The organism is Brucella sp. JSBI001 (assembly GCF_026014005.1).
Lineage (GTDB): Bacteria > Pseudomonadota > Alphaproteobacteria > Rhizobiales > Rhizobiaceae > Brucella > Brucella anthropi.
Genome location: NZ_CP110339.1, coordinates 3012044 through 3069714, shown reverse-complemented (window position 1 = coordinate 3069714; position 57671 = coordinate 3012044). Strand labels below are relative to the sequence as shown.

Genomic DNA, 57671 nt, shown 5'->3' with positions numbered 1-57671 from the left:
AAAATGCTCACCCACCATGCAGTCTGGAGATAAGTGCGACCATCGGCCAGCATGCCGCCCCAGCTTGGAATGGTCGGATCAACACCAAGGCCGAGGAAGGTCAGGCTCGATTCCAGCAGGATATTATTGGCGACATTGAGCGTCATCAGCACGATGACCGGACCAAGCAGGTTCGGCAGCAGGTGCTGGAAGATGATGCGCCAATCCTTCACGCCGATGGCCCGGGCTGACAGGATGAACTCGCGCTCGCGCAACGACAACACCGAGCCGCGCACCAGTCGCGCATATTGCACGCATTGCGAGACGATCAGCAAAATGATGGTGTTGAAAAGCCCGCCACCCAGAATGGCCATCACAGTGATGGCAAGCAAAATGAAGGGCATGGCCAGCTGCACATCGACAAAGCGCATCAGCGCCATATCCCAGAAGCCGCGATAATAGCCAGCGACGAGACCCATGATGGTGCCGATAAGAACGGAGCCGATCACCGAGACAAAACCGACAAACAGCGAAATCTTGCCGCCGGTGATGACACGCGCCAGCACATCGCGGCCCAGCGGATCTGTGCCGAAAATATGGGCCTGATTGACAAATGGCGGTGTCAGGCGCGCCAGGAGATCGATCTTGTTGGCGCCGCCCGGAAACAGATAGCCGGAGAAAATCACCGCCAGACAAATGCAGCCGGTCAGCACGACGCCGACGATGAATTCGAGGCTCGCAAAACGCGAAAACAGAACGGATAAGGTCTTGGTTGCCATGGGTCCTACTCCGTGCGGATACGCGGATCGACAAGGCCATAAGCGATGTCCACGAGAAGATTGACGCCGATGATCAGCATGGAAAGGATCGCGATGGTGGCCTGCAGGACAGGATAATCGCGCCCGGCCACCGCGTCGAAGGCAAGTGTGCCCATGCCCGGCCAGTTGAACACGCGTTCCACCACGACGATACCACCGAGAAGACCGCCGAACTGAAGCCCGAGATAGGTGATCAACGGAATGGCGCAATTGCGCAGCGCATGCTTGTAGAGAACCTTGTTCTCGCTCAACCCCTTGGCGCGCGCCACCATAATATATTGCGATTGCAGCGTCTCCAGCATCGCCGTGCGCACAAGACGAACATTGGTTGCAGTCAGGATGACGCCCATGGTGAGCGCGGGCATGATGAAGCTTGCAATGCCGCTCATGCCGCTTGGCGGTAGCCATTGCAGCGAGATGCCGAACAGCAGCACCAGCATGGTCGCCAGCCAGAAGTTCGGAAAGGACAGGCCCACCAGCGAGCAGATGCGGATCAGCTGATCGGCCCATTTTCCACGCGACACCGCAGCCTTGATACCGAGTGGAACGGAAATCACGATAGAAACGAACAGCGAGGCGAAGGCCAGCATCAGCGTGGCGGGCAGAGCGCCAGCAACGAGCGTGGAAACCGACGTTCCACCGAGGAAACTGCGCCCCAGATCCATCGTGAACAGTCCTTTCAGGAACTGCCAGTATTGAACGAAGAACGGCTGGTTGAGACCGAGGCCTTCACGGATGCGCGCAAGATCAGCTTCGGTAATGCTGCCCGCGCCTTGCGTCAGCATCAATGCCGGATCGCCTGTCAGGCGGACCGCGAAAGCGACAAGCAGCGTCATCGCGACAAGCACGAACAACGCCTGCAAAATTCGTTTGATCAGAAATCCGGCCACCAGTGCGCCTCCGAAATGCTGCAGCAAGCCGGATATGACCGGCTTGCCGTATTGTCATTCTTGCTTACTCGACAGTGACGTCCGTGAGACGCAGACGGCTGTCGGGAACCGGCACGAAGTTCTTCACGCGTTTGTTGACGCCGAAGATTGCCTTGAGATTGTAAAGCGGCATTTCGAGTGCACGGTCGGCAGCGTAAACCGCGATTTCCTGCAAGAGCTTTTCGCGCTCGCCGCGATCAATAACCGAGCGCTGCGCTTCCAGCATCTTGTCGAGCTTTTCGTCCTTGTCGTAAGGGTTCCACTTCTCGCCGGAATGGTACATGGAATAGGCGGTGTTATCGTAGTCGAAGGTCCAGCCGCCCCAGGCCTGCTGGAACATCGCGCCGGTCTTGCCCTGCGGGATGATATCGTTCAGCAAAACATTGGTGTCATAAGGCTTGATGGTGGCATTGACGCCGACCATTTGCAGGAAGCTTGCGATAGCCTGCGCCACTTCATTGAAGCTTGCATCCTGACCGCGCACATCGATCTGCACGGTTGCGCCGGGCTTGACGCCCGCTTCTTCGAGCAGTTTCTTCGCGCCTTCCGGATCGTAAGGCAGCGGCTTCATGTTCGGATCGAAACCGAAGGACAGCGAGCCCTGGAAGCTTGCAATCGGTTCTGCCTGACCGGCCAGAATGGACTGGATGATCGCATCGCGGTCAACTGCCATGATCAGCGCCTTGCGAACGCGCTCGTCCTTGGTGATGCCATCAGCCGTGTTGAAGCGCAGGGCATAGACCGTCGGGCCTGCCGTCGTGACGAGTTCCAGCTTCGGATCGCCCTGAATGGTCGGGATCATGCCAATCGGAATGGTCGGCGGAATGACCAGATCGACGCGCCCGGCCTGAAGTTCGGCAACGGCGGTCGAAGGCTCGGTGATGAAGCGATATTCCAGTTCGGAAAGTTTCGGCGCACCGCCCCAATGATCAGCGAAAGCCTCAAGCTTGATGCTCACCTTCGGTTCATAGGACACGAATTTGAATGGCCCGGTACCGACCGGATGCGTGTTGAAATAATCGTCGCCTTTTTCCTGAATGTATTTTGGCGGAACGATCATGCCACCATAACCGGCCAGCTTGGTGATCAGAACCGGATCTGGCGCCTTCAGATGGAAATCGACGGTCTTGTCGTCTATAACTTCCACCTTCTCGATGGCGATATAGTTCGAACGCTGCGGGCCTTTCGCGCCCTCGTCACCGAGCAGGCGATCAAAGGTGAACTTGACGGCTTCGGCGTTGAACGGCTCCCCATTATGGAACTTGACGTTCTCGCGCAGATGGAAGCGGATGCGCTTGCCGTCATCCAGCTCATCCCACGAGGCTGCCAGTGCCGGAACAATCTTGAGGTCTGGTCCGCGATAGACGAGACCGTCGAAAATATTGGTGGCGACAGAAGCCCAGTTGACGAGGAAAGTGTCGATCGGATCCCAGCTGCCCGGGTCCTGCGGCGACGAAACGGTCAGCTTTCCGGCAGCGAAAGCCGGAGCAGATGCAAACACTGCCGCCGAGAGAGCGGAAGCCATAAGAACGGCTTTAAGTGTCTTCCTTATCATTGTTTTTTCCCCTTTGGGTTTCTGTTGAACTTTATGCGTCAGACGGTTTCGGCCACGAAATGTCCGGCTGCGATCTCGCGATGACGATAGATCGGCGGCTTGTCGTCGATCCGGCGCGTCGTGCTTGGAATTTCACCTTCCAGTGCGGACCGGTTGGTGCGCGCAGCGGGATCGGCAATCGGCACCGCCGAGAGAAGCCGCTTCGTGTAGTCATGCGACGGCGTTTCGAAAACCTGCTGCCGCGAGCCGAGTTCCATGATCTGGCCGAGATAGAGAACGGCCACGCGGTGGCTCATCTTTTCGACCACCGCCATGTCATGGCTGATGAAGAGATAAGCGAGATCCTGCTCTTTCTGGAGGTCCATGAACAGGTTGATAACCTGCGCCTGAATGGAAACATCAAGCGCCGACAGAGCTTCATCGGCAATGATGAGCTTCGGCTTGGAGGCAAGCGCACGCGCAATGCAGACGCGCTGGCGCTGACCGCCGGAAAATTCGTGCGGATAGCGCTTGGCATGTTCCGGGCCGAGACCAACCCGCTCCAGCAATTCTGCCACGCGCGCATTGATCGCCTTACTATTGTCGAGAAGGCCATGCGTGCGGATCGGTTCTGCAATGGAAAAGCCAACCGTCTTGCGCGGATCAAGCGATGCAAACGGGTCCTGGAAAATATACTGCACTTCGCGACGCATGGCATATCGCTCGGCAGCACTCATGGCCGAATAGGCCTTGCCGTTGAAGCGAATATCGCCGGAAAGCGGCGTCTGCAATTGCTGGATGGTGCGCCCTATGGTCGATTTTCCCGAACCGGATTCACCGACCAGCGCCAGCGTTTCGCCCGGATAGATATCGAATGCGACCTTCGACACAGCGTTGCAGACATGCGTGACCTTCCCGAACAGGTTCTTCTTGATCGGAAAGCGCACATAAAGATCGTCTACGGAAAGCAACGGCTTGTCGCCATAACGCGCCGTGTCCTGAATGCGCTCCTCGCCCGTCAAAACAGGCATGCCGTCACGCATGGTCATGACCGGCATCCGCTTGGGAAAGGCTTCGCCCGTCATGCTGCCAAGCTTCGGCACTGCCGACAGCAGCGTCTTGGTATAGGCATGTTCCGGTTTCGAGAAAATCTGCCCGACCGGGCCTTCCTCGACCTTCTTACCCTTCCACATGACGACGACATCGTCGGCCATTTCCGCCACCACGCCCATATCGTGTGTGATGAAAATCACCGCCATTTCAAGCTCTTGCTGCAAATCTCTGATAATGTGCAGTATCTGGGCCTGAATAGTCACATCGAGTGCGGTGGTCGGCTCATCGGCGATCAAAAGCTTCGGGCGGCAGGCAAGCGCCATGGCGATCATGACGCGCTGGCGCATCCCGCCAGAAAGCTGGTGCGGATAGCGCTTCAGCAGTCCTTCCGCATCCGGCAGCCGCACCATTTCCAGAAGCCGCCTACCCTCGGCAAGCGCCGCCTGCTGGGTCATGCCCTCATGCAGCATCAGCACTTCGGATAGCTGGTTGCCGATGGTGAAAACGGGATTAAGCGACGTCATCGGCTCCTGGAAGATCATGGCGATCTCCTTGCCGCGAATGCCGCGCATCGTCTTTTGATCGGCTTTCAGCAGATCACGTTCGCCAAACAGAATGCGGCCAGACGGGAATTTCGCGCCGCTCATATCGGCAAGCCGCATGATGGAAAGCGACGTGATGGACTTGCCCGAACCGGATTCTCCAACCACGGCCAGCGTGCGACCCGGATGAACCGAGAAACTCAGATCGTCAACGACACGGCTCGCGCCAAATTCGACACTGAGGCCATCGACAGTCAGCAGAGGCTTTGAAACTGGTGCGTTCAACTCGGTTCCGCTCAAACTTCCAACCCTTTTACAGTGTGATGGCAGACCGCGTGGCCTGATTGAATGCACCGGACATGAAGCGCAAAAGCGCAGCCACTTCCGAAAGCGTTTCTTCCGAAGGGCGTGCATTGGCAGTGGAATCGACCAAAAGGCGCTCGCGAATCTGCGCATAGCGCGCGCAGGCATCAGCGCCCTTGGCGGTGATCTTCACCGTCTTTTCCTTCGCCGCCTTGCCGGTCGTCAACAGACCGGCATTTTCAAGCTTGCGGATGGCATAGGTGGCAATATGCGTGTCTTCAATGTCGAGAACGAGGCAGATATCGGCAAGCTTCTTCTCGCGATCACGATGGCGGATCGAATGGAGAATCAGCACCTCGATGGGCGAAAGCCCCGGCAATCCAGCCGCAGCCATGCAGCGAACCATCCAGCGCGAAAATGCGTGCGATGCGAGAATGAGGCCATATTCAACCTCGGACATACCTGGCGAACCGCCTTCGGCAAGATGCGCAGACGATACAATGGGACCTATTGAGGCGACGGGGCGCAGATGCTTGGGCAACGCGACTTCATCGAAGCTTGCTTCCCGGGTCTCGGAAGACACCGTTACAGTTTCTTCGCTGTCCCTGTTCTTCCCCATTCTTGCTGCTCCCTTATTTATGTGTATTTTATGTCACCATCTTATCGACATTTTGTCAATAAAGTGGGACTATGAAATCCTGAAAAGATTTCGAAATGCACCAGTAGTGCTGTGTGAGGGAGCCGATAATGAGCGGAACAGGACGCGGAGTATGGGACTTCTGGATCGACCGCGGCGGTACGTTTACGGACATCATCGGGCGAGATCCGCAGGGCCAGCTCCATGCACGCAAGGTTCTCTCCGAAAATCCGTCTGCCTATAAGGATGCCGCCGTTCACGGCATTCGCCTGCATCTTGGCCTCAGGACCGGCGAAGCGGTTCCCGCCGGTATCATCGGCGAAGTTCGCATGGGAACGACGGTCGCGACCAATGCGCTTCTCGAGCGCAAGGGCGAGCGGCTGGCCCTTGTCACCACCAGGGGGTTTCGCGATGCGCTGCGCATTGGCTATCAGGAACGCAAGAACATCTTTGCGACTGAAATCATCAAGCCGGAAGCGCTTTACGAAAAGGTGGTCGAGCTGAACGAACGCGTTCAGGCAGACGGCACGGTTGAAACGGCGCTCGATCCCGCCGAGGCGGAAGCCGTACTGGCTGCACTGAAGGAACAGGGCTACAAATCCGTCGCCATCGCGCTCATGCATGCTTATAAGTTCCCTGCACATGAGGCTGAAATTGCTCGCATTGCGCGCAGTCTCGACTTTGAACAGGTCTCCGTCAGCCATGAAGTTTCGCCGCTGATCAAGCTGGTCGGGCGTGGCGACACCACTGTCGTCGATGCCTATCTGTCGCCGGTTCTTCGCCGCTATGTTGCGCAGGTCTCCAACGAGCTGGATGTCGAGCGCACCGGCGCACGCGTCATGTTCATGATGTCGTCAGGCGGCCTCACCGCAGCCGATCTGTTTCAGGGCAAGGATGCAATCCTCTCCGGCCCGGCAGGCGGCGTCGTCGGCCTCGCCCGGACCGGCGAAACGGCTGGTTTCCCGAATGTCATCGGCTTTGACATGGGCGGCACCTCCACGGATGTCGCGCATTTCGACGGCGAATATGAACGCGCTTTTGAAACGGAAGTTGCCGGTGTGCGCGTGCGCGCGCCGATGATGCTGATCCACACGGTTGCCGCAGGTGGCGGTTCGATCCTGCATTACGACGCCGGACGTTTCCGTGTCGGACCGGATTCGGCAGGCGCCAATCCCGGTCCGGCCTGCTATCGCAATGGCGGACCGCTCGCCGTCACCGATGCCAATGTCATGCTGGGCAAGCTTCTACCGGAATTTTTCCCGGCAATCTTTGGCCCCGACCAGAACCAGACACTTGATGTGGAGCGGGTGCGGGAACGCTTCGCCGCGCTGGCAACTGAAATCGGCGATGGTCGTTCGCCGGAAGCGGTTGCCGATGGTTTCATCCGCATTGCGGTTGCCAATATGGTCGAGGCCATCAAGAAAATTTCCGTCCAGCGCGGCTATGATGTGACGCGCTATGCGCTCAACTGCTTTGGTGGCGCGGGCGGACAACATGCCTGTCTCGTGGCCGATGCGCTTGGCATGAAGAATATTCTTCTCCATCCCATGTCCGGCCTGCTATCCGCCTATGGCATGGGCCTGGCCGATATTCGCGCCACGCGCCAAAAGGCGCTTGGCGTCGCGCTCGATTCAGCAGCGCCTTCAGCCTTGAAAGAACTCGGCGAAGAACTGGCGCAGGAATGCGTCGTTGAACTTCTGGCCCAGGGCATAGAGGCTAAAGCCGTGCAGCGTCATCTGCGCGCCCACATCCGCTATGCGGGCACCGACACGGTGCTCTCCATTGAAGCCGCCTTCCCGGCACAGGATAATGCCGACCGTCTTCGCGCCGAGTTCGAGGCCGCCCATAAGCGCCGTTTCGGCTTCATTGCGGAAAACAAGGCTCTCGTTATCGACGCAGTGGAAGTTGAAGCCGTTGGCGGAGGTGCTGGCGAGACCGAAAGCGCCCAGTCGCTCGACAGCGATCTGGAAGCGGCAACCGCCAAACGGACCAGCTTCTTCTCGCAAGGCACGTTGCACGATGCGGGCGTCGTCTTGCGTGAGCAGATGCAGCGCGGCCAGACCGTCACCGGCCCGGCAATCATCATCGAGAAAAACCAGACCATCGTCATCGAAGATGGCTGGCAGGCTCGCCTGACCGCGCATGACCATGTGGTGCTGACGCGCATCAAGGCGCTGCCCGCCCGCACGGCCATCGGCACCGAAGCCGATCCGGTCATGCTGGAGATTTTCAACAATCTCTTCATGTCCATAGCCGAGCAGATGGGCGTGACGCTTCAAAACACCGCCTATTCGGTGAACATCAAGGAACGTCTCGACTTTTCCTGCGCAGTTTTCGACGCGGCAGGCAATCTCGTCGCCAATGCGCCGCATATGCCGGTGCATCTGGGTTCCATGGATGCATCCGTCGCCACCGCCATCCGCGAAAACAGCGACATCAAGCCGGGCGATGTGTTCCTCATCAACGCGCCTTATAATGGCGGCACGCATCTGCCCGATCTTACAGTATGCACGCCGGTTTTCGATGACGACAATCGCGAAATCCGCTTCTGGGTCGCTAGCCGTGGCCATCACGCGGATATTGGCGGCATCGCGCCGGGTTCCATGTCGCCGCTTGCGGTCAATATCGAGCAGGAAGGCGTCTATATCGACAATTTCAAGCTGGTTGATCGCGGCACCTTCCGCGAGGAAGCGCTCGCCGCTCTGCTGACGGGTGCGACCTACCCCGTCCGCAACCTGACGCAGAACGTCAACGACTTGAAGGCGCAGATCGCCGCCAACGAAAAGGGCGTCGCCGAGCTGAAAAAGATGATCGGTCTTTTCGGCGAGGATGTTGTGAAAGCCTATATGGGCCATGTTCAGGACAATGCCGCCGAAAGCGTGCGCCGTGTGCTCGACAAGCTGCCGGACGGCCATTTCACCTATGAGATGGATCAGGGCTGCCAAATTGAGGTGCGCGTCACGATCGACAAAGAAAAGCGCGAAGCGACGGTTGATTTCACCGGCACGTCGGAACAGCGCCCGGATAATTTTAATGCGCCGGAACCGGTGACACGTGCCGCTGTGCTCTATGTCTTCCGTGTGCTGGTCGAAGGCGACATTCCGATGAATGCGGGCTGCCTGCGCCCGATCAAGATCATCGTTCCGCAAGGTTCGATGCTTTCACCGCGCTATCCGGCAGCCGTGGTGGCGGGCAATGTCGAAGTCAGTCAGGCTGTCACCAACTGCCTGTTTGGCGCGACCAAGGCCATGGCCGCAGCGCAAGGCACTATGAATAATCTGACCTTCGGCAATGATGAATATCAGTATTACGAAACCATCTGTTCTGGTGCCCCCGCCGGTCCGGGTTTCAACGGTGCAGATGCCGTGCATACACATATGACCAATTCCCGCCTCACCGATCCGGAGATTCTGGAAACACGCTTCCCGGTGTTGCTGGAAGATTTCCACATTCGGCATGGATCGGGCGGCAAGGGCAAGTGGCACGCTGGCGACGGCACCAAGCGCACGATCCGTGCACTTAAGACGCTCGATTTCGCCATTCTCTCAGGACATCGCCGCGTAGCGCCCTTCGGCCTTGAAGGCGGCGAAGCCGGTCAAACCGGTCGCAATGAAGTACGGCGAAAGGACGGCTCCATCGAAGTGCTCGGCAACTGCGACCAGACCGTTCTGGAAGCAGGTGAAGCCTTCACCGTCATCACACCAACCGGTGGCGGTTACGGCAAACCCTAGTAGTTGGCCTGCCCACCGACACGCAAAGCGCCGCCAGCTGAAATTCTGGCGGCGCTTTGCGTTCAACCGGCATCGATTGCTTAAAGTCATCTCATAGTGACTGAGGGCGGGTGAATGCTTTCTCCACCCTTCCGATCCGGACTGAAGGGTGTTAGAATTATTCACTCAAATTATTCAAATAATTAGTAACCAATCCTAATAATTACTGCGTAATGGTCGTTTTGGACGCATCTTTAGAATTAAATTTCTGCGATCAATAGAACCTCAACCAGTTCACGGATACCGAAAATGAAATTCGCTCAGATCATCGCTACCGCAGGCATCATTCAGGCAGCTCTTTTCACTGGCGCTATGGCCGGAGAAAATCTCGACGCCATAAAGTCGGCGGGCGTTTTAAAGATCGGCACTGAAGGCACCTACGCGCCGTTCACCTATCACGACAAGGACAACAAGCTCGTCGGCTTCGACGTGGAAATCGGTGAAGCCGTGGCTGCCAAGCTCGGCGTAAAGCCGGAATTCGTTGAAGGCAAATGGGACGGGCTCATCGCTGGGCTTGATTCCAAACGCTATGATGCCGTTATCAACCAGGTAGGCATTACCGAAGAGCGTCAGAAGAAGTTCAACTTCTCCAACCCCTATATCGTTTCCAAGGTCGTTCTGATCGTCAACGACAAGGACGATACGATCAAGGATTTTGCTGACCTTAAGGGCAAGAAGTCAGCACAGTCGCTCACCAGCAATTACGGCAAGCTCGCGAAGGAAGCCGGCGCTGAACTCGTAGCCACAGATGGTTTCGACCAGTCGATCCAGCTTGTTCTGACAGGCCGTGCGGATGCGACCCTCAATGACAGCCTGTCTTTTCTCGACTTCAAAAAGCACCAGCCGAAGGCTCCGGTCAAGGTTGTGGCCGAGAAAGAAAATGCCGACGCGTCGGGCATCATCGTCCGCAAGGGCGACGATGATCTCGTAACGGCAATCAACAAGGCTCTCGACGAAATTAAAGCCGACGGCACCTACGACAAAATTTCACAGAAATATTTCGGTCAGGACGTTTCCAAGTAAGCGTTTTCCTGGTTTACAAGACGAAGCCGGAAGCTCCTTCCGGCTTCGTTTTATTGTGATTGTGAAAAACTATTCCCAAGACATGAATGTCAGGCTGTATAAGATAAGGACGCGCAGGTTTATCAGCGCAAGTTCATTTCAGTCTGACTTTATACATTATTGAGGAGCCGAAAACCGTGCCCGATTGGCTTCAACTGATGGTGGAATCCCTGCCGACTCTTTTGTGGGCTGGCTTGATCTTCACTATTCCCCTCACCCTTCTGTCCTTTGCATTCGGCCTGACATTGGGGCTCCTGACTGCGCTCGTGCGGTTGTTCGCTCCGCTTTGGCTTTCATCTATCGCACGCTTTTATGTCTGGATATTCCGCGGTACCCCCCTGCTCGTGCAGTTGTTCGTAATTTTTTACGGCCTGCCAAGCGCCGGCATCTATCTCGATGCATTTCCAGCGGCCGTAATTGGTTTCTCTCTCAGCGTTGGTGCTTATAGTTCGGAGATTATCCGGGCGGTCATATCTGCCGTTCCGAAAGGTCAATGGGAAGCCGCATATTCCATTGGTATGAGCTGGCGTCAGGCACTTGCCCGCACCATTCTGCCACAGGCAACCCGGACTGCAGTGCCTCCGCTCTCCAATTCCTTCATTTCTTTGGTGAAGGACACGTCGCTTGCAGCCGCCATCACCGTGCCGGAGCTTTTCCAGTCCGCGCAACGTATCGTCGCGACCACTTACGAACCTCTCATCCTCTATATCGAAGCAGCCTTGATCTATCTCGTGATGAGTTCCGTACTCTCAGCGCTGCAAGTGCGCCTTGAAAAACGCTTCGGACGTTATGGCGGCACACTGGAGACAAACGCATGATCGAGCTGCAACATATCGTAAAGCGCTTTGACGACGCTGTGATCCTTAATGATATCAACGTTGCGATTGCCGAGGGCACAGTAACAGCACTAGTCGGTCCATCCGGCGGAGGCAAAAGCACGTTGCTGCGTTGCATAAACCTGCTGGAGATTCCGACGTCGGGCACTCTGGTTCTGGGTGGCCAGAGCCTCAGCTTTGAGCCTGACCGTAAGCCGAGCTGGCAGGCAATCCAATCAATCCGCCGCCAGACAGGCATGGTGTTTCAGAACTTCCAGCTCTTTCCTCACCAGACCGCGATCCAGAATGTGATGGAAGGCCTCGTTACGGTTCTGAAATGGCCGAAGGACAAGGCAAAAGAACGTGCGATGGAATTGCTCACAAAGGTAGGGATGGCGCATAAAGCGGATGCTTGGCCTTCAACGCTCTCTGGTGGCCAGCAACAGCGTATCGCGATTGCACGTGCATTGGCACCATCCCCGCGTGTTCTGTTATGCGATGAGCCCACCTCGGCCCTTGACCCCGAACTCGCCTCCGAAGTCGTTGATGTTCTGAGCAAACTTGCAAAGGAAGGCACCACCATGGTGATCGCGACACACGACCTGCGACTCGCTTCCAAAATTGCAAAGAACGTCGTCTTTCTCGAGTCGGGCAACATCGTTGAAACGGGCTCCGCACACGAGGTTTTCACGCGGCCTGCGCGTGAGCGCACAAAACAATTCGTTGCGACAATCAACGCAGCCCATACTTACGACATCTAACCTGCAGACATATCGTCTCCTTAAGGGCTTTCGCCACCAGCGAAAGCCCTCGGCGCGCCGTTGGCTCAAATTTCATACGTGCATTCAAAATTTTCCGGCGGCTCTCGACAGCCTGCCCCTTGGTAAAACAGAAAACCACTGTTACATTATGCACAACGTAGAAATTGAAGCGCCTTGCTTGCGTCCTGACAGGTTCGCGCGGCGCCATAAGGACAAAAACCTTGAAGAACCCCGACGAGCGCACCGCCGAAATGGTGCATCAAGGGGCGTCCGGCGGACAATCGGGCAATTCGCAGGCCCGGAATCCGTCCGATAACGGCAAGCGCAGACCGCGCAAGAAAGCCGTTACAGATATCGGCAATGCCCGTAGTGCATCCGATTCAGGACGCTCAAAGCCACAGGACGAGACCGAAGGCACGAATTCGCAGAGCCAGCGTAAACGCGCACGTCGGCGTCGGCGCGGTAAGTCTGTGCCGGCTGTTGAAGCTTCTGCGCAAAAGCCCGAGGCTGCAGAAGCAGCAAACAACCAACAGCGATCTTCCGGAAAAATCTCGAATCGCCGCCGCCGCGCTCGTAAAAAGAAGCAGTCACGACAACAGGGTGCGCAGACGCCGCTGGTAGCTGAAGCTGCGTTGAAGTCTACGCATAATGTCGCGCGCGCGGAAAGCCAACATGCATCGACGCCGAACAAGCGTAAGGGCGGCAATGGCCAGATGCCCCGCGCTGCTAATGGCGCGCATCACGAAAAGGGCGACGCTCCACTTTATGCGGCTTTGGATCTTGGCACAAATAATTGCCGCCTGCTGGTTGCGTCGCCGACGCGGCCTGGCCAATTCCGCGTTGTGGATGCATTTTCACGCATCGTACGATTGGGAGAAGGCTTGAGTGCCACTGGCCAGCTTAGCGAAAATGCGATGGATCGTGCCGTTGAAGCACTGAAGGTTTGCCGTGACAAACTTGCAGGCAAGAAAATCAGACGTTCGCGACTGATAGCCACCGAAGCCTGCCGTTCGGCTTCGAATGGCGAAGCATTTTTGGCACGGGTTCTGGCGGAAACCGGACTTGAACTGGAGATCGTAGACCGGCAGACGGAAGCCCGGCTCGCTGTCTCAGGCTGCGGTACACTGGTTACCCGCGAAACGGATGCTGTCGTGTTGTTCGATATTGGTGGCGGTTCCTCTGAAATCGCGTTGATTGATGTTTCCCGTCGCCGTTCTCCTCGTCTGGCAGAGCATATCATGGCCTGGACGTCTCTTCCTGTCGGCGTCGTGACGCTGGCAGAACGTTTCGGCGGACGCAATGTCACGCAGGAAAGTTTCGATTCCATGGTTTCGCATGTGACCGATCTGCTTGCGCAATTTGCCGAGCGGCAGTGTCTCGGAAATCTGACTGCCAGTCCACGTTTCCACCTGCTGGGTACATCTGGAACCGTAACCACGCTCGCTGGAATTCATCTCGGCCTCGACCGCTATGATCGGCGCCGAGTCGATGGCATGTGGATGGGTGCCGACGATGTGACGCAAATGACCAACCGTCTTCTGTCGTGGGATTTTGACGCTCGTGTAGCCAACCCGTGTATTGGCGCAGATCGCGCCGATCTGGTATTGGCAGGCTGTGCTATTCTCGATGCGATACGCAAAGTATGGCCCAGCGAAAAACTACTTGTTGCCGATCGTGGTTTGCGTGAAGGCATTTTGACCGAACTGATGTCGCGCGACGGCGCATGGCGACACAATCGCGCGACAGGCGCTAGAAACAGGCACTGAAAATGAGCAAGGCAGGCGGAAACAAGGGTGGAGTAAAAACTGGTGGTCGCGGTGGCGCGGGCTCCAGCAATCTGCAGGTACGTGTGAAGAAAAAGGCAGGCACGATCAAGGAATCGTCACGCCGCTGGCTGCAGCGCCATTTGAACGACCCCTATGTGCACAAATCCAGGCAGGACGGATATCGTTCGCGCGCAGCCTACAAGCTCATTGAAATCAATGATCGTTATGATCTGCTCAAAAAGGGTCAAAAGATCATCGATCTCGGCGCTGCGCCTGGCGGCTGGTCGCAGATCGCGGCCAAGATTGTCGGTTCAACCGACGAGAATCCGAACGTCGTTGGCATCGACTACCTTCACGTCGACCCCCTGCCCGGCGTTGTCTTGCTGGAAATGGATTTTCTCGATGATGAGGCGCCACAAAAACTGATGGATGCGCTCGGTGACAAGCCCGATTTAGTCATTTCCGACATGGCTGCCCCGACGACTGGCCACCGCAGGACTGATCATCTGCGTACCGTGCATCTGTGTGAAGTCGCCGCTGATTTTGCCATTTCGGTTTTGAAGCCGGGCGGGCATTTTCTCACCAAGACATTCCAGGGTGGCACGGAAAATGAACTACTAGCTCTGCTGAAGCAGAAGTTCCGCTCTGTGCATCATGTCAAACCACCTGCATCACGCGCGGAATCGGTCGAGCTTTATCTACTCGCCCGCGATTTCAAAGGTTGAAGCTTATTTTCCGGCTGAGGTGCTCGCGGCTTCGATGGCTGCGGGCTCCTTACCGTGATGTTTCACGACTGTTGGCGCAGACAGTTCCTTGCCTGCATCAGGTGCGAGCCGCGCAAACCAGAGAAAAGCCAGAGCGGAAACGGCAGCAACCACAAAGAAGCCGATGTGGAAGTCCACCAATTCGAGATGGGCTCCGCGTAACGACGTACTGATTTCCAGAATACCACCTGCCAGTGCCACACCGATAGCAATGGAAACCTGCTGCGCCACTGCCGTGATGGGCGTCGCCTGACTGGTCTTTTCATCGGGGATTTCGGCGAAAGCAAGCGCATTGACACCAGTGAAAAACAACGAACGCGCAAAGCCCCCCACCAGCAAAAAGCCGATGATGATCCAGTAAGGTGTTGTCGGTGTGAACAGGCCGTTGACGGCAATGAAGCAGGCCGAAATCAAGGACCCTGCCATCAAGGCGCGCCGGAAACCAACGCGAACAAAGATACGCTTTGCACCGAATTTCATGCTGATCGCACCGATCGCCGAAACGAAAGTCATCATACCCGACTGAAACGGTGTGAGACCAAAGCCAAGCTGAAACATCAATGGCAGCAGGAATGGAATAGCCCCGATCCCGAACCGGAAAATGCTGCCGCCGATGACTGCGGAACGAAATACCTGATTATCGAAAAGTTTCAGGTTCAGCAGCGGATCATCGGTTCTCCTCGCATGCCGAAGATAGAGAACCGTGCAGACAATACCGATTGCAAGGGTTGTAAAACCCACCGCAGGCGGCAAGGCTGGCAGGCTGACGACCGACAATCCGAAGACAACACCCGACATTGCGATCCCGGAAAGAAAGAAGCCCGTCCAATCAAGGCGCTTTACGATGCGCTCGTCTGTGTCCGGCAGAAACCGCGCTGCAAACCAGATACCGACGAAACCGATCGGTACATTAATCAGGAAAATCCAATGCCAAGTCAGAAAAGTCGTGATGAAACCACCGACTGGTGGACCTACCAGCGGCCCGACCATTGCTGGAATCGTAAGCCACGCCATGGCTGACACAAGTTCACTGCGCGGAGTCGAACGGATAAGTACGAGACGGCCAACCGGTGTCATCATCGCACCGCCCATACCCTGCAAAAACCGCGCAACGACGAAAGCAGTCAGTGAATTCGATGCAGCGCAGGCTACAGAACCAACCACGAATACCGCAATTGCAGCCCGGAAGACATTCTTGGCCCCGAAGCGATCGGCCATCCAGCCGCTGACGGGAATAAAAACTGCGAGCGCAACAAGGTAAGCAGTCAGCGCCAGCTTGAGCGCAATAGGGCTTGTACCGATGTCAGCAGCGATAGCAGGAAGCGACGTCGAGATGACGTTCGAATCCATTTGCTCCATGAATAGGGCTATGGCCAGTACGAGAGGAATGATGCGATTCACGGTAATATTCCGAAATGACGGATATTTAAGAGCTGACAATCCTATGTAGCGCCACACTGATTATTGCTAGTCAGAGCAGCGTCACATTGCGGTGAATATGCGATAAAATCAGTAATTTATCGCGGTTTTGGGCCTAACTGGCTCTCTGCCGACAAAAGTCACTGAATTTCTCACGCCAGATTTCAACCGTTCACATTTGCGTAAAACAGGGTTGCGCTTCCCGTAACAGCTTGTTACATTTCGTTACAGTTTCACGAGGCTTCGAACCGGGTGGGGGGCCGCTCCGGTTCAAGGAGGTAGGAAATGAACGATATTACAAGAACCGCCATCATCTACGGAATGATGATCATTTCACTGAACACTGCGCTTGCAGTCGGCCTTCTTGGGCTTGATTTCCTGCATTAAAGCGTGCCCCTAAACAAAGTTTTTTGCCCTCCAGGCAGACATGAAAAAGAGCGTTTCCAATAAAATGGAAGCGCTCTTTTCGTTTCATACAGTCTCCGCAGTGTTGGCAAAGATTGCACTATGTGCCTCACAGTCAGAGAATTCGACCCTGACTGTTCGGGTCAAAGAAGACCGACTTGTCCAGGTTGAAGGCCAACGTGGCCGGTTGTCCCGCAGCGATGCGGGCATCTGCGCGCAGTCGTGCCACAACGTGCTTGCCGCCCAATCGCGTAACAGCAAACGTATCCGAGCCTGCGGGCTCGACAACATCGATCAGGCAATCCCCTTCCACTATCGCATTTGCATTGCGATCAGCTCCATCCGGATCTGTGAGTGCTTCAGGGCGAATACCGAAGACAATATCCTGGCCTTCATAAGCGCCTAGTCCTTGGGGCGCCGCCTTCAATGGCAGCTTCAACGGTTCACCTTCACCACGTCCGAGATTGATGGCATAGCCCGAACCGTTCTTTTCGACCCGAGCAGTTAGCAGGTTCATTGCTGGCGATCCCATGAAGTCAGCAACGAACATATTGGACGGATTATTGTAGATTTCGGCTGGCGTTCCGAATTGCTGCAAGATTCCATCCTTGAGAACGGCGATCTTAGTTGCCAGCGTCATTGCCTCGATCTGATCGTGCGTCACATAAACGATCGTAGTTTTCATCCGGCTGTGCAGCCGTTTAATCTCGGTGCGCATGTCGACACGCAGCTTGGCATCGAGGTTGGAAAGTGGTTCATCGAACAGGAATACCTGCGGATTACGCACCAGAGCACGCCCCATGGCCACACGCTGACGTTGGCCGCCTGAAAGCTGGCTTGGTTTGCGATCCAGCAGATGGCCGATCTGCAGGATATCGGCAACTTCCTGAATAGCCTTATCGCGCTCAGCCTTCGGAACCTTACGAATTTCCATGCCGAAAGCGATATTCCCGGCAACCGTCATATTCGGATAAAGCGCATAAGACTGGAAGACCATCGCAATATCGCGCTGGGATGGATGCAGGCCGGACACCGACTTGCCATTGATGGCTATGTCACCCGATGTGATCGGCTCAAGCCCGGCGATAGTATTCAACAATGTTGACTTGCCGCAGCCAGACGGGCCCACGAGAACGAGGAAACCGCCTTCATCAATCTCGATATTGATATCCTTCAAAACCGAAACATTGCCGTAGGATTTGTAGAGATCAGATATTTTCAGAAAAGACATTGCAACTTATCCCTTTACGGCACCGGACATCAGGCCACGTACGAAATAGCGACCGGAAACGATATAGACGATCAGCGTCGGCAGAGCTGCCAGGATGGCAGCTGCGAAATGGACATTGTATTCCTTAACGCCGGTGGAGGAGGAAACCAGATTGTTGAGTGCAACCGTCATCGGTGTGGAATTTGCACCCGAGAAGGAGGCACCAAACAGAAAGTCGTTCCAGATGTTCGTGAACTGCCAGATCACCGACACAACGATGATCGGTCCTGAAGACGGTAGCAAAATACGCCAGAATATCTGGAAGAAGCTCGCTCCGTCGATCTGCGCCGCCCGCACCAATTCTGTCGGGAAGGCTTCATAATAGTTGCGGAAATAGAGCGTCGTGAAACCGATACCGTAAACCACATGCACGAGGATCAGTCCCCAAATCGTGCCCGCAATCCCCAGAAAACCAAGAACACGCGCCATCGGAATGAGTACGATCTGGAACGGAATGAAGCACGACAACAGCAATAAGCCGAAAAAGATGTTCGACCCGCGGAATTGCCATTTGGTCAGAACGTAACCGTTCAAGGCGCCGACAATAGTCGAGATCGCAACGGCTGGAACCACCATCAGGATCGAGTTGATGAAGAACGGCTTCAACCCGGTAGGCTGAACTCCGATCTGTGCGGTCGACCATGCAGATAACCATGGTTCGATGGTCCATTGCTGCGGGAGGTTCAACATCCCGCCCTGACGGATTTCTTCAAGGGGTTTGAAGGAGTTGACCAGCATCACATAGAGCGGCAGCAGATAATAGAATGCAAAGAGCAGTAGCGCAGTGTAGATCAGCGCTCGCGTCAGCTTTCCGCTGTTGATGGCATTGTCTTGCGACTGGGCGCTCATGACCGAGACCCTCCGCGAATTTCAGAATACAGATAAGGAATGATAATCGAGAAGATCATCGCCAGCATGATAATCGCCGACGATGCACCGATACCCATCTGGTTCCGTGTGAACGTATAGGAATACATGAAAGTCGCAGGTAATTCGGTGGCCTGCCCCGGACCGCCACCGGTCAGCGCAATAACAAGATCGTATGCCTTGATTGCCAGATGAGCGAGAACCACGAAAGCTGACAGGAAAACCGGACGCATCAACGGGATAATGATGCGGCGATAGATCGTACCGGATGATGCTCCGTCAATCTGCGCCGCTTTGATGATTTCATTATCCACGCCGCGCAATCCTGCTAGGAACATCGCCATCACAAATCCGGAGGATTGCCACACAGCAGCAATCACCAGACAGTAGATTGCCATTGTATTGCTCTTGATCCAGTTGAAGGAGAAACTCTCCCAACCCCATAAATGCATTGTGTTTTCCAGACCGATACCTGGATCGAGAAACCACTTCCATGCCGTTCCAGTGACGATGAAAGATAACGCCATCGGATAAAGATAGATCGGACGTAGAACGCCTTCACCGCGGATCTTCTGGTCAAGAAGGATCGCAAGGAACAGCCCGATGACCGAACAGATAATGATGTAGAGCGATGCAAAGATCGCCAGATTGGTGATCGCACGCCACCAATGAGGCAAGGCCCACAACTTGGTGTAATTCGTAAGTCCGACGAAGCCATATGACGGCAGCATTCGGCTATTGGTTAGCGAAAGAACGCCCGTATAGATGATAAAACCATAGACAAACACGAGCACTATCAGAAAGCTCGGCCCCAGAACCAGCTTTGGCACCAGTTCTTGTAATCGGTTGTTACGCTGCATCTCTGCGTCACCTTGTTTACGCCACCCGGACATACGCCAAACATCAGGCGCACGTTCCGGACATCTGTTTGATCGGCATTCCAGCGCTTCTGCATTATGCGCGACCGAATGCACCCAATAAATTCAGTCTGCTGCAATTTCCGATGGAAACATGCAGGCCTTCATCATGCAATTGTTGTTTTGATTTCTGGCCACTGATGCCAGTACTTTCAGATGCTCTACCAATATCCAAAGCACCTGAGATAGAAGGCGTCCGGAAAGGGCCGGACGCCTCTTTGCTGTTATTTCGCACCTTCAACAGCCGACACGAGTTCTTTGACGGCATCTTCCGAGGAAAGCTGACCGTTGAACTGGCGTGTTACGACGTCATAGATCGCATTCTTCACCGCAGCAGGGTTAGCGTAACCATGCGCCATGGAGCCCAGCATCGTGCCTTTTTCACTCGCTTCCTTTTCGTCAGCGATAGCCTTCTTGCCGCAAGCATCGAAGTCGGTATCAGGCACATCGGTACGAGCCGGAGCGGAGCCCTTCACTACGTTGAATGCCGACTGGAAAGTCGGACTTTCAATCGCCGATGCCATTTCAAGCTGTGCAGGAACCTTGTCTTCCGAGACTTTGAACATGGCAAACATATCGGAGTTGAATGTGATAGCGCCCTGGGTGCCCGGATAGCGCATGCAAACGAAGTCTTCGCCCGGCTTCTTGCCAGCCTTGACAAACTCACCCTTCGCCCAGTCGCCCATGAACTGAAGGCCGGCTTTGCCTTCAATGACCATAGCTGAAGCCAAGTTCCAGTCGCGACCGGAGAAGTTATCGTCAACATAGGAGCGCAGTTTCGTCATACGATCGAAAGCCTGCTTCATCGTATCGCTGCCGAGCGTTTCTGGATCCAGATCGATGAAGGCCTTCTTGTAGAAATCTGTACCGAAAGAAAGCACTACAGCATCAAATATCGTTGCGTCCTGCCATGGCTGGCCGCCATGAGCGATCGGGGTGATGCCCTGTTCCTTGAACTTATCGAGGAGAGCGATCAGTTCATCCCAGTTGGTAGGCTCCTTGCCGCCAGCCTTGTCGAGCGCTGCCTTGTTGATCCACATCCAGTTGGTGGAGTGAACATTGACAGGAGCAGCGATCCAGTGGCCGTCATACTTGGCAAACTCCTGCAGAGGAGCCGGAATGACCTTTTCCCAACCTTCCTTGTTTGCGATCTCATCAAGATTACCAAGAGCACCCTGCTCTGCCCAATCGCGGATGTCGAAGCCGAGCATCTGCACTGCCGTCGGAGCATTGCCAGCTGTGACGCGCGCGCGCAGTACTGTCATGGCTTCCGTACCACCGCCACCGGCAACCGGCATATCGGTCCAGCTAATGCCCTTCTTTTCGAGATCCTTCTTGAGAACGTCGAGCGCGGCGGCTTCACCGCCAGCAGTCCACCAATGCAGAACTTCAACGTTCTGCTTGTCCTGCGCACTGGCAACAGGGGCCATTCCGGCGAGCAAAGCACAGGCGGCTGTACCCATCGCGGCGAGCTTCAAAAGTTTATGCATGTCTACCTCCCGTAGAAACAAACGAAACTAAAACTATCGGATATCTGGCTAAGCCTTTGCTTCAGCGCAGTAATCCGTCTCGTCATTCCCATCCGCGCCTCTTCGGCACAGACCCGAAACCAGCTGCACCACACAACCAGTTTCTCCTACTCACTGCCGCAATACGATGCGAAAGCTTCCGCTTTCACCTGTGCCCGGCCATCCCTCACGACGCTTTTCCTGAAATCCTCCATCCCACTCATACGCCGCTTAAGCCCAATTGACAACGTTGTCTTTTAAGGATGCTAAATATCCACAAGACAAGATGTGAACATAGGATAGGCCCAAACCCTGCCAGGGTGTCAATATCTTCCGATAGATAAAACGCGTAAAATTCAATCGATTAAAACTTCAGGTAGAGCCGGCGCCCTGAAAAACGCTTAGAAATTAAAGCATTACCACCTCAAGGGCAGCGTTTTACATGGCGCCTCCCATCAAACCAGCACTCTAAAATCCCCCTCATCGACCTGAAATGCCGGCAGTATAAAATTTCCCTTATTTTACTGGACAAGCCCGCGACGAAACCCTAATTTCACGCCGCTCGCACAATGGTGTGCGGGCTTGTTCTCGGGGCGGGGTGAAACTCCCCACCGGCGGTATGAAGCAAAAGTTTCGAGCCCGCGAGCGCCTGAAAGATGCCGATTCGGCTTCCGTTCAGGGTCAGCAGATCCGGTGAGATGCCGGAGCCGACGGTTAAAGTCCGGATGGAAGAGAGCGAATGAGCGTTAGGATTGCGCCCTTGGGCACAATCAATGCGTTCTTTTGTGCGCCCTGATTCTAGTTTCGTGTGGAACCTATGAACCAGAGCTATCCGAACAAGACTTCCTTCAAGATCGCATTCATTCAGGCCCGTTGGCACGCCGATATTGTCGACGAAGCTCGCAAGAGCTTTATCGCGGAACTGTCCGCAAAGGCTGGCACAAATATAGAAGTCGAAATCTTCGACGTTCCAGGTGCCTATGAAATTCCTCTCCACGCCAAGACTCTGGCCAAAACCGGCCAGTATGCTGCCATTGTCGGCGCTGCGTTCGTCGTGGATGGCGGCATCTATCGACATGATTTCGTGGCAACTGCTGTCATCAACGGCATGATGCAAGTCGGCCTAGAGACCGAAGTTCCGGTGCTCAGCGTTGTTCTGACACCGCATCATTTCCATGAAAGCAAGGAACATCATGAATTTTTCCATGCCCACTTCAAGGTGAAGGGCGTGGAAGCAGCCAATGCGGTGTTGCAGGTCGTTAGCGAACGCAGCCGTATTGCCGCCCTTGCATAATGATGCTTCGACCGGCCTTTGCGAAAAGGCCGGTCATTCTCCTGCGATACGCTCTCCATGGGCATAAACGTCGAATTCAACACCTCGCACCAGTGCAACAAGCGTTAGGTTGGCATCTTCCGCCGTTCGAATGGCAAGAGCTGTCGGCGCAGAGATTGCGGCCAGAACTGGCGCACCGAACATAACTGCTTTCTGCACCATTTCGACCGAAACACGGCTGGTAATCGCGACGATCCCATTTCCCGGTGCAGTACCAATACGCGAGACAGCTCCGACGAGCTTATCCAATGCGTTGTGACGCCCCACGTCCTCACGTACAGCAATAAGCCCCTCGCCTGGCACATAGAACCCCGCCGCATGAACTGCATGGGTCTCAGCATTCAGTTGCTGCTCTTTCGTGAGAGACACGACAGCCATTGAAATATCGTTGGAAGAGAATTTCCTATCACCTTGTTCCAAAGCCTCAAGCGACCGCAACGCATGGTCGATTGAATCTATACCACAGAGACCACACCCAACGGGACCAGCCATAAACCTGCGTCGCGCGGCAAGCCTCTGCTCGGGGCGTTCGGACAGTCTGATCTGTAGGTCTATACCCTTTTCAAAGGCTACGACATCAACCGCTTCTATCTCGGAAATATGGTCAACGATATTCTCGGTGAGCGTGAAACCGATCGCGAAGTCCTCAAGATTATCCGGTGTAGCCATCATTACGGCTTGGGTTGAACCGTTATAGCTGACCGCCACGGGCACTTCTTCCGGGACCATTCGGGTGCTTTCATGAAAGCTCGACACACGATGCGCGATACGTACAGCGCTCTGGCTAACCTTGTGGATCGTCACCTTAATCGCTCCCCTGTCATCGCATCCGTTCTCCCAGCAGTTTCATGTGGCATGAAAACAACTTTAATGTAAGTTGCCACCGGACAAGCCGTCGCGATTTGAGCGGCAAGTGAGGAAAATATGGATATTCGCCAGGTAGACGACAATTATTCAGTCTCGGGCCAGATCGAGCCCGACGACGTACGCGATATTGCAGCGGAGGGATTTCGCACAATCATTTGCAATCGGCCAGACGGCGAAGGCGGCCCTGAACAACCCGAGTTCAGCGAAATTGCACGTGTCGCCGAAAAAGCCGGGCTTGCAACTTACTACATCCCGGTTGTAGGCGGACAATTGACGCAAGAAGATGTGGATGCGATGGCAGCAGCGCTGGATGAAGCTGAGGGCCCCATTCTTGGTTACTGCCGATCGGGTGCACGCTCTACGAATATTTACGGGATCGTGCAGCAGCAAAAGCGCGGATAAAGAACGAGCGCAAGCTATGTGGGCGGTGAAGCCGCAAAGGCATTTCAACAGTCTTTGCAAACATGGCGATCACCGTCCAGAAAGCCGGGTGCGGCCCGAATGAACACCGCGCGATGTATGTGCGCAATATTGGCGATAATAGCTCATACCGGTACGTGTCACAGTCGCAACAACACCGCCAAGAACGAGAAGCCATCCAATGGCTTGTGGCCAGTTGAAGCTTTCAATCCCGCCGCTCAGCGCGACAATAAAGATACCAGCCCAGAGCAGAGCAGCCGTGCGGCGCCAGAATACCGGGTTGAGCTCATCGAAGACAGCCTTCCACAGTGAGTGAACAAGGCAGGCGAAGAAAAGGGCAGCGGCCAGCCCGATATTGAGCAACTCGACCGGAAGCCATTGTTGCGAAGTAAGCATCGTTTCCATCATCCACTTAACCAAGATGCGTATCGAGGACCCCGTTACGGGATTTGTCTTTACGATCACTAGTACTGTTACTGTTCGTCCTATTCAGCTTTCGCTTTGTGGCCGTAACGTGTTACAAGCACGGAAAGCTCCTTCGGATAAATTCACTTATTATTGCGATCACGCGAAATATCGTGTTGAAAACACTACGCTATTCGCAGTGTTCGACTGCATTGGATGTGGCGCAACCCCTTCCAGCGATTGAGAAATTTGTGGTTCCGCCCCCTGAATATTTCACTATGGAATTTCATTCACAATCGCATCAAATAACAGCTTTGTAACAATTCGGCACAGCAAAGAGGCTCCGGCAACACCGAAGCCTCAAAGTTATTCACAAGGTTGCAGTTTATTAGGTAGTCTTTACTTGCCCACCGCCCTTTTTGCTAGGAAGCCGCGAAGACGGATCCGCTGACGCTGGCGCATTGGCCGGACGTCCGAAAAGAAAGCCTTGAACCTGTTCGCAACCCTCTTCGATCACCATGCGATGCTGGTCAAAGGTTTCTATACCCTCGGCCACCACCGGGAGATCAAGACTACGACCCAACCCGACGATGGCTCGTACAATGGCTCTCGCACTAACATCCGTTTCCATGCTGGTGATGAAACTGCGGTCGATCTTGATCTTGTCGAATGGGAAACTTTGAAGGTTACTGAGCGACGAATAGCCAGTGCCGAAATCATCCATCACGATACGGACACCCAGCTTCTTCATGCGACGCAACAGTTCGAGTGTCGTCAATCGGTCCTTCATTAATGCGGCTTCCGTTACCTCCAGCTCCAATCTCGTGGGATCCAGACCCGTTTCTAGGAGAACCGAACTGACCGTGTCCGGCAGATTGACCAAACGGAACTGTACTGGGGAGAGGTTTACAGCGATAGTTAAATGCTTCTCCCATCCGGCGGCAGTGCGGCAGGCTTCACGCAGAACCCACTCACCGAGTGGGACAATTACCCCCGTTTCCTCAGCGATAGGAACAAAAACCTCCGGTGGTATCTGGCCACGTTCCGGATGGTTCCAACGAACCAGTGCTTCATAGCCGGTACAACTACCATCTGCTGTTGCGAACAATGGCTGATAGGCAATACTGATCTGACCGCGAACCATGGCGTGGCGCAAATCAGCCTCCATCTGGCGGCGCTCTCTTATTTCACGGTCCATTTCCGGCGAGTAGAATGCAACCGTACCCCGTCCTTCTGTCTTCGCCCGATAAAGCGCAATGTCTGCCGCATGTCGGATGGCTTCTGCATCCTTGCCGTCATTCGGGTATACGGCAACGCCAATGCTGACACCGACAGCAGTCGGATCGAGCACTGTATTCAGTTCCGACCGGAAGGTATCCAGAATCTTTTCGGACAGTTTCCGTGCACCCTTGGGCTGCGGAACCCCGACCTGCAGAATGATAAACTCGTCGCCGCCAATACGTGCTGCCGTGTCTATACCGTTTATGGATCGCTTCAGAATGCTGGAAACCGTCTTCAATACCCGATCACCTTCGGCATGGCCGAAAATATCGTTCACTGCTTTGAACCGGTCCAGATCAAGCGCGAGTACAGCAAAAGGCTCTCGGCTGCGGCGTGCCACTGCGTTTGCGAGACGCTCTTCAAAGAACATTCGGTTAGGTAAATCCGTGAGTGTATCATGCCGCGCCATATGCTCGATCTGACGCTGGGCCGTGCGCTTTTCGGTAAGATCACGGACAGCCAGAACTTCGCAAGGGCGTCCCTGATACTCAATCGTATGAACCGCGAGTTCAAAGATGCGCTCATCATTTGGAAATCTGGGTGCGGCCTCGATTGCTTCCGGGCGAGAAGCACAGACGGGGAGCCCATCAGCCGCCAGCAACAGAGTATCCGGCGCAACACCGACAAGCGCCTTTTCACTGCTTCGCATGAGATCGGAAAACCGAGCGTTCATCTCGACTATTCCACCATCACGAACGACGGCCAGTCCGTCCAGGGTAGCGTTCGCAAATCCCTTCAAGTCCGTCATGTAACGATCTACAAATACTGCAATAATCGTTGTCAGCGCTACTATACTGACAACAGCGGCAATTGCACCGATCAGCCAGAGACGCCCTATGCCCAGCGGATCAGCAGCAGGAAGGGTCGGGTTTGGAACCAGCTCGGTCGACGCAACTGCAGTAAAGTGGAGCGTGCAAACAGCAAGAATCCCCCCAACGGTCGGTAGCAAAACGCGCATCCAGCCGGCAGCGTTCATCACAAACCAGAAAGCAGCCAGCAAAAGCAGGATCGATATTATACTGCCAATCAGGATCGGTGGAAGGTCATAGTGAACATCTGCAGCTGCTCTGATTGCACTCATACCAGTGAAATGCATTGCGGCAATCGATAGGGTTGCTGAAATGGCTGCGATCAAAACGTATTTGAACGCCTTACCATTCAGGAAGCGCACACTCAGCCAAAAGCCAAGTACGGCAATTGCCGCTGAAAGAACCGTGATCGTAAAATCGAACTCGATTGCCACGGTGCCACGATATGCAAGCATCGCCACGAAATGGGTTGCCCACACGCCCAATCCACCCGCGAGCGCGCTTATCGCCAGCCAATTGTCACGGCGGCTTTCCGTGCATTCCCGCGCGCGGACGAGCAACAGAAAGAAAGCAAACATGCTTGCAAATGAGATGGATGCAGCCAAAACCACGAAAGGCTGATCGTGCTGTACTGTTACGCATTCCAGGACTTTAAACATACCGCCCCCTGCGCCCGCCTGAAGTGCCACCATATAAAAATACAACCAGAAGCATCATTCAGACTGTGCTTTGTTCCCTGAACAAAAGTACCAATAACTATTTAAGCATTTCTGAACTATGATATATATCGGCCCACATAAGCTGACGTTGCAAGAGTGGATCAAGTACGCTTGCCAAAACGCCGTCCGACACGAGCAAGCAATATCACGGGCAAAATTCCGACTACCACGATGGCAAGCGCCGCAATGGACGCTTCCTCATAAGTCCCGCGCGCAGCCTCACCATAAAGATGCGTTGCAAAAGTTTCGACATTAAGTGGGCGCAGCAAAAGTGTTGCTGGTAATTCTTTCACACAGTCTACGAATACGAGCAAACCTGCCGCCACAATGGCTGTTCTGGATAGTGGCAGATGAACTGCACAGAATGTTTGTGTCACACCGCGCCCTAATGTGCGCGATGCATGATCCAGCGACAAGGGTATGCGTTCTAATCCGGAATCAATACCACCTGCAGAAATGGCGAGAAATCGGACCACATAGGCATAAATGACCGCTGCACCCGTTCCGATCAGTACCAATCCGGCGGAATATCCGAAGAAATGCAATGTGAACTGATTGAAGAGATGATCAAAGCCGCCGGCGACCACCAGAATACCGATGGCGATTACAGTGCCCGGCGCCGCATATCCCATCGTCGAAAAGCGATAAGACCAGCGCGAAATTGAACCCGGAAAAAGTCGGACGGCATATGCGACAAACATTCCGCATATGAGCACCAGCGCAGTCGCGATCGAAGCCAGAGCAACGGTATTAAAAGCTTCTCCGAGCAATCGCGGGGACACACCTGCAAAACGAATACGTTTTATGGCCTCCACGACCAGATAGATTGCCGGCAGTACGAATCCGATAACTACCGGCAGTGAGCAGAGACAGAACAACCAGATCGCTTGCCCTCGTCTGACTTTCAACGGCTCGAAGCCACGCGAATGGCGGATATTGGAAGCAAAGCGCTGCTTGCGCCGTGCCCAGCGCTCGATTGAAACGAGAGCAACAACCAGAAACAGAAGAGCGAGTGCAAGTTGGGCTGCACCAGGCAGATCGGAACGCGTTATCCAGGTCGTATAAATCGAAACGGTCAATGTGCGAACGCCCAGGAACTCGGCAGCCCCCACATCGTTCAATGTTTCCATCAAGGCCAGACTGACACCGACCGCCACGGCAGGCCGGGCAAGTGGCAATGCAACCCGCCAGAAGATGCCCTTGCGGCTTACCCCCAGAGTTCTCGCTGCTTCGATGAGGCTGGCGGATTGGGTGAGAAACATGGCTCGTGTAGGAATATAGACATAGGGATAGAGAACGAAGCCTAGCAGAATGATACACCCGGTCATCGAGCGGACGTCGGGCAATCGAAACTGACGCGGGCTTTCATATCCTAGTACGAAGCGAACAGCACCTTGCACCGGACCAATGGGATGCAGGATATCGAGATAGGCATAAGCGATAATATATGTCGGGACAGCCAATGGCAGCAGAAGCGCCCATTCCAGCACGCCTCGACCGCGAAAATCATAAGCCGTGACCAGCCATGCCATCGACGTTCCGAGGACGGCAGCGATAATGCCAACGCCGGTAAGCAAGATGACTGTTTCAAGAAAAGCCGTTGGCAGGTTGGTGGTAAATAGATGCGTCCATAGTCCGACTGAGCCTTGTATGGCTTCCAATGCAAGGGCGAAAACCGGCAGCAAAACCAGAACTGCGACGAAAACCGAGAACCATAACCAGCTGCGCCCTGCTCTTGCGGGTTGCAAAACTCGTTTCCGCATGGCTGCAAGGACTTCCATTCGTCTCTCTATAGTGCAACGCCGGCGCATGAACTGCACCGGCGTTATTCTGCTTAACTTATTCGGCTTTTAGTTGTCGAAACCGACTTTGTCGACCAGTTCGCTTGCCTGCTTACGATGGCTGACGATTTCAGACAGCGGAACGCTGTCGATCTTCAGCGCACCGAACGATTCCACGATCGGATCAAGCGGCGCACCCGGCTTTACCGGATATTCGAAATTTGCCTTGGCATAGATCTGCTGAGCCTCATCGGAAACCAGATATTCAAGCAGCTTGACTGCCGCGTCCTTGTTCGGCGCGTTCTTTGCAACAGCCGCACCACTGATGTTAACCTGAGTACCCCCATCCTTGAAGGTTGGCAGCAGAACCTTGATGCCTTCGCCCCAAGCCTTCTGCTCGTCGCCGCCCTTGCCCGAACGCATCAGACCTACATAATAGGAATTGGCGACTGCTATGTCGCAGATACCCCCGACGATATCCTTAGCTCCGTCACGGTCCCCGCCAGCAGCTTTGCGCGCGAGGTTATCCTTGAGACCCTTGAGCCATTCTTCAGTCTTTTCCGCACCATAGTGCGCAATATAATCCGCGAAGAGAGCGGTGTTGTAAGGATGCTGGCCCGCACGAATGCAGACTTTGCCTTTCCACTTCGGATCAGAGAGGTCTTCATAATTGATCTTGTCGAGTTCCAGATCTTTGGCTGCATAGACAACGCGAGCGCGCATGGAGAGCGCGAACCAGTTATCCTTCGCGTCGCGAAGCTGCTCCGGAACGGCCTCTTTCAGCACCTTGGAATCGACAGGCTGGGTAAGGCCCTTGTCAACGAGATCGACCAGATTACCGGCGTCGACCGTCATAAGGATGTCAGCGGGCGAATTCGCACCTTCAGAGGCCACACGCTCTGCCAGACCATCCTTCAGGAACACCGTATTGACCGTAATTCCCGTGGACGACTTGAAAGAGTCGAGCAAGGGCTGAATGAGACCCGGTTCGCGTGTCGTGTAAATGTTCACTTCATCTGCGTGGGCGGCTCCTGCGAACAGCGTTACTGCGACGAGGGCGAGACCGGAACGCGCAAATTTGGACATTTTACCTCCAGATGGACATGGTTCATTTTGAATTATGAGCGGACTAATCAAGTTATACGGTGAGGCTCGCTGACGGTCAATTACCCATGCAACTCTAACGGCGTATATTTTCCATCACTTGGGGAAAATGAGCGCCTTATCCCAATGTGGGCATAAAAAAATATCGGTCGCAGAGGCCGGAAGCCTCAATTCTGTACGCACCCGCAACAACGGCGCAGCATCAGTCACCCGTACAACCAATTCTTCGATTTCACCGAGAAACGTTCGTGATTCAATATGTCCATGCAGCACAGCTTCGTTGGATTCAGCATCGGACAGAATCGAGAAGTCGCGCGGACGCAGATAAACAAACGCTTCGGCATTTGGTTCAAGCTGTTCAGCCAGAGCAAGCTCTCCAAAGGGAGTTGCCAGTTTACCGTCTTCAGCTTTGCCCGATATCATATTGAAGTCGCAGAAAAAATCTGCGGCATAACGGTTCGTTGGCCGGTCATGGAGTTCGCGTGCCGGACCGCTTTGAACGACCTTGCCAGAGCGCATCAACACCACACTATCCCCAGTCGACAAGGCTTCTTCTGCTTCGTGCGTTACAATAATTGCTGTCGTTCCAAGTTCCCTTAACAAAGCCACTGTCTCACGACGAACCCGGGCACGCAGACCTCTGTCGAGATTCGAAAATGGCTCGTCCATCAGCAGAAGATGTGGGTTCGGAGCAAGGGCACGGATAAGAGCAACACGCTGCTGCTCACCGCCTGACAGCATATGCGGATAGCGATCCGCCATATGGGAGAGCGACACCAGTTCGAGAAGCTCGGTTGCTCGTGCGTTCGCTTCGTCGCGGGGTATTCTTCGCAAGCCGAACAGGATATTTTCTTTGACCGTCAGATGCGGAAACAAGGCGTAGTCCTGAAAGACCACACCAACGTTCCGTTTTTCCGGCTCAATAAAGATAGATGGTCCGACAAGTGTCTTGCCCCCCATCGTGAGTGTTCCACTATCTGGAGCATCAATGCCGGCGATGATGCGCAACAGGGAAGTCTTGCCACAGCCCGAATGACCAACCAGACAAATGATCTCACCCGCATGAACATCAAGAGACACGTCATCAAGCGCACGCACTGCGCCAAACTGGCGACTGACACCGGACAGCGTCAGCGCCGGACCGGAATGACCGGAGACCTGTCGTTCATCATGCGGGTTGCGTGCGTCCATAAGCAAGATCGCGTGTCCAGATTGCAGTTCAGGCGGATATAGAGACACATTCTCCAGAAAGCTACCAAAACAGGATAGAATATCTCAGGAATATCGTAATTGAGTATTTTTAGAATGGGTTATCTGGTTGATCGTGAACAAAAAGCGGGCCATGCTCACCATGCTTCCACATACCCAAATCACCCAATCGCATTGCAGGAGAATACCGAAATGGGGCCGGTCACGGATAAGGTGGCGACAGCTGAAAGCTTGCCGCAGGAAACCAAAATTGCCATCATTGGCGGCGGCATTATTGGTGTTTCTACAGCCCTCTTCCTGGCCGAACGCGGTATTCCCGTCGCTCTTCTTGAAAAGGGAGAGATTGCTGGCGAACAGTCCAGCCGTAACTGGGGCTGGTGCCGCCGCACAGGCCGTGACAGCCGCGAAATGCCGCTCATCGTCGAGAGCATGCGGCTATGGGGTGGTATGAACGAACGTACAGGTCGTGAAACGGGCTTTCGCGTTACCGGGATTGCCTATACGGCTGAAAAAGAAGAGCAAATGGCTCTTTATGCCGAATGGATAAAAATCGCCAGCGAACACGGCATCGAAACACAACTTCTCAATACTGAGCAAGCTGCAGCACTTGCACCGGGCGTCAATCGACATCTCGCAGGCGGCATGATTACGCCACTCGACGGTCGCGCGGAGCCGCAAAAGGCCGTTCCGGCATTTGCAGCAAAAGCACAAGAGAATGGTGCTGTCATCCTGCAAAATTGTGCGGTGCGCGGTATCGAGACGACCAATGGTCGGGTGACGGCTGTCCTCACCGAAAAAGGCCGCCTGCGCTGTGAAGCGGTGGTCATCGCGGGCGGGGCTTGGTCCAGACTTATCATTTCCGCTTTTGATGCCCATCTGCCGCAATTGAAAGTTCGTTCATCCGTATTCCGTACAGCGCCTATTGATGCCGGTGTGGAGCCTGCGATTGCATTTTCAGATTTTGCACTGCGCAAAAGGCTGGACGGAGGTTATACGGTCGCAAGCCTTGGAGGCTCCATCGCCGATATCGTGCCTGACAGCTTTCGGTTCTTCCGCGATTTTATACCATCGCTTTCGACCGAGTGGCGGTCGTTGCGATTCCGGTTTGGCGAACGTTTCTTCGAGGAAGCATTCCAGTGGAAACTTCGTCCCGCCGATCAGGTCTCCATCTTCGAGAAAATCCGCACGCTCGACCCCGCCCCACGCAAGGCAGCAAATGCTCAGGTCCTTGCGAAACTGAAGCAGGCAATTCCTTCTTTCGCGTCGGCCACAATAGCGCAGGAATGGGCAGGCCTCATTGACACAATGCCGGACGTCATTCCGGTCATTTCACCCCTTCCAGGCGTGGAAGGGGCGATCGTAGCGACAGGCTTTTCAGGGCATGGCTTCGGTATCGGCCCAGGCGCAGGTAAGCTTGTGGCCGATATGGTCACGGGAGAAACGCCGGTTGTCGATCCTTCAGCGTTTCATATATCGCGCTTTTCAGATGGCTCCAAAATCCGCATCGAGAACTGGGGATAGATCTTCGCTCCAGACTATTCGATCACACCGCAGGCAAACCGTGCTCCGCCGCCGCCAAGTGGCTTGGGCTCGTCGGAATAATTGTCGCCACCAACATGAACCATCAAAGCTCTGCCTTTGATTTCATCCAGTGACTTGAGACGCGGTGCCATAACGCTTTGCGTTATGTTGCCCTCGGCATCTGTTTTGAGCAAAGGCAAATCACCAAGATGTCCTTCGCCTTCCGGCCCCATGTGATGCTTGGAATGTGAGGGGTCGTAGTGCCCACCGGCGGCTTGCGCCGGAACAGTTTTTCCATCTTGTTCGCCGGGTGCGCAGCTTCCTTTCTCATGGACATGAAAACCGTGCTCACCCGCGGGAAGGCCACGCAAATCGGGTTTGAATTGTAATCCGTCCGCAGTCTGCGAGATCGTGACGGTGCCGATTTCCTTCCCCTGCCCCGTCGGCAGAGCTTCGTAGAGTTTGACACTCACATCCGCCGCAGCGGCTGGAACTGTCAGAAGCATCATTGCTGAAGCAATCAATAACGGCTGCATCATTTCCTCCTGATCGCGATAATTCGTGATGAGAGGACAACGCACACCGTCAGAAATTGTTCGAAAATAAATCTTCCGTGTGAGGACCGCGTGACAAACGCCTGACACGCGGTCCAGCCGGATTATACCGTTACGAACTGAGCCATCATGCCCACATCTTCATGTTCCAGCACATGGCAATGGAACATGAACGGGTGGCTCTTTGCTCCCTCACGGTCAAAATGGACAAGTATTTCGGCCTTGCCATCGATCAAAGCAGTATCCTTCCATCCCGACTGGTGCGCTGGCGGAGCCTTGCCATTCAGGGAAAGAATGCGGAATGAGGCTCCATGGATATGGAACGGGTGTGGCATCTCCTTGGTTGTGAGATCCCAAATCTCCCAGGATCCAAGTTTAGCCTCGACATCAATACGATCCATGTCGAACGGTTTACCCGCGATTGCCATTTCCACACCCGAAGTCAGAGCTTCAAGCGCAGGCCCCGCATCGGCAGAAGTTCTGGCACCGTGCATATCATGATCCATGGCGCTGGACATCGAGCTCATATCCATATTGCCCATATTATGCCCGGCATGAGGATCAGCTGACGGCTTTGCCATCATCAGTTTCATATTTTCCGCCATGCGCTCATCGAAGAAAAATGAACGGCGTTTTACAGATAGTTTTTCATCGGCTGCATCAGGACCATCAAGACGATCTGGAACTGCCGTGATTTTCCCTCGCAAGGTGCTGTCCACGACAAACCGCATCAAGTGCAGATCGTCACCGCCGCTGTCATCCCCATAGGTCAACAAATCAGCGGCTTCACCTTTGGAGAAATCAACCAGAACCTCGTAGCGCTCGCCGGGGCTGATGGTCAGCCTTTCGACCGCTTCTGGCTTTCCAATGAAGCCGCCATCAGATGCTATGACAAGCAAAGGCCGATTGTCGCTCAGACGAATATGAAAATTTCGCGCATTGGCACCGTTCAGGATACGCAGGCGGACAATGGAGGCGGGAACACGTGCTTCCGGTGAAACGACACCATTCACGATAAGCTTGTCACCTCGGAAACCATGCATCAAGTCCATGATATCCGGTTGATAGACCTTATCACCTTCGATCACCCGGCGATCCTGAAGCACCAGCGGAATATCGTCCACTCCGTAATCTTCTGGTAGTCCGCGCTCAGCATCCTTGCCGTCAGTAACCACCATCAAACCGGCAATACCCATATGCGCCTGGCGGGCGGTGTTGCCATGCAAATGTGGATGAAACCAGTTGAACGAGGCCGGCTGGTTAACCGTAACTTTCGGCTTCCATTCTGCGCCCGCCGCAATCAGATTGTGTGGCCCGCCGTCGAGTGCGGACGGAACGAAAAGCCCATGCCAATGAAGTGTAGTCTCTTCATCCATGCCATTTTCAACGGAAAGAGTGACCGTTTCGCCGTTCTTCAGACGAACGAGGGGGCCGAGATAGGCACCATTGATGCCAGCGGATGCCGCTTCGCTTCCTTCTTCAAAGCTGTGCCGGCCTGTCTGCACTTTCAGTTCAACAACGCCCGATGCGTCCGGTTCGATCAACGGCGGTAAAGGCAAAGGCCGTCCAGCCGTGGCGGTCGCTGAGGAAGCAGCGCCGTGGCCCATGTGCGCGTCCTGGGCAATGCTGTCAAAAGGGCGAATAGCGGTTAGAAAAGCGGCCCCTGCCCCAAGAGACAGCAGGCGACGACGTGTAATTCCAGTCATGGTTATTCTCCAGACAATAATCTCATGGCCGCCAAAGGTTTGGCGGCGATTTTCAGATCAAGCCGGAAGCAGTATGGGAGGCCGCAAATCTCTATTCGGCATTTTGCCGCTAAGTGCCGCGACAAGCGGCGGCAAACCAAAATCCAGAACAGGAGTAAAGGCACGCAAATTCGTGCCAAGCTGAACGACGCAGCCACAAATCATCATGACACAAGCATTGGGTGCTTTAGCGCCGTGATCCATTGGGGCAGATTTATCCATGCTCGACGGCATCGACGAATTGTCCACGTGATGCGGCAGGCTCACACTGCAATCAGAAACTGTCTGCACAGATGGCATGTCATGCGCCATTGCGTAACAGAGTTGCACTGAGAGAAGAAACACGAACGAAAGCATTGTCACGAGCACGCGGGAGGGCGAACACAAGACCGCATGGCCTCGTGCTGTATTCCTGAAACCGATATCGTACTGTGCTCGATACATCTTTGCTTCCAAACGGACGACATTGGAAATCTAGTCGTCCGTTACGGCAATTAAAAGACCTGAAGGAGCACTGACGGGAATTTTACCCACTTTCGCTTTTCTTTCCAAAATCGCCTATTCGAAATCATAAAGTTGCTCAAAAGCCGTTTTTTGCTTGCGATTCCATACCCTGCGGTTTTAAAGAAGCCGTATCTCGGGCTCCTCCCCCAAATTTAGACGGCCCGTAAATATTGGATCTGAAACAATGACTGTCGCTGTAGCGGTTGCCCCGCAGAAAAATTCCGCGCGCCGAGTTCTGGCCGCGAGCATGATCGGCACCACGATCGAATTCTTTGACTTCTATATTTATGCCACCGCTGCGGTGATCGTATTCCCGCATCTGTTCTTCCCTGCGAGCGACGGCAATTCCGCGCTTCTCCAGTCTCTAGCAACCTTTGCGATTGCCTTCTTCGCCCGCCCTATCGGTGGTGCTCTGTTTGGTCACTTTGGCGATAAGGTTGGACGCAAAGCGACGCTCGTTGCAGCGCTCATGACCATGGGCATTTCCACCGTCGCCATCGGCTTCCTGCCAACCTATGATTCGATTGGCGTCTGGGCAGCCCTTTTGCTCGCTCTCTGCCGTCTGGGCCAGGGACTTGGTCTTGGCGGTGAATGGGGTGGTGCAGTGCTGCTCGCAACAGAAAACGCACCCGAAGGCAAGCGCACCTGGTACGGCATGTTCCCGCAGCTTGGCGCGCCAGTTGGCTTCATTCTGGCGACGGGCATCTTCCTAGTTCTGGCAGAAGCTCTAACTGAAGAACAGTTTTTCGCTTTCGGCTGGCGCATTCCTTTCATCGCCAGTGCACTTCTGGTCGGTGTAGGCCTGTTCATCCGACTGAAAATCGCTGAAACGCCAGAATTCCAGAAAGCAATCGACAAGGCTGAACGCGTCGAAGTACCGGTCGCAGCTCTGTTCAAAAAGCACAAGATGAGCCTGTTGCTCGGCACGATCGGTGCGGTTGCAACCTTCGTCCTGTTCTATCTGATGACAGTCTTCTCATTGGGTTGGGGCACGCGCGCCCTTGGTTACAGCCGCGAAGAATTTCTTATTCTTCAGATGATTGGCGTAATCTTCTTCGGCCTCATGATCCCGGTAGCGGCCCTGCTGTCAGACCGCTTCGGCATGCGTCCGGTCATGATCATCGTCACCGTTCTGATCGGCCTCTACGGCTTCATCATGGCGCCTTTGTTCATGGCTGGTACGGCCGGCGTACTCGCATTCCTCGTCATCGGCTTCGGCCTGATGGGTCTGACCTACGGTCCGATTGGCGCTGCTCTGGCCGAACCATTCCCAACCTCGGTTCGTTACACCGGTGCTTCGCTGACTTTTAATCTGGCAGGCATTCTGGGTGCTTCAGTAGCGCCTTACATCGCAACCTGGCTCGCAACACATTATAGCTTCGACTATGTCGGCTATTACATGTCTGCCGCAGCTGTGATCTCGCTGATCGGTTTTGCCTTTATCTCGTTCAAGCGCGGCGAATAACGAACTTCCGAAACGAAAAAGCCCACGTGGAGCGATCCACGTGGGCTTTTCTTTTTAGGGAGCTTGCAGCTTTTATTCTGTGTCAGCAGCTTCCAGCGCAATAGCCACTGACTGGATAATCGACGCAAAACGCACGGCTGTCTGGATCGTTTCCGACGTCACATTGGCTTTGCGCAAAACATCCTCATGCGCATCGATGCACATGCCGCAGCCATTGATAGCAGATACGGCCAGCGACCAGAGTTCGAAGTCAATCTTATCGACACCCGGATTACCGATCACATTCATGCGCAGCTTCGCTGGCATGGTGCGGTAGTCCTTGTTGGTCGCAAGATGCACGAAGCGGTAATAGACATTGTTCATGCCCATGATCGACGCAGCAGATTTTGCCGCCTGAATGACGGAGGCATCGACCTTGGCAGCGGCTTCGGCAACAAGCGCCTTGCGCACGTCGGCATTACGAGAAGCAATGCCGCAGGCGACGAACAGACCGTATTTCTGTTGCGGTGTCAGAGTTTCGTCGCTTGCCATCGACGAAAGATTGAGACGAACGTCCTTGGCGAAATCCGGGATCTTTGACTTCAGATCATCAATGGACATGGAACCCTCTTTATCTGTCATTTGGATACTAGAGCATGTCTCCCGAAAGTGGGAACCGGTTTTGGGGTAAAGACATGCCGAAAACAAAGAGATAGAGCGGTTCCAACGATTCCGTTTTAACCGGAACCGCTCTAGATAAAAGAAAGGCGGGCCTTGACCCGCCTTTCTGCAAACCAATCAGGGCCTATCAGGCAGCCTTGAGCGTCTCGCCACCGACTTCACGGTTGCATGGGCAGAGCTCATCGGTCTGCAGCGCATCGAGAACGCGCAGCGTATCCTTGGGAGCGCGACCAACGTTGAGGTTGGTTGCGTAAACGTGCTGGATCGTGTTGTCCGGATCGATAACGAAGGTGTAGCGGTACGCAACACCATCTGGCGAACGAACACCGAGGCCATCGACCAGCGAACCATTGGTGTCGGCAAACGACCAGATCGGCAGCTTGTCGAGATCCTTGTGATCGCGACGCCATGCGAGCTTCACGAACTCATTGTCGGTCGAACCGCCCAGGACGACTGCGTCACGGTCTTCGAAATCCGATGCAAGACGCGCAAATTCGGCGATTTCGGTCGGGCAAACAAAGGTGAAATCCTTCGGGTAGAAGAAGATAACCTTCCACTTGTCCGCAAAGCTTGCTTCGGTGATTTCTTCAAATGCCGAAACGCCGTTTTCTTCGTGATGGTTGAAACCGGGCTTTACGCCGGTGACCTTGAAGGAGGGAAGCTTATCGCCGATACCGAGCATTTTATACCTGCCTGTAAATTCAATTGTTATGCGGAAATTTCTGAACTTACAGAATTTTCCGACTACGAGTCATATATAGGGATTCTTGTTAAATCGGTCAAAGCGATTATAACGATCAAATCCATCGATTTTAACGATGGAGCAAAGTCGAAAGAATCAATGCTCAATATCAGCGTCCGCCAGCTCCATTACTTTATGGCCCTTGTCAAAGCGGGGTCCTTTTCGCGTGCAGCTGAGGTCGTGGGTGTTACCCAATCGACATTGAGTGCTGCTATTCAGGCGCTTGAAACAGAACTTGGCGTAACGTTGATCGATCGCTCGGGCAGACGAATGCAGCTTTTGCCCGCTGGTGAGGATTTTCTGGCACGCGCTCGTACGATTATAGCCCTCATTGAAGAATTGCCTGAACACGCGCGACAAGCTGAACGACCGCTGACGACCAGACTACGAATGGGCGTCATTCCGTCGATAGCGCCTTTTCTGCTACCTAAAGTCCTGCCTGCGACCGCTAAAGCCTTTCCCGAATTGCAATTGACCATTCGTGAAGGTCTCACTCGGTCGTTGCTCGACAGCTTGCGTTCAGGTTCGCTCGATGTAGCACTGGTCGCCCATCCCTACGACCTTGATGAATTTGAGATAGCAGAGCTTGGTCGGGACATCTTCTATCTGGCAGTACGGCGCGATCATGCGCTGGCCAATCGCGAACAGGTCGATGCAGACGACTTGCAGGACCAGCCGTTTCTTCTACTGGAAACCGGGCATTGCCTTCGGGAACACGTCATGGCTGCCATAGGGTCCACACCGGCCCAAGCAAGCGGTGACGTTCATGCCACATCTATCATGACATTGGTGCAACTTGTCGACTTCGGGATGGGTGTTACGCTGCTGCCTGAAGTGGCGGTCAAAGCCGGAGCCACGCGCGGAACGGAGCTGAGCATCGTTCCTTATGAAGGCAAGCACAATTATCGGTCACTGGTTCTCGTCTGGCGCTCCAACGCCGCCCGCCGCAACGAGTTTCAGCTCTTCGCTGACCATCTTCGCGGCAAGTGCATGAAGCCGGCCTAGAGAATTCCCCAGGCGCGAAACCGTCCGCGCCCGGTGACTTCTCTGAGATTGAGTTCCGAGATCAGCTTCAAAGCCCCTTGCTGCGTAACCTGCAATTCCTTCTCCACCATCTGGCTGGAAATAACGGGACTGCGCAAAACCATATCCATCAGTTGCGGCAATCGCGAATTGGACCTGCGCCCCTTGAGCTTACGCTGCATCTGTTCGCGCGCCAGCAGCAGCCGGTCATGCTCCTTCATGGTCGTATCGGCTGCATCTTCGATACTTTCAAAAAACGCCCTGAGACGGACAAGACGGTTAGGTGAGCGCCGTTCATCCGGTCGTTTCGCGCGGAGACCAAGACTGATTGCTGGCAAATGACCGATTGCAAGGCCACTCTGACGCAAGAAGGCGGCTGTCAGCAACCGACCAATCCATGACGATCGCTGCACGACTTCCAGAGAAAACCACGCGTCGTGGATCAATGCGGCGCGCATAAGGGGCGGCAGATGCCTTGTCGCTGCAAGACAGTCCCGCCATTCCTGCAAACGCGCATCCTCATCCCAGTCGTCGTCGTAGAGTAACGTATCGCGCACGACGGCTTCCGGCTTCGACCTGTCTGAGACAGTTCCCTTCAAAAGAGCATCAGTTCGCGCAAGCAAGTTGTCGATGTCATCAAGCATCGGATCAACATCATCGTCGTCCATTGCCCCGGATGGCTCAATTCCAGAGGGCACGGTATCGACCGTGCGGCCAAGCAATTGCTGAACACCAGCAGGGTCAAGAGCCCAATCTGCAGGTCTTCCAGCAATCTGCCGACGCATGCGCAAAACCGCATGTGCGATGGTCAGGGCGTGACTAGGCATCCGGCTGTCCATCAAGGCATCATGCAAGACCAAGTCTTCCATATGTACCAGTTCGCCTTCAAGCCACATCGAAGCGACGGCATCGTGCATATGCATTCGCTCGAGCATCCCTTCGCGAATGGGCGAGCGCAAAAGTCGTTCATCGAGCCGCACCAGAGCCGCCGTAGCTTTGCTCACGGGTACGAAAAATTCTCCGAACGGCAAATCATCGATCTTGTAGGCCATGCCCCGCATATCGCAGCCGATTGCGAACAAAGGCAAACAAAATTACCGCCTTATCCGAGAACTTCCGCAACTTTGACAGTCCGGCCTTCCCTTACCGAACGAAGTGCTGCCTCAGCCAGAGCCAAAGCTTGCAATCCATCTTCTGCTGAAGGATGCGGCGCTTTGCCGGTGTCCAGCGTATCGATAAACGAGGCGATTTCCGCTGCATAAGCAGTCGTGTAGCGGGTCATGAAAAAATCGTGCAATGGCGGACGGTTATAACCGTCTTTAGAAGCGATTTCTATCGAGATCGGACGCTGGTTTTCCGCCGAAACAGCACCGAGCGATCCATGGACTTCAATGCGCTGATCATAGCCATAGGAAGCGCGGCGCGAATTGGAAATGACGCACTGGCGACCGGAAGCAGTCGTCAAAATGACGCTTGCACTATCATAATCGCCAAGTTCTCCAATTTTCGGATCGACCAGCACCGAAGCCGAGGCCGATACGTTCTCGATTTCCTCACCGAGGAGAAAACGCGCCATGTCGAAATCATGGATCGTCATGTCGCGGAAAATACCGCCGGATACTTTGATATATTCTGCCGGCGGTGCACCCGGATCACGGCTGGTGATCGTCACCATTTCAACATTGCCGATGCGCCCATCTTTGATGGCTTTGTGCACCGCTGCAAAATGCGGATCGAAACGGCGATTGAAACCCAGCATCACTTTCGCGCCAGTTTCTCGAATGACATTGAGGCAGGCTCTAACGCGCGCTATGTCAAGATCAATCGGCTTCTCACAAAAAACAGCCTTGCCGACGCGAGAAAACCGTTCAATAAGATCGGCGTGGGTATTGGTCGGCGTGCATATCAGCACTGCGTCCACATCGTCTGATTGCTCAATAGCGTCGATACTGCGGACTTCCGCACCGGCAGAATCAGCAATTGCTCGCGCCGCCGCCTCATTTGCGTCTGCGACCGCGACCAATCGGGCCCGCTTGTCCGCAGCGATTGCGCCTGCGTGAACCTTGCCGATACGGCCCGCGCCGAGCAGTGCCAGACGTGTCACCATTGCCTCATCCTCCCAGGAAACGGCCATCTTCGGGTAAACGAAGATATACTATAGAATATTTATTCTATTTTGCTAGAATGTGACATAAAGATTGTCAAGAGACCATATGAAAGGCCACTGATGGATTCCCCCGCCCCGTCATCAATCAACGTTCCGACGAATATCAAGGAATTCGAGGCGAAGCTGCTAGAGGTTTCCGACCGTTTGCCGAAGAGGCTGAAACAGTGCGCCGATTTCGTTGCCGCCAACCAGGACCGTATCGCTGTGTCGACCGTCGCCGAGATGGCTGAAGGTGCGGGTGTGCAGAGCTCAGCCTTCATGCGTTTCTGCCAGATCATGGGTTTCTCCGGCTTTTCGGAGATGCAGAAGCTGTTCCGGGATTCCTATGCAGGCGGCTGGCCTGACTATTCAACCAGATTGCAACATTTGCGAGAAACGGCGACCGGCAGCGCCCCTGCCCTTCTTGCCGAGTTTGCCGAAGCAGGGCGCACGTCTCTTGAAGGGCTGCTCAAAACCATTGATCCAGATGCACTCGAAAAGGCCGTTCAGCTTTTGGCCAGCGCGCAGACAATCCACATTGTCGGCATCCGCCGTGCTTTTCCCGTCGCGAGCTACCTGGCTTACGCGCTGGAGAAGATGCAAGTGCCTGCCATGCTGCACAGCGCTGTCGGCAAACTGGAGAACCTGCATGCTATTCGCGAAGGTGATGTGCTTCTGGCGATTACCTTCTCCCCCTATTCACCGGAAACGGTCGCAATGGCCGAAACTGTCGCTGCGCGTGGTATCGACGTCGTCGGCATCACTGACACGTTTGTCAGCCCGATGAGTAAATCCGCCAAACAGACATTGCTCGTTTCAGAGGTGGATTTCGGCGCCTTCCGTTCACTCTCCGCAACGCTTTGTCTTGCTATAGCGCTCGCTGTAGCCGTAGGCACCGCACGTCAAAGCGACTGATCCTTCCCGTGCATATTCCATTTTTTAGTTGAAATGGAATAATAAATCCATTTTAATCAAAAATGGAATAACTGCTATGTGTGCATGAATTCTGCACAGCCTTGCAGCAATAAGAAAATAGCGAGGGAGGATTGTAGTGAAGCGGCTCGACTTGATAACGATTGGCCGATCTTCGGTTGACCTGTATGGTGCACAGGTTGGCGGCCTTCTGGAAGACATGGCCTCCTTCAACAAATATGTAGGTGGCTCTCCTACCAATATCGCAACCGGGACTGCACGGCTGGGCCTTAAATCCGCACTTATCACCCGTGTTGGTGACGAGCACATGGGCCGTTTTCTGTTACGTGAGCTGGAACGCGAAGGCGTGGACACACGCGGTATCGTCACCGATCCCGAACGCCTGACCGCGCTCGTTATTCTCGGCATTCGCGATCAGCAGCATTTTCCACTGATATTCTATCGCGAGAATTGTGCCGACATGGCATTGTGCGAGGACGACATCGATCCGGTCTTCATCGCCGAAGCTGGCTGTATTCTGGTTACGGGCACACATCTATCACATCCGAAGACAGAAGCGGCTGTTCTGAAAGCACTCCGTCTTGCTCGCGACAATGGCAGCCGGACGGCCCTCGACATAGACTATCGCCCCAATCTCTGGGGGCTTTCCGGTCATGGCGACGGTGAAAACCGTTTTATCGAATCCGCAGATGTTACGACCAAACTGCAATCGACCCTGCATCTGTTCGACCTGATCGTCGGCACGGAAGAAGAGTTTCATATTGCTGGCGGCTCGACAGACACGCTTCAAGCGCTGAAAGCCGTGCGCGCAGTAACGGACGCTGCACTGGTTTGCAAACGCGGCCCCATGGGAGCCGTGGTTTTCGAAGGCCCAATCCCTAACAGCCTCGACGAGGGACAGAGCGGCGAAGGGTTCCCGATTGACGTTTTCAACGTGCTTGGTGCGGGCGACGGGTTCATGTCCGGGCTTTTGCGCGGTTGGTTGAAGGGCGAAGACTGGCCTACCAGCCTCAAATTAGCCAATGCCTGTGGGGCCTTTGCAGTCTCGCGACATGGATGCACGCCAGCTTATCCGAGCTGGGAAGAGCTTCAGTATTTTTTCCGTACCGGCATTCGCAACAAGGCTTTGCGCAAGGATGCCGCGCTGGAGCAGATACATTGGTCCACCAATCGCAACGGCCACTGGCCAAATATGCGCGTTTTTGCCTTTGATCATCGTATTCAACTGGAAGAAATGGCCGCCGAGGCGAGCGTTTCAACGGAAAAGATTGGCGAGTTCAAACAGCTTTGCCTGAATGCGGCCTTGCAGGTGGCAAACGGGGATGAGGGTTACGGCATATTGTGTGATGGTCGACTGGGCCGCGATGCTCTTTACCGGGCCGCCGGTTCGGGCTTGTGGATCGGACGTCCGACCGAATGGCCCGGCTCGCGTCCACTCAAGCTGGAACCGGAACTCGGACCAGACTGCGGTGGACTGGTCGAGTGGCCTGTCGAGAATGTCGTGAAGTTGCTATGCTTCTATCATCCGGATGACACAGCTGAATTCAAGGCAGAACAGGAAGAAACTGTTTCACGTCTTTTCGCAGCCGCACGGCGCAACCGATTGGAATTCCTGCTGGAAGTCATCCCATCCAAAGCAGGTCCCGTCGATGACGACACAACTGCGCGTGTGATCGAGCGGTTTTATGAAATCGGCGTCTATCCCGACTGGTGGAAGCTAGAACCCATGAAGACCAGAGCGGCCTGGGCCAATGCCTGTGACGCGATCACGCGCAATGATGCACACACACGCGGTATTGTTGTTCTGGGTCTGGATGCACCAGCGGAAGAACTCAAAGCCAGTCTTGCAATTGCTGCCGAATTCGACCTCGTCAAAGGCTTTGCAGTGGGACGTACGATTTTTGGTGACGCGGCACGCAAATGGCTGAACGGTTCGATCAGCGACGAAGAAGCAATCGCCGACATGGTGATGCGCTATCGTGGCCTTTGCAACGTCTGGGACAGCGTGCGTACATATTGAATTCGTTCTGCCGGGAGGAAACTGGAGGAGCTATGAAAACCGTTCGATTAACCGCCGCACAGGCATTGGTGCGCTACCTCGCCAATCAGATGACGCCGGATGGTGAGACCTTTATCGCAGGTGTTTGGGCTATTTTCGGCCACGGAAACGTGGCCGGACTTGGCGAGGCCCTCCATGGCATTCGCGAAGAACTGCCTACATGGCGCGGCCATAATGAACAGACCATGGCCCATGCAGCCATTGCCTATACCAAGCAGCTTGGCCGCAAGCGTGCCTGTGCTGTCACCTCCTCCATCGGCCCCGGCGCAACAAATATGGTCACTGCAGCAGCCCTTGCCCATGTGAACCGCCTACCAGTTCTCCTCATTCCCGGCGACGTCTTTGCCAATCGTGGACCTGATCCCGTGCTGCAACAGATCGAAGACTTCAATGACGGCACTATGACCGTGAATGACTGTTTTCGTCCGGTCAGCCGCTATTTCGACAGGATCACCCGACCTGAACAGCTTCTCACTGCCCTGCCCCGCGCCTTCCGCACCATGACCGATCCTGCTGATTGTGGGCCGGTTACGCTTGCTTTCTGTCAGGATGTGCAAACGGAAGCATATCACTGGCCGGAAGAGTTCTTTGAACCGAAAGTCTGGCACTGGCGCCGTCCACCGCCGGATGAGAATGAACTGAATGCTGCAGCGGCAGCAATCAAGGCAGCGCTGAAACCCGTTATCGTTGCAGGCGGCGGAGTGCACTACTCCGGCGCTCACGAAGCGTTGCGCGATTTTGCCGAAGCACATGGCATTCCAGTCATCGAGACGCAGGCTGGCAAATCGGCGTTACCGTGGGATCACCCGCTCAATTTTGGTCCGGTTGGCGTGACTGGGGCAGACAGCGCCAATGCTATCGCGGCGGAAGCCGATCTTGTGATTGGCGTCGGCACACGCTTTCAGGACTTCACGACCGGATCATGGGCGCTGTTCAAACATCCAGGGCGCAAGCTTGTCTCGCTAAACGTCCAACCCTATGACAGCTCCAAGCACGGTTCGCTTCCATTGGTTGCCGATGCAAAGATTGGTCTTGAAGCGCTCTCGCAAGCGGTTGGCAGCTATAAGCGCCAACCTGCAGACACAGCGTTGAAAGAAAAATGGTTTGCGGCGGCAGATGGGTTTACCGCTGCCCCCAGTGACGGCAACGCTTTGCCAACCGATATGCAGGTGATCGGCGCGGTACAGCGTCAGGCACGAGAGAACACGGTCGTCATGTGCGCGGCAGGCACCATGCCGGGCGAACTGCACCAACTCTGGAAAGCCGGTCGCCCCATGTCCTACCATATGGAGTATGGCTTCTCCTGTATGGGTTATGAGATAGCTGGCGGCCTTGGTATCAAGATGGCCGAACCGGATCGAGACGTCATCGTGATGGTCGGTGACGGCTCTTACATGATGGCCAATTCCGAACTCGCCACTGCCGTCATGATGGGGCAGAAGATTACGGTCGTTATTACCGACAATCGTGGTTTCGGTTGCATCAACCGGCTGCAGATGGCGACTGGTGGCGCTGAGTTCAACAACCTGCTCGACCATTCGAGCCACGTGAACCCGTCGCACATCGATTTCGCCGCCCATGCCGGAGCTATGGGTGCCGATACGAAGAAAGCAGGGTCGATCCGCGAGCTGGAAGAGGCTTTGGCGGAAACCCGCAACAGCCCGCGCACCACTGTCGTCATTATCGATACCGATCCTTACCCGACCCCTGAAACTGGCGGTTGGTGGTGGGATGTCGCGGTGCCGGAAGTCTCGGAGCGCGAACAGGTACGTGCTGCGCGTAAAGATTATGAAGCCAAGCTCAAAGAAAGAAACTGACCGATGATCCTCTATGGCACCAATCCTATTGCCTGGTCGAACGACGATGATCGCAACCTCGGTGCGCATATCACCCTGGATCAATGTCTCGATGAAACAGCCGAGATCGGCTTCGATGGAATCGAGAAAGGTCACAAATTTCCGCAGGAGCCGGCTGCACTCAAAGCCGTGCTTGAACCTCGCAAGCTTCGCTATGTATCGGGCTGGCATTCGCTCAATCTACTGGTCAATTCGGTCGAAGAAGAAAAGAAGGCAATGCAGCCTGCGCTCGACCTCCTGAAAGCAATGGGCTCGAAGGTCATCATTGTTTGCGAAACGTCGAATGCCATTCACGGCGACAACGACAAGCCGCTGTCTGAGCGTCCAGTGCTGGAAGAAGCGCGCTGGGAAGAATTCGGCACGGGCGTCGAAGCACTGGCACAACATGCCGCCGCCCAAGGTATCGCGCTTGTCTACCATCATCACATGGGAACGGTGGTGCAGAGTGAGGATGAGATAGACCTTCTGATGCAGCATACAGGACCGCACACGAAACTTCTTCTCGATACCGGTCACTGCCTGTTTGGTGGTGGCGACCCGGAGCGGGTTGCGAAAAAGCATATGGACCGCGTCGGGCATATCCACGCCAAGAACGTTCGCCCGGCCATAGCCACTGAAGTACGCAACCAGAGCCTGTCGTTTCTGGAGGGGGTCCGTCGCGGCGTCTTCACTGTTCCGGGCGATGTAGATGGCGGCGTCGACTTCGTACCTGTACTGAAAGTTGCTGCTGATAAAACCTATCAAGGCTGGCTGGTGATCGAGGCAGAACAGGACCCCGATATTCGTAATCCGTATCAGTATCAGTCACTTGGGCTAAAATCGCTAAAATCATTCGCACGCGAAGCAGGACTCGACAAAGGAGACTGAGACATGGCCAATTTGTTACGCAAGCCCAACGGCAAGCATGGCAAGGTCCACGACATCACTCCGAAAAGCGCCAAATGGGGTTATGTCGGGTTCGGGCTCTATCGTCTCAAATCCGGCGAGAGTGTCTCCGAAAAGACCGGATCGACGGAGGTGATCCTTGTTCTTGTGGAAGGCAAGGCAAAGATTTCCGCTTCTGGCGAGGATTTCGGCGAGATGGGCCAGCGCATAAACGTGTTCGAGAAACTGCCGCCACACTGCCTCTATGTGCCTGCTGAAAGCGACTGGCATGCAACCGCCACGACAGATTGTGTTCTGGCTGTTTGCACCGCACCGGGCAAGCCAGGTCGCAAGGCACAGAAGCTTGGGCCGGAAAGCCTGACACTTGAACAACGCGGAAAAGGTGCCAATACCCGCTTTATCCATAATATCGCAATGGAAAGCCGCGATGTTGCCGATAGCCTTCTTGTTACCGAGGTATTCACACCGCAGGGAAACTGGTCGTCCTATCCACCCCACAGACACGACGAAGACAATTTCCCGCATATGACCTATCTGGAAGAGACCTATTATCACCGTCTCAACCCGGCGCAGGGCTTCGGCTTCCAGCGTGTTTTCACCGAAGACGGAAGCCTTGATGAAACCATGGCGGTCTCTGACGGAGACGTCGTGCTTGTACCAAAAGGCCACCATCCATGTGGCGCGCCCTATGGCTACGAGATGTATTATCTCAATGTGATGGCCGGTCCCTTGCGCAAATGGCGCTTCAAGAACCATCCCGACCATGACTGGATTTTCAAACGCGACAATCCGTAAACAGAAAAGCCCCGGATCCGGGGCTTTTCAATAAGCTGTCGTTCGTCGCTATCGGCCGGCTGGCAGCGCATTGTTCGCCCGCGATGCATCGATGCTCAGGGGGCCAGGTCCGGCAATAAACAGATAAAGAAAAATGAAGCAGAACAGGATTGCAGCAACACCGCCATTCTGGCCTGGGAAAAAGCTTTGGGATGCATGAGCGATGAAATAGGCGCATGCCATCAGGCCCGAGAGAATGAAGGCAGAAAACCGGCTGAAAAGACCGATTAGCAGCGTGAAGCCCAAAACAAGCTCAAGGACACCCGCGGTCCACGACAATGAGAACATTGCTGGCGAACGGCCTGAAGGAAAGCCAAGTATCTTCTCCGTACCATAACTGAAGAGTACAAGAGCTGCCACGATACGTAAAATACTGAGCATGATCGGTTGATATGCAGCTGTCCATCCGTTTGCCGACATAGGCTTCCTTCCTTCAAATGAAACACTATGCCAGCATATTATTGCGGCCTGCATTAGTTAAATAAAACACATTCACGAGTACGTTATCAGGGCCTCTCAGCTAAACCGAAACAAACAGTTTAGGAAATTAGGCGTTCTTTGTTTCTGTCCTCTCCTTGCTTATCTCGGGCTTAAACGCGCGATTTTTCTCAGATCTTCCACCGCTCCGGGTGCAGCCACGAAGACCTTGTTGCCTTTGGTGAGCTGTTCTCCGTCTACCGGAAAAGGATGCACATAACCTCCCGCCTCACGCACGAGACAGAAGCCTGCCATGCAATCCCAGGCATGCATATAAGGCTCATAATATCCGACCAGCCTGCCAGCCGCGACATAAGCGATCATCAGTGCGCCTGAACCATTACGGAGAAAGGTTCCGCCCGCCTCAAGCAGGTCTTCTACGATTTTTGCAACAACCTGTGGTGTTACGTAGTTGTTGGCGCCGATACCCGTCACCGAATTACGGATCGTGCGGCTCGGATCGAGAACCAGCTTCTTTCCATCAAGTGTTGCACCCAAGCCTTTTGCCGAAGCATAGAGTTCGTCGAAGCACGGCGCCTGGATTACGCCGATGACGGGCTCGCCGTCTTTCAGAACGGCAATGGAAACACACCAGTTCGGCATACCGTTGACGAAAGGACTGGTGCCATCAATAGGATCCACAACCCATGTGTAACCCGAAGTGCCTTCATTCAACCCGTATTCCTCTCCCAGAAAACCATCCTGAGAAAACGCTTCCGACACACGGGCACGGATAAGCTGTTCAACGTCCCTGTCGGCAATCGACACCACATCCTGCGGATCGCGCTTGGTTTCGATAACCAGTGTTTCACGCTGCTTGAAATAGTCGAGGGCCTTGGCGCCCGCCTCGCGCGCGATCTTTTCGGCAAGCGCCAGCCGCGCTTCTAGTTCCTGTCGGGGATGGGAAGTCATGATGATTTTCCGATGAGAGATAAAGAAAGGCGCGACGTTTTTGCGCCTATTGATTGATAATGGCAAGTCCGCGCGTTTTGAACTCGATCGATACATCGGTTTGCGGCGGCAGAGCCTCCTCGACCGCCGGATCGACAATGAAAAGCTTGCCGTGCTCGGTCTCGATTTCATACTCGATATGATCGCCAAGATAGGCCGAATGGGCAACCCTTCCGGGGAATCCGCCGCCAGCCTTTGGCTGCAAGGTCACCGCGTTGGGCCGGATAGCAAGTTGCGCCGGACCTGGTCGAGCGTTGCGCGCGGTAACCCGGTGGGTCAGGCTGCCCACACGAATGACAGCTTCGCCCCCATCTGCCGTCATCACCTCACACGGCACAACATTCGCCTCTCCCATGAAATCCGCGATAAAGGCTGAGGCCGGTGTTTCATAGAGATCACGAGGGCTTCCCTTCTGTGCGATATTGCCCTCCTTCATGACGATGATCGTATCGGAGACAGCGAGCGCCTCGTCCTGGTCGTGCGTGACATAGACGGCGGTAAACCCGAGCCGCTGCTGAAGCTCGCGAATTTCGGTGCGCACACGGCGGCGCAGGCGAGCGTCGAGGTTCGAAAGCGGCTCGTCCAGAAGCAGAACCTGCGGTTCAAGCACAAGCGCGCGCGCTACGGCCACGCGCTGTTGCTGGCCACCCGACAGTTCTGCCGGAAGGCGATGCCCCATTCCTGCAAGACCGACGAGCTTCAGCCCCTCTTCCGCACGTTCGCGCGCTTCCGCTTTTTTCAAACCTGAAGATTCCAAGCCGTAGGCCACGTTGTCGAGCGAGTTCATATGCGGAAAGAGTGCATAGGACTGGAAGACCATGGACACATCCCGCTCATTGGCTGGCAGATTGGTCACATCCTTGCCACCGATCAGAATGCGACCCGAAGTCGGATGTTCAAGCCCAGCCAGCAGCCGCAATGTCGTCGTCTTGCCGCAACCGGATGGTCCAAGGAGCGTCACCAGAGTTCCCGGCTCGACGGTCAGGGACAGATCGGGCAAGGCGGTAAAATTACCGAATTTCTTGGTGACATTTTCAAATGTAACGGAGCCGGGACGGATCGCAGTCATGCGGTTTTCTCCTGACGAACGGTTTTGACGGGGGGGACAGCCGCAACGCGGTTCTCGCGCCTGAGTTTGCGTTCACCCACGAGGAGCTGGAAGCCTGTAATGACCACGATCATCACGACAATCAGCATCGATGAATAAGCGATAGCCACGCCGAATTCACCGTTTTCGACCAGCCCGACAATGTAGGATGTCGCCATGTTGTATTGCGCCGAAACGAGGAAAATAACCGCGCTGATGGACGTGATGGCACGCACGAAGGAATAGACCAATGCAGCTGTGATTGCGGGACGCAGCAGTGGCAGAATGACTTTGCGGATCGTGCGGAAGCTGTTTGCCCGCAACGTCAGCGAGGCTTCGTCGAGGCTCTTGTCGAGTTGGCTCATTGCTGCGATGCCGCCACGCACACCCACTGGCATGTTGCGGAAGACGAAACATGCAATCAGGATCAGCGCCGTGCCAGTCATTTCAAGCGGTGGCAGATTGAAAGCCATGATGTAGCTGACGCCGATGACGGTGCCGGGAATTGCGAAGCTCAGCATCAAGGCGAATTCGAAGGCGTTCCGTCCAACAAAGCGCTGGCGAACGATCAGATAGGCCGTCAGCAACCCGACAGCAGCAGTCAGCGGAGCCGAGATTAGCGAGATTTCCATCGTCGTCCAGAATGAATTCCATGCCACACCGGTCCACGCAATGCCACTCTCTGTCCAATTGAGGGAAAACGCCCGCGCGTAGTGCTCGACTGTCAATGTATTGTCGAGCCCCCACTGACGCACGAAGCCGCCAATAAGGATCATCGCGTAAACAACGACAGTGAAAATCATCCAAGGAATGACAAGGGCATAAACGCCGATCTTTAGGCCGCGTGGCAGCCCGGCATGCATACCGGAATCGCCTTTGCCGGTCACAGTTGCGAAGTTCTTGCCTGAGAGCCAGACGCGCTGGATAAGAAACGCAGTCAATGTAAAGCAGAGCAGCACGATTGCGAGAACTGCCGCGCGCGATGGATCGTTCTGCGCACCAACCACGGCAAAGAAGATTTCAGTCGAAAGCACGCCATTGCTGCCTCCGAGCACCATAGGATTGCCGAAATCCGCCATGCTTTCGATGAAAGCAATGAGAAACGCATTGGCAAGCCCCGGTGCCATCAGCGGCAGAGAAACCCTGCGAAACGTACGCCAGCGATCAGCGCGCAGAGTTTGAGATGCTTCTTCCATCGACGGTGACACACCCTCGACAACACCGATAAGTACGAGGAAGGAAATCGGGGTGAAAGACAGGACCTGCGCGATCCATATGCCGGTGAGGCCATAAAGCCACCGTCCCGGCTCCACCCCGAATATATTGGAAATCTGTTCCGTCACCACGCCTGCGCGGCCAAAAAGCAGCGTCAATGCAAGACCGACAACGAAGGGCGGCGTGATGATCGGTAATATGGTGAGAAGCCGTAAGCCTTTCTTGAAAGGGAAGCCTGTGCGGGTCGCAACCAGTGCAAAGGCAAGCCCCAGCACTGTAGAACCAGTCGCAGTCATCAGAGCCAGCCATAACGTGCGCCATGCAACGCCACATCGCCCTTCGCCGATAACGCAGGCCAGACTCCAGATTGAGGAATCCTGAATATTGCCGATAAACCCCTCAGGTTTGAAAGAACCGTCGAAATCCTGCACCGACCCTGCAAACATGCTGATAACAGGATAGAAGACGAATACAGCCACCAATGCAACCAGCAGTGTAATGGAAGAGACGACAAAAGCGTCCCCCTTCATGACGCCGCGTTCTGCGAGACCAAACGAGAAAATCAGCAGAAAGCAGAGACCTGTCAGGATTGCTCCAGCGCCGAAGGCTGGCTGGCCTTCAGAAAGTGCGCCGAACAGGTTTTCACTGATGGTCCAGTTCCAGCCGGAAAAGCCGATGGCCAAGCCTTGCAGCGTCAGGACAAGTACACCAAGAAGGCTCGCCCATATCAGAACACCGCTCCGACGTTCAACAGGCAATAGCAAGCGGGCACCGGCACAAAGCAGCATGAATACAGCAACAGCGCCAATCCAAGGCCGCCCGAAGAAGGCTATCTGCCAAAGGCCGGGCGCCGTTGCACCATCACCGAACATTCCAGCGAGCCAGCCGAAGCTCAGAAAGCCGTCTTCTATGCGATACCACGGCAACAAGACAAATGCCGCGAGTGCAAGTGCCAGAACGATATCCAGTCTGCGATTATGCTGTTTCATGGATGTCCGCGTCCCTCCAGATCGGGGATTTCCAAGGAATGGCTAGAGCATTTCCAGCAAAAGTGCGAAGCGGTTTTGCGCAGGATAATGCGTAGAAACAAGAGATGGAGCATTTCCAATGATTCAATTTAAACTGGAAATGCTCCAGGTGCGCCGGCTCCTGCATATTTCAGGAAAACCGCTGCCTTGTTCCCTCATCCGGGACAGGTGCGTCGCACAACAAGAGCGGCGCACCCGGATTTCAAGCCAATGAAAGATCAGTTGGCGTGTGCACCGATTTCCTTATCCCAGCGCTCGAGCAATTCCTTGCGCTTGGCGGGTTCGCCATAGGTCTTGAAGTCATAATCAATGAGCTTGATGTCCTCGAAGCGCGGGGATTCCTTTGGAACCTCGGCTGATTTGTTCGAAGGCAACTGGAAGGATTTCGCATCTTTCATGTGCGACTGCACTTCGGCGGTCAGCGCCCAGTCGTACCACTTCTTCGCATTTTCGAGATTCTTGGCACCCTTGATGATCGACATGGAACCGATTTCGTAGCCTGTGCCTTCACACGGTGCGACTGACTTGATCGGGAAACCTTCTGCCGTCATCGATACTGCATCATGCATGAAGACGATGCCGATGCCAGTTTCACCACGCGCAGCCGACTTGACGGGAGCCGAGCCCGACTTGGTGTACTGCGATACATTTTCGTTGAGCTTCTTCAGATAATCATAGGCTTTGTCTTCACCCATGATCTGAACAAGCGTTGCCAGTGCCGTGTAGGCGGTACCGGAAGAATTCGGATTGGCCATCTGGATTTCGCCCTTATAGGACGCATCAAGCAGATCGGCCCAGCATTTCGGCTCTTTCAGGTTCTTCTTGGCAAGAATATCGGTGTTGTAACCCCAACCGAGCGCACCGGCATAAACGCCAACCGTGCGGAAGCCGGAGCTTTCGGCCTGTTTCTTGGCCCAATCATTCAGCTGGTCGAGCATCGGGGATTTATATTCGAGCGTCAGCCCTTCGGCCGCAGCCTGAAGATGCGGATCGCCGGTACCGGCCCACCAGATATCTGTCTTCGGATTGCGCGCTTCGGCCCGCACCTTGGCATAGGTTTCACCGGAGGAAAGCCGTACCATGTTGACCTTGATGCCAGTATCCTTCTCGAACATGTTCTTCATCTGCTCACAGATGACCACGTCCGCGGAACAGATAAGATTGAGATTGCCTGCGGCCTGCGCAGAAAAAGCGAATGAAGATACACCTGCGGCCAGCGCCGCAACCAGAAATGCTGAACGCATTGTTTTCCTCCCTTTATACGGCGCCTCCACGCCGACGCTTTTGCAAGCGTGTGCACAGTGTTTGCCTTTTATGAAAGCCTGTCAATGCCTTTGTAAATTTTATTCTGAAATTATAAAAAATAATCAAATCATTCTGTTTTCAACTATCATTGCACAGCCATGCAAACTTATATCGATAAAAGAAAAAGGCGGCCTAAGCCGCCTTTTAGTTGTTGCCTGTCCCCAAGGAGATCAGCCAATTGCCATCAAGCTGGCATTGCCACCAGCTGCCGTGGTGTTGATCGAAGTCGAAACTTCTTCCAGCAACCAGTTGAGACAATAGGCATCCGGGTTGTCTGCCAGTTCTTCCGTGGAGGCGGCTTGTGTCAGAACCAACGGTCCGGGAAGCGTTGCAAGCTTCTTGTTGATCTCGACAATGCGTTCAGCGTTCCCTTCGACCAACGCTCCAGCGAACGGTGCGTCCGATTCCCAGTTATTCGTCCAGATCGTGCGCGCTGCGACTGAAGCTGGAACATCTTTCAGGACATTCCGCAAATCTGAAGCCTCGTCGACATACACAGTATTGCCCGTAGCGAGGGCAGCCGTCATCTGGCGATAAAGGCCTGCTTCCGTTTGCGGAACCAGCAGGATATTTCCACGCGGATGCAGCGCATAAAGATTGCGCTCGCCAACAGGACCCGGCAATTCAAGGTCAAGACCGAGAGCCGAAGCGCTACCGGTGTCGCGCGCAGCCTGAGCCAGATCGTTCATGCCGCGTTGGCCAAGCCATTTCGCAAAATCCTTGAGCGCCGGATCAGTGTGAACCGAGCTATGACGCGGCGGGATTGGAGCTGTTTCCACGAGACGTCCGAGATAGAGCGGACCACCTGCCTTTGGACCAGTGCCGGACATGCCGCGTCCGCCGAATGGCTGCACGCCGACAATCGCGCCAATAACATTGCGGTTGATATAGACGTTTCCGACACGGATACGATCCGCAACATTGGCGATGGTCTCATCAAGGCGCGTATGCAGGCCGAAAGTAAGCCCGTAGCCGGTCGCATTGATATCATCGATCAGGCGCTCCATATCATCGCGCTTGTAGCGCACGACATGCAGAACCGGGCCAAAGACTTCCCGCTTCAGATCGCGAAGCGAATTGATCTCGACAATGGTCGGTGCAACGAAAGTTCCATTCTGGGTTTCAGGACCAAGCGGAAGCTGCTCAACCTTGCGACCGAGATCGCGCATACCCTGAACGTGCTTTTCGATGATGTTCTTGGCTTCATCAGTGATAACCGGCCCAATGTCCACCTTCAGCTTGTCGGTGCGGCCGATGGAAAGTTCCCTGAGCGCGCCCTTCAGCATCGTCAGGATACGATCTGCGACATCTTCCTGCAGGCAGAGAACGCGGAGCGCCGAACAACGCTGACCCGCACTGTCGAATGCCGATGCAATCACGTCGAACACGACCTGCTCGGCCAGAGCGGACGAATCCACGATCATTGCATTCTGACCACCGGTCTCGGCAATCAGCGGGATTGGCTTGCCGTTCGGCAACAGGCGCGAGGCAAGCTGAGCCTGAATGAGGCGCGCCACTTCGGTCGAACCGGTGAACATCACGCCGCAAGTCTCTTCCGCAGCAACCAGCGCGGCCCCAATGCGGCCATCCCCCGGCAGAAGTTGCAGCGCATCCGCTGGAATGCCAGCCTCGTGCAGGATGCGAACACCCTGTGCTGCAATCAGCGGCGTTTCTTCGGCAGGCTTTGCCAGCACGGGATTGCCTGCAACGAGTGCGGCTGCGATCTGACCGGTAAAGATCGCCAGCGGGAAGTTCCACGGGCTAATGCAGACGATAGGTCCAAGCGCCTTGTGGCCGACGCCCAGCGTACGACGGGTCTGCTCTGCATAATAACGCAGGAAATCGATGGCTTCGCGCACTTCAGCAATCGCGTTCGGCATGGATTTGCCGGCTTCGCGCATGATGAGGCCAAGCAGAACCGGCATATCACGCTGCATGATATCCGCTGCGCGCTCAAGACAAGCCGCACGTTCGGCTGGCGCAACCGCAGACCAACTTGCCGTTGCCTTCTGTGCAGCTTTCATGGCTTTCGCCACATCTTCTTCGGCGATCTCCGTCACCGTACCGACAACATCGTTCCGGTCACCGGGGTTGAGAACCGAGCGGCTGGTGCCTTTTACCTTGGTTCCGGCAAGCTGAGGTTCCGATGTCCACACGCGGTCAGCGCTGTCTTTCAGAATCTTGCTGAGTTCAGCGAGCGTGACTTCGTTCGACAGGTCGAAACCGTCAGAGTTCTTGCGAGCGCCATAGAGATTCTCCGGCAGGGCAATCTGGTCGTGGCGTGCTCCGACGACAGCCATTGAGCGAACGACATCAACCGGATCCGCGATCAGCTCATCGACGGAGACACTTTCATCGCCGATGCGATTGACGAAAGACGAGTTCGCACCGTTTTCGAGAAGTCGGCGAACAAGGTAGGCCAGAAGCGTTTCATGTGTGCCGACCGGCGCATAGATGCGGGCCGGACGGCCGAGCTTTTCGGCACCTACGACTTCATCATAAAGCGGCTCACCCATACCATGCAGGCACTGGAACTCGAACTTTCCGGTTTTGAAATCTGGACCAGCCAAATGATAGATGGTGGCCAGCGTCTGCGCATTATGCGTTGCAAACTGCGGGAAAACAGCATCTGTCGCCGCAAGAAGCTTGCGTGCGCATGCAATGTAGGAAACGTCGGTATGTACCTTGCGGGTATAAACCGGGAAGTCTTCCAGACCGTCAACCTGTGCGCGCTTGATTTCGGCGTCCCAATAGGCACCCTTCACCAGACGAACCATGACGCGGCGCTTGTTCTGACGGGCCATATCGATGATGAAATCGAGCACGAACGGGCAGCGCTTGCCGTAGGCCTGCACCACGAAGCCGATGCCTTCCCAATCTGCCAGATCCGGATCTTCGATCAGGCTCTGCAACAGATCAAGCGACAGTTCCAGACGGTCTGCCTCCTCGGCATCGATGTTGAGACCGATATTATAGGACTTGGCGATAGCGGCCAGCGCCTTCACCTTCGGCAGCAGCTCTCCCATGACGCGTTCGCTTTGCGCGCGGACATAGCGCGGATGCAAAGCGGACAACTTGATGGAAATGCCGGGGCCGTCATAGATGCCGCGACCGGCGGAAGCGCGACCAATGGCGTGAATGGCGGTTTCGTAATCCTTGTAGTAACGCTCGGCGTCGGCAGCGGTGGTCGCGGCTTCGCCCAGCATGTCGTAGGAATAGCGGAAGCCGCGTTCTTCCAGCGGCTTGGCGCGCTTCAAAGCTTCGTCGATGGTTTCGCCGGTGACAAACTGTTCGCCCATCATCCGCATGGCCATGTCTACACCGCGACGAATGACAGGTTCGCCGCAACGAGCGATCAAACGTGTCAGGGCAGCTGACAGGCCGCGATCATTGACCGTGTTGGTCAGCTTGCCGGTAACGACAAGTCCCCAGGTTGCAGCATTGACGAAGAGCGAACGACCACCACCGATATGAGATTTCCAGTCGCCATTCGAAATCTTGTCACGGATCAACGCATCACGCGTCGCCATGTCCGGAATACGCAGCAGCGCTTCGGCAAGGCACATGAGCGCCACACCTTCCTGGCTCGACAGCGAATATTCATGAACCAGGCCTTCGACGCCTGTACCCTTGT

The 57671-nt window shown here is 54.8% G+C and carries 45 protein-coding genes and 1 riboswitch (2 of these 46 running past the window's edge); of the genes, 16 read left to right on the top strand and 29 right to left on the bottom strand.

Features of this window, described 5'->3' with window-relative positions:
• The 5 genes from LJ361_RS14495 to LJ361_RS14475 form a co-directional block, all read right to left on the bottom strand.
• On the bottom strand, window positions 1–758 hold the 5' portion of the coding sequence (locus LJ361_RS14495; RefSeq protein ID WP_010658988.1) for an ABC transporter permease. Its footprint begins 97 nt before the window's first position; 758 of the gene's 855 nt are visible here — the first part of the coding sequence; its start codon is at window positions 756–758; its stop codon lies beyond the left edge, outside the window.
• Between the two features lie 5 nt (window positions 759–763).
• Window positions 764–1687, bottom strand: a complete 924-nt coding sequence (locus tag LJ361_RS14490) for an ABC transporter permease (protein WP_029375986.1) — start codon at window positions 1685–1687, stop codon at window positions 764–766.
• A 64-nt stretch (window positions 1688–1751) separates the two neighbouring features.
• A complete protein-coding gene (locus LJ361_RS14485; RefSeq protein WP_029375987.1) occupies window positions 1752–3281 on the bottom strand; it encodes an ABC transporter substrate-binding protein in 1530 nt (509 codons plus the stop codon).
• Window positions 3282–3319: 38 nt separating this feature from the next.
• Window positions 3320–5155, bottom strand: a complete 1836-nt coding sequence (locus tag LJ361_RS14480) for an ABC transporter ATP-binding protein (protein ID WP_050897425.1) — start codon at window positions 5153–5155, stop codon at window positions 3320–3322.
• 13 nt (window positions 5156–5168) lie between these two features.
• On the bottom strand, window positions 5169–5777 hold the full coding sequence (locus LJ361_RS14475) for a winged helix DNA-binding protein (protein ID WP_010658992.1): 609 nt from the start codon (window positions 5775–5777) through the stop codon (window positions 5169–5171).
• A gap of 128 nt (window positions 5778–5905) precedes the next feature.
• On the opposite strand from LJ361_RS14475, the gene LJ361_RS14470 reads away from it, so the two are divergent.
• The 6 genes from LJ361_RS14470 to LJ361_RS14445 all read left to right on the top strand — a co-directional run bounded on the left by LJ361_RS14470 (window position 5906) and on the right by LJ361_RS14445 (window position 14694).
• Entirely contained in the window at window positions 5906–9526 is a 3621-nt protein-coding gene (locus tag LJ361_RS14470) for a hydantoinase B/oxoprolinase family protein (RefSeq protein ID WP_010658993.1), read from the top strand.
• A gap of 288 nt (window positions 9527–9814) precedes the next feature.
• The gene (locus tag LJ361_RS14465) at window positions 9815–10588 is read left to right on the top strand and encodes an amino acid ABC transporter substrate-binding protein (RefSeq protein ID WP_010658994.1); all 774 of its coding nucleotides are present in this window, start codon (window positions 9815–9817) and stop codon (window positions 10586–10588) included.
• Between the two features lie 176 nt (window positions 10589–10764).
• Window positions 10765–11445: an ABC transporter permease subunit gene (locus LJ361_RS14460; protein ID WP_010658995.1), complete on the top strand. Its 681-nt coding sequence runs from the start codon at window positions 10765–10767 to the stop codon at window positions 11443–11445.
• Entirely contained in the window at window positions 11442–12203 is a 762-nt protein-coding gene (locus LJ361_RS14455) for an amino acid ABC transporter ATP-binding protein (RefSeq protein ID WP_010658996.1), read from the top strand. The genes LJ361_RS14460 and LJ361_RS14455 overlap by 4 nt, the downstream gene beginning before the upstream one ends.
• Before the next feature lie 221 nt (window positions 12204–12424).
• On the top strand, window positions 12425–13969 hold the full coding sequence (locus LJ361_RS14450) for a Ppx/GppA phosphatase family protein (protein ID WP_029375988.1): 1545 nt from the start codon (window positions 12425–12427) through the stop codon (window positions 13967–13969).
• 2 nt (window positions 13970–13971) lie between these two features.
• A complete protein-coding gene (locus LJ361_RS14445; RefSeq protein ID WP_010658998.1) occupies window positions 13972–14694 on the top strand; it encodes an RlmE family RNA methyltransferase in 723 nt (240 codons plus the stop codon).
• 3 nt (window positions 14695–14697) lie between these two features.
• Here the strand turns inward: LJ361_RS14445 and LJ361_RS14440 are convergent, their stop codons facing one another.
• The 5 genes from LJ361_RS14440 to LJ361_RS14420 form a co-directional block, all read right to left on the bottom strand.
• Entirely contained in the window at window positions 14698–16134 is a 1437-nt protein-coding gene (locus LJ361_RS14440; RefSeq protein ID WP_264811822.1) for a DHA2 family efflux MFS transporter permease subunit, read from the bottom strand.
• A gap of 538 nt (window positions 16135–16672) precedes the next feature.
• Complete coding sequence (locus tag LJ361_RS14435; protein ID WP_010659001.1) at window positions 16673–17788, bottom strand: ABC transporter ATP-binding protein; 1116 nt, start codon at window positions 17786–17788, stop codon at window positions 16673–16675.
• Between the two features lie 6 nt (window positions 17789–17794).
• Window positions 17795–18676, bottom strand: coding sequence for a carbohydrate ABC transporter permease (locus LJ361_RS14430; RefSeq protein ID WP_010659002.1), 882 nt, complete (start codon window positions 18674–18676; stop codon window positions 17795–17797).
• On the bottom strand, window positions 18673–19554 hold the full coding sequence (locus LJ361_RS14425) for a carbohydrate ABC transporter permease (protein ID WP_010659003.1): 882 nt from the start codon (window positions 19552–19554) through the stop codon (window positions 18673–18675). The genes LJ361_RS14430 and LJ361_RS14425 overlap by 4 nt, the downstream gene beginning before the upstream one ends.
• A gap of 281 nt (window positions 19555–19835) precedes the next feature.
• Window positions 19836–21101 (bottom strand): ABC transporter substrate-binding protein, encoded by a 1266-nt coding sequence (locus LJ361_RS14420; RefSeq protein WP_010659004.1) that lies wholly within the window; start codon window positions 21099–21101, stop codon window positions 19836–19838.
• Window positions 21102–21699: 598 nt separating this feature from the next.
• Window positions 21700–21860: riboswitch (FMN riboswitch) on the top strand.
• A gap of 76 nt (window positions 21861–21936) precedes the next feature.
• On the opposite strand from LJ361_RS14420, the gene LJ361_RS14415 reads away from it, so the two are divergent.
• Window positions 21937–22413 carry a 6,7-dimethyl-8-ribityllumazine synthase gene (locus LJ361_RS14415; protein ID WP_010659005.1) on the top strand — a complete coding sequence of 159 codons (477 nt, stop codon included), beginning with the start codon at window positions 21937–21939 and terminating at the stop codon, window positions 22411–22413.
• Window positions 22414–22446: 33 nt separating this feature from the next.
• Here LJ361_RS14415 and fdhD read toward each other — a convergent pair whose 3' ends face one another.
• On the bottom strand, window positions 22447–23256 hold the full coding sequence (gene fdhD / locus LJ361_RS14410; RefSeq protein WP_010659006.1) for a formate dehydrogenase accessory sulfurtransferase FdhD: 810 nt from the start codon (window positions 23254–23256) through the stop codon (window positions 22447–22449).
• 120 nt (window positions 23257–23376) lie between these two features.
• Between fdhD and LJ361_RS14405 the strand changes: the two genes are divergently transcribed.
• The gene (locus LJ361_RS14405) at window positions 23377–23721 is read left to right on the top strand and encodes a TIGR01244 family sulfur transferase (RefSeq protein WP_010659007.1); all 345 of its coding nucleotides are present in this window, start codon (window positions 23377–23379) and stop codon (window positions 23719–23721) included.
• A gap of 69 nt (window positions 23722–23790) precedes the next feature.
• Here the strand turns inward: LJ361_RS14405 and LJ361_RS14400 are convergent, their stop codons facing one another.
• From LJ361_RS14400 to LJ361_RS14380, 5 genes are all read right to left on the bottom strand, one after another.
• Window positions 23791–24147, bottom strand: coding sequence for a hypothetical protein (locus LJ361_RS14400; RefSeq protein ID WP_181152406.1), 357 nt, complete (start codon window positions 24145–24147; stop codon window positions 23791–23793).
• A 385-nt stretch (window positions 24148–24532) separates the two neighbouring features.
• The gene (locus tag LJ361_RS14395) at window positions 24533–26893 is read right to left on the bottom strand and encodes an EAL domain-containing protein (RefSeq protein ID WP_036563555.1); all 2361 of its coding nucleotides are present in this window, start codon (window positions 26891–26893) and stop codon (window positions 24533–24535) included.
• 161 nt (window positions 26894–27054) lie between these two features.
• The gene (locus tag LJ361_RS14390) at window positions 27055–28734 is read right to left on the bottom strand and encodes an ABC transporter permease (RefSeq protein ID WP_010659010.1); all 1680 of its coding nucleotides are present in this window, start codon (window positions 28732–28734) and stop codon (window positions 27055–27057) included.
• Between the two features lie 69 nt (window positions 28735–28803).
• Window positions 28804–29820 carry a Fe(3+) ABC transporter substrate-binding protein gene (locus LJ361_RS14385; RefSeq protein WP_010659011.1) on the bottom strand — a complete coding sequence of 339 codons (1017 nt, stop codon included), beginning with the start codon at window positions 29818–29820 and terminating at the stop codon, window positions 28804–28806.
• Between the two features lie 114 nt (window positions 29821–29934).
• Window positions 29935–31029 carry an ABC transporter ATP-binding protein gene (locus LJ361_RS14380; protein ID WP_010659012.1) on the bottom strand — a complete coding sequence of 365 codons (1095 nt, stop codon included), beginning with the start codon at window positions 31027–31029 and terminating at the stop codon, window positions 29935–29937.
• A gap of 210 nt (window positions 31030–31239) precedes the next feature.
• Between LJ361_RS14380 and LJ361_RS14375 the strand changes: the two genes are divergently transcribed.
• On the top strand, window positions 31240–32568 hold the full coding sequence (locus tag LJ361_RS14375; protein ID WP_010659013.1) for an NAD(P)/FAD-dependent oxidoreductase: 1329 nt from the start codon (window positions 31240–31242) through the stop codon (window positions 32566–32568).
• Between the two features lie 14 nt (window positions 32569–32582).
• Here LJ361_RS14375 and sodC read toward each other — a convergent pair whose 3' ends face one another.
• From sodC to LJ361_RS14360, 3 genes are all read right to left on the bottom strand, one after another.
• Window positions 32583–33104 carry a superoxide dismutase family protein gene (gene sodC, locus LJ361_RS14370; RefSeq protein WP_010659014.1) on the bottom strand — a complete coding sequence of 174 codons (522 nt, stop codon included), beginning with the start codon at window positions 33102–33104 and terminating at the stop codon, window positions 32583–32585.
• A 122-nt stretch (window positions 33105–33226) separates the two neighbouring features.
• Window positions 33227–34828, bottom strand: coding sequence for a multicopper oxidase CueO (gene cueO / locus LJ361_RS14365; protein WP_010659015.1), 1602 nt, complete (start codon window positions 34826–34828; stop codon window positions 33227–33229).
• 57 nt (window positions 34829–34885) lie between these two features.
• Window positions 34886–35311 (bottom strand): hypothetical protein, encoded by a 426-nt coding sequence (locus LJ361_RS14360; protein WP_080574583.1) that lies wholly within the window; start codon window positions 35309–35311, stop codon window positions 34886–34888.
• Between the two features lie 244 nt (window positions 35312–35555).
• Between LJ361_RS14360 and LJ361_RS14355 the strand changes: the two genes are divergently transcribed.
• On the top strand, window positions 35556–36836 hold the full coding sequence (locus LJ361_RS14355) for an MFS transporter (RefSeq protein ID WP_010659016.1): 1281 nt from the start codon (window positions 35556–35558) through the stop codon (window positions 36834–36836).
• Window positions 36837–36908: 72 nt separating this feature from the next.
• Here LJ361_RS14355 and LJ361_RS14350 read toward each other — a convergent pair whose 3' ends face one another.
• Window positions 36909–37436, bottom strand: coding sequence for a carboxymuconolactone decarboxylase family protein (locus LJ361_RS14350; protein ID WP_010659017.1), 528 nt, complete (start codon window positions 37434–37436; stop codon window positions 36909–36911).
• A gap of 187 nt (window positions 37437–37623) precedes the next feature.
• The gene (locus LJ361_RS14345) at window positions 37624–38178 is read right to left on the bottom strand and encodes a peroxiredoxin (RefSeq protein WP_010659018.1); all 555 of its coding nucleotides are present in this window, start codon (window positions 38176–38178) and stop codon (window positions 37624–37626) included.
• Between the two features lie 159 nt (window positions 38179–38337).
• On the opposite strand from LJ361_RS14345, the gene LJ361_RS14340 reads away from it, so the two are divergent.
• Window positions 38338–39243: a hydrogen peroxide-inducible genes activator gene (locus tag LJ361_RS14340; protein WP_010659019.1), complete on the top strand. Its 906-nt coding sequence runs from the start codon at window positions 38338–38340 to the stop codon at window positions 39241–39243.
• Here the strand turns inward: LJ361_RS14340 and LJ361_RS14335 are convergent.
• On the bottom strand, window positions 39240–40322 hold the full coding sequence (locus LJ361_RS14335) for an RHE_PE00001 family protein (protein WP_373418744.1): 1083 nt from the start codon (window positions 40320–40322) through the stop codon (window positions 39240–39242). The genes LJ361_RS14340 and LJ361_RS14335 overlap by 4 nt on opposite strands.
• 41 nt (window positions 40323–40363) lie before the next feature.
• Window positions 40364–41368, bottom strand: a complete 1005-nt coding sequence (gene iolG, locus LJ361_RS14330) for an inositol 2-dehydrogenase (protein ID WP_151576561.1) — start codon at window positions 41366–41368, stop codon at window positions 40364–40366.
• Window positions 41369–41488: 120 nt separating this feature from the next.
• Between iolG and LJ361_RS14325 the strand changes: the two genes are divergently transcribed.
• The 5 genes from LJ361_RS14325 to iolB all read left to right on the top strand — a co-directional run bounded on the left by LJ361_RS14325 (window position 41489) and on the right by iolB (window position 47935).
• Entirely contained in the window at window positions 41489–42322 is an 834-nt protein-coding gene (locus LJ361_RS14325; protein ID WP_010659022.1) for a MurR/RpiR family transcriptional regulator, read from the top strand.
• A gap of 136 nt (window positions 42323–42458) precedes the next feature.
• The gene (locus tag LJ361_RS14320) at window positions 42459–44360 is read left to right on the top strand and encodes a bifunctional 5-dehydro-2-deoxygluconokinase/5-dehydro-2-deoxyphosphogluconate aldolase (RefSeq protein WP_010659023.1); all 1902 of its coding nucleotides are present in this window, start codon (window positions 42459–42461) and stop codon (window positions 44358–44360) included.
• 32 nt (window positions 44361–44392) lie between these two features.
• A complete protein-coding gene (gene iolD / locus LJ361_RS14315) occupies window positions 44393–46216 on the top strand; it encodes a 3D-(3,5/4)-trihydroxycyclohexane-1,2-dione acylhydrolase (decyclizing) (RefSeq protein WP_010659024.1) in 1824 nt (607 codons plus the stop codon).
• A 3-nt stretch (window positions 46217–46219) separates the two neighbouring features.
• The gene (gene iolE, locus LJ361_RS14310; protein WP_010659025.1) at window positions 46220–47122 is read left to right on the top strand and encodes a myo-inosose-2 dehydratase; all 903 of its coding nucleotides are present in this window, start codon (window positions 46220–46222) and stop codon (window positions 47120–47122) included.
• 3 nt (window positions 47123–47125) lie between these two features.
• Window positions 47126–47935 (top strand): 5-deoxy-glucuronate isomerase, encoded by an 810-nt coding sequence (gene iolB, locus LJ361_RS14305; RefSeq protein WP_010659026.1) that lies wholly within the window; start codon window positions 47126–47128, stop codon window positions 47933–47935.
• 48 nt (window positions 47936–47983) lie between these two features.
• Here iolB and LJ361_RS14300 read toward each other — a convergent pair whose 3' ends face one another.
• The 6 genes from LJ361_RS14300 to putA form a co-directional block, all read right to left on the bottom strand.
• The gene (locus tag LJ361_RS14300; RefSeq protein ID WP_010659027.1) at window positions 47984–48394 is read right to left on the bottom strand and encodes a DoxX family protein; all 411 of its coding nucleotides are present in this window, start codon (window positions 48392–48394) and stop codon (window positions 47984–47986) included.
• A 159-nt stretch (window positions 48395–48553) separates the two neighbouring features.
• The gene (locus LJ361_RS14295; RefSeq protein ID WP_010659028.1) at window positions 48554–49363 is read right to left on the bottom strand and encodes an inositol monophosphatase family protein; all 810 of its coding nucleotides are present in this window, start codon (window positions 49361–49363) and stop codon (window positions 48554–48556) included.
• 46 nt (window positions 49364–49409) lie between these two features.
• Complete coding sequence (locus LJ361_RS14290) at window positions 49410–50471, bottom strand: ABC transporter ATP-binding protein (protein WP_010659029.1); 1062 nt, start codon at window positions 50469–50471, stop codon at window positions 49410–49412.
• On the bottom strand, window positions 50468–52693 hold the full coding sequence (locus tag LJ361_RS14285) for an ABC transporter permease (protein WP_264811816.1): 2226 nt from the start codon (window positions 52691–52693) through the stop codon (window positions 50468–50470). Before LJ361_RS14285 ends, LJ361_RS14290 begins: the two co-directional genes overlap by 4 nt.
• Before the next feature lie 257 nt (window positions 52694–52950).
• The gene (locus tag LJ361_RS14280; RefSeq protein WP_010659031.1) at window positions 52951–53976 is read right to left on the bottom strand and encodes an ABC transporter substrate-binding protein; all 1026 of its coding nucleotides are present in this window, start codon (window positions 53974–53976) and stop codon (window positions 52951–52953) included.
• Between the two features lie 231 nt (window positions 53977–54207).
• On the bottom strand, window positions 54208–57671 hold the 3' portion of the coding sequence (gene putA / locus LJ361_RS14275; protein ID WP_010659032.1) for a trifunctional transcriptional regulator/proline dehydrogenase/L-glutamate gamma-semialdehyde dehydrogenase. 220 nt of this gene lie beyond the right edge of the window; 3464 of the gene's 3684 nt are visible here — the last part of the coding sequence; its start codon lies beyond the right edge, outside the window — the gene reads right to left on this strand; it ends in the stop codon at window positions 54208–54210.

Excerpts from the sequence above, each read along its gene's own strand:
- LJ361_RS14485 (WP_029375987.1), bottom strand. The coding sequence starts at position 3,281 with ATGATAAGGAAGACACTTAAAGCCGTTCTTATGGCTTCCGCTCTCTCG.
- LJ361_RS14475 (WP_010658992.1), bottom strand. The coding sequence starts at position 5,777 with ATGGGGAAGAACAGGGACAGCGAAGAAACTGTAACGGTGTCTTCCGAG.
- LJ361_RS14470 (WP_010658993.1), top strand. The coding sequence starts at position 5,906 with ATGAGCGGAACAGGACGCGGAGTATGGGACTTCTGGATCGACCGCGGC.
- LJ361_RS14465 (WP_010658994.1), top strand. The coding sequence starts at position 9,815 with ATGAAATTCGCTCAGATCATCGCTACCGCAGGCATCATTCAGGCAGCT.
- LJ361_RS14455 (WP_010658996.1), top strand. The coding sequence starts at position 11,442 with ATGATCGAGCTGCAACATATCGTAAAGCGCTTTGACGACGCTGTGATC.
- LJ361_RS14445 (WP_010658998.1), top strand. The coding sequence starts at position 13,972 with ATGAGCAAGGCAGGCGGAAACAAGGGTGGAGTAAAAACTGGTGGTCGC.
- LJ361_RS14435 (WP_010659001.1), bottom strand. The coding sequence starts at position 17,788 with ATGTCTTTTCTGAAAATATCTGATCTCTACAAATCCTACGGCAATGTT.
- LJ361_RS14430 (WP_010659002.1), bottom strand. The coding sequence starts at position 18,676 with ATGAGCGCCCAGTCGCAAGACAATGCCATCAACAGCGGAAAGCTGACG.
- LJ361_RS14425 (WP_010659003.1), bottom strand. The coding sequence starts at position 19,554 with ATGCAGCGTAACAACCGATTACAAGAACTGGTGCCAAAGCTGGTTCTG.
- LJ361_RS14420 (WP_010659004.1), bottom strand. The coding sequence starts at position 21,101 with ATGCATAAACTTTTGAAGCTCGCCGCGATGGGTACAGCCGCCTGTGCT.
- LJ361_RS14415 (WP_010659005.1), top strand. The coding sequence starts at position 21,937 with ATGAACCAGAGCTATCCGAACAAGACTTCCTTCAAGATCGCATTCATT.
- LJ361_RS14405 (WP_010659007.1), top strand. The coding sequence starts at position 23,377 with ATGGATATTCGCCAGGTAGACGACAATTATTCAGTCTCGGGCCAGATC.
- LJ361_RS14400 (WP_181152406.1), bottom strand. The coding sequence starts at position 24,147 with ATGATGGAAACGATGCTTACTTCGCAACAATGGCTTCCGGTCGAGTTG.
- LJ361_RS14395 (WP_036563555.1), bottom strand. The coding sequence starts at position 26,893 with ATGTTTAAAGTCCTGGAATGCGTAACAGTACAGCACGATCAGCCTTTC.
- LJ361_RS14390 (WP_010659010.1), bottom strand. The coding sequence starts at position 28,734 with ATGGAAGTCCTTGCAGCCATGCGGAAACGAGTTTTGCAACCCGCAAGA.
- LJ361_RS14385 (WP_010659011.1), bottom strand. The coding sequence starts at position 29,820 with ATGTCCAAATTTGCGCGTTCCGGTCTCGCCCTCGTCGCAGTAACGCTG.
- LJ361_RS14380 (WP_010659012.1), bottom strand. The coding sequence starts at position 31,029 with ATGGACGCACGCAACCCGCATGATGAACGACAGGTCTCCGGTCATTCC.
- LJ361_RS14375 (WP_010659013.1), top strand. The coding sequence starts at position 31,240 with ATGGGGCCGGTCACGGATAAGGTGGCGACAGCTGAAAGCTTGCCGCAG.
- sodC (WP_010659014.1), bottom strand. The coding sequence starts at position 33,104 with ATGCAGCCGTTATTGATTGCTTCAGCAATGATGCTTCTGACAGTTCCA.
- cueO (WP_010659015.1), bottom strand. The coding sequence starts at position 34,828 with ATGACTGGAATTACACGTCGTCGCCTGCTGTCTCTTGGGGCAGGGGCC.
- LJ361_RS14360 (WP_080574583.1), bottom strand. The coding sequence starts at position 35,311 with ATGTATCGAGCACAGTACGATATCGGTTTCAGGAATACAGCACGAGGC.
- LJ361_RS14355 (WP_010659016.1), top strand. The coding sequence starts at position 35,556 with ATGACTGTCGCTGTAGCGGTTGCCCCGCAGAAAAATTCCGCGCGCCGA.
- LJ361_RS14350 (WP_010659017.1), bottom strand. The coding sequence starts at position 37,436 with ATGTCCATTGATGATCTGAAGTCAAAGATCCCGGATTTCGCCAAGGAC.
- LJ361_RS14345 (WP_010659018.1), bottom strand. The coding sequence starts at position 38,178 with ATGCTCGGTATCGGCGATAAGCTTCCCTCCTTCAAGGTCACCGGCGTA.
- LJ361_RS14340 (WP_010659019.1), top strand. The coding sequence starts at position 38,338 with ATGCTCAATATCAGCGTCCGCCAGCTCCATTACTTTATGGCCCTTGTC.
- LJ361_RS14335 (WP_373418744.1), bottom strand. The coding sequence starts at position 40,322 with ATGCGGGGCATGGCCTACAAGATCGATGATTTGCCGTTCGGAGAATTT.
- iolG (WP_151576561.1), bottom strand. The coding sequence starts at position 41,368 with ATGGTGACACGTCTGGCACTGCTCGGCGCGGGCCGTATCGGCAAGGTT.
- LJ361_RS14325 (WP_010659022.1), top strand. The coding sequence starts at position 41,489 with ATGGATTCCCCCGCCCCGTCATCAATCAACGTTCCGACGAATATCAAG.
- iolD (WP_010659024.1), top strand. The coding sequence starts at position 44,393 with ATGAAAACCGTTCGATTAACCGCCGCACAGGCATTGGTGCGCTACCTC.
- iolE (WP_010659025.1), top strand. The coding sequence starts at position 46,220 with ATGATCCTCTATGGCACCAATCCTATTGCCTGGTCGAACGACGATGAT.
- iolB (WP_010659026.1), top strand. The coding sequence starts at position 47,126 with ATGGCCAATTTGTTACGCAAGCCCAACGGCAAGCATGGCAAGGTCCAC.
- LJ361_RS14300 (WP_010659027.1), bottom strand. The coding sequence starts at position 48,394 with ATGTCGGCAAACGGATGGACAGCTGCATATCAACCGATCATGCTCAGT.
- LJ361_RS14295 (WP_010659028.1), bottom strand. The coding sequence starts at position 49,363 with ATGACTTCCCATCCCCGACAGGAACTAGAAGCGCGGCTGGCGCTTGCC.
- LJ361_RS14290 (WP_010659029.1), bottom strand. The coding sequence starts at position 50,471 with ATGACTGCGATCCGTCCCGGCTCCGTTACATTTGAAAATGTCACCAAG.
- LJ361_RS14285 (WP_264811816.1), bottom strand. The coding sequence starts at position 52,693 with ATGAAACAGCATAATCGCAGACTGGATATCGTTCTGGCACTTGCACTC.
- LJ361_RS14280 (WP_010659031.1), bottom strand. The coding sequence starts at position 53,976 with ATGCGTTCAGCATTTCTGGTTGCGGCGCTGGCCGCAGGTGTATCTTCA.